Raw genomic sequence first — 55,779 nt, 5'->3', positions numbered from 1 at the left:
CCCCGGCATCCCGTCGCGGGGCATGCCGGGGCGCGGCGCGGGGCGCGGGGTCAGGCCGGGCGGCGGGTGGCCGTTCTGCGGAGCAGGCGCTTGGCCCGGCGGATCTGGAGCTTGGCGCGGAGCTGGGGGCGGCTGCCGGGCAGGGCGAGTTCGGTCAGGCGCAGGTCGGGGACGTAGCGCCCGGCGGGGCCCCGGGCGCGCAGCAGGTCGGCGGTCGGCTCGCGCAGCTCCGGATAGGTCTTGGGCTGCATGCAGAAGCCGATCGCGCGCACCAGGGGGCCGAGCGACTCCGGGGCCGGGCCCACCAGCGCCGGGGCCTCGTCGCGCTCCAGGTCGGGCACCAGGTGGTCGATCAGGGCCAGCGGCACGCGGTTGCTGTTGGCGTACGGCGTGAGGCGGTCCAGCACCGTGCCGGTGCCGACCCGGGCGACGGGCACCCCGTAGTAGGCGGAGGCGGTGACCATGGCCGTCGAGAAGCAGCCGACCACCAGCTCGGGCCGGCAGTGCTGGTACAGCGTCTCCGCCAGCAGCGGCGCGTCCAGCACCGTGAGCCGGACCCCCGCGTCCGCCGCGGCCTTGCTGAGCGCCGCCGAGTAGCTCACCGGTGCCGTCGGGTGCGGCTTGAGGACGACCGAGCGGTGCCCGGCCCGCGCGGCACCGGTGAGCATCCGCACATGGAGGTCCTCCTCCTCCTCGGCGCTCAGGATGCCGAGGGCCGCCAGGTACTGGCCCAGCAGCACCGCCGTCGGGGCCTCCGCCGGCACCGGCGCCAGCCGGGGGTCGTCCGCCGCGTCGGCCGCTACCTCGTCCAGCACCTCCCGGAACGCCGCGTCGGGCACCGTCACCGGCTCGACCCCGAACTCGGAGAGCAGCAGCGGCCGCAGCCCGGGGACCAGGTCGAGGTGGAGCAGCCGCCGGACCCTGCTGCCCATGGCCAGCGGCAGCCGTTCACGGGTGGGGCCGTAGCTCATCAGGCCGTCGGCGTAGACGTCGATGGTGCTCTCGGAGAAGATCGCCGCCAGCGCGCGGGCCGGGTTGACCTGGATCGACTCGACGGCCAGCTCGATCAGGTCGCGCTCGCCGATGCCCCAGGCGCGCCGGAACGCCCGCTGCCAGAGCACCGTGTCGTGGCCGCGCGGGCCCCAACTGCTGGGATGGTGCGGGCTGACGGTCTCGTTCCAGCTCACCACCGCGTCGAAGCGGGCGGCTGTCGGCGCGTATCCGCGCATCTCGTCGAGGCGCAGCGCGGTCTCCGGCACGGCGGCGTTGTTGGAGACCAGCAGCACGCGCCGGGCGCCGCCGCGCGGTCCGAACAGGCCCGCGTCCAGCGCCGCGGCGAGGGTGGCCGCCCCGTACAGGGTGGACACCTGGAAGATCTGGGTCGTGTGGCGCATGGGTCAGGCAGCCTTCCGCCCGTCGCGCAGGCGGCCGAGCAGCCTGCTCCGGGTCCTGTCGATGGTCCGCAGCGTCTCCTCCAGCACCGGCTGGGGCATGCGGTGCAGCGCGGCGCGCGCCTCCCGGCGCAGCCGCGCGGCGGCCGGGGGCTCGTACTCGTCCGCCTTGCCGAGGTGGAAGGCGATCATGGCGCAGTAGGTGCGCACCGCCTTGGGGAGGAAGCGGTCGCCCTCCCGGTCCGCCGCGAGGTCGGCCAGCAGCAGGTCGTAGGCGGGGATGAAGTCGAGCTGGCGGGAGTCCTTGACCTGGGTCAGGGAGGTCGCCACCCCGCGCCGGTAGAAGACGCCGTGCAGGCCGAGGGAGGCGTAGCTGCGGGCCCGCAGGTGCAGGCGCCAGATCCACAGGCGGTCCTCGGCGGTGCGCAGCCCGGTCTCGAAGCGCAGCGCTCCGTCGTCGAAGAGGTGGCGGCGGTAGACGCCCGCCCAGACGAAGGGGTAGTCGACCATGGTCTCCCGGTGGGGCGGCGCTATGCCGTCGCGCGGGTCCATCACCCGCTCGCGCAGCGCGGCCGGGGGCCGCCGCACCACCCGCTGGGTGCCGGTGGCCTGCACATGGTCGGTGCGGGCGAAGTCGCAGCCCAGCTCGTCCATGGCGGTCACCAGTCCGGCCAGGTGGCCGGGGCCGTACCAGTCGTCGCCGTCCAGGAAGGTGAGGAGGTCGCCGGTGGCGGCGTCGATGCCGCTGTTGCGCGCCTGGGCGATGCCCCGGTTCGTCTCGTGCCGGATCACCGTGGCGTTGGGCAGCCTCTCCGCCCAGCGGTCGATCGCCGACGGGGTGGAGTCCGTGGAGCAGTCGTCGACGAGCAGGAACTCGACATCGGGATCCGCGTTGCTGGCGAGACTTCTCAGGGTGCTGTCGGCGAAGGCCTCCACATTGTGGAAGGGGACGACGACGGACAGTTTTGGCACGCGGGCCTCTCATCTTCGCAAGAGTGGGAGTGAAACAGGCTAGTCACGGGCTCGGCGGATTCGGTGGCCGCCGGGACGCGGGGCGGTGAATTCCATTCCTGGCGCAGGTGAATTCTCGGTGCCCGCGGTGGGGCATTCCGCGATTCCGGTTCCGTTCCGGCCGGGCACCGGTTCCGTTCCGGCCGGTGTCCCGCCCCGTCCGGCGGGTGTCCGGTCGGGTTCCGTTCCCGGTGCCGGTGCCGGTGCCGGTGCCGGTGCGGGTGCGGGTGCGGGTGCGGAGGCGGGGTGGGTGCCGTACCCGTCCCGCCGTCCCGCCGCGGTCGGGGGGCGGCCCGGTGACCGGGTCACCGGCGCCGCAGGACCCGGCGCAGGGAGCGGGCCCGGCGGGCCGCCGCGCGCGCGGCGGGGCTGCGCGGCAGGAACGCCAGCCCTTCCGGGATGCCGCCGGGCAGGCCCAGCGCGGCCAGCCGCCGCCTTCCGAAGTACCGCCCCACCAGGGCGTCCCGCTCCCGGCGCGGCGCCCCCCGCAGCCGCGCGCGCAGCCACTCCTCCGTCTCCGCGCGCAGCGCGGGCAGCACCTTCGGGCGCGTCACGAAACCGACCGCGCGCACCAGCCCGGCCGCGTCCCCGGCGTCCGGACCGGGGCGCCGCGCGGCCACGGCCGCCGGGGCGGACGGCCCCGGCAGCAGCGCGTGGGCGAGGACGAGGGGTACGCGGTCCTCCTGCCCGTGGGATGCCGGCCGGTCCAGCAGCGTGCCGGTGCCGACCCGGGCGACCGGCAGCCCGTACAGCGCGGCGGCGGTGAGCAGGGCGGTGGGGGAGCAGCCCAGCACCAGGGCCGGGCGCAGCCGCCGGAACAGCGTCTCGGGCAGGGGCGGCTCCTCCGTCACCGTGAGCCGCGCGCCGAGCCGTACGGCCGCCGCCGCGAGGGCGCGGGCGCCGGGGCGGGGGGCGCCCGGGTGCGGGACGGAGGCGGGGTGCACGGAGAGGACGACATCGGTGTGGCCGAGGGCGACGGCGTCCGACAGCATCCGTACGCACAGCTCCTCCACCACCCCGGCGGGGAGGGCGCCGAGCGCCGCGGGACCGGGACCGAGCAGCAGCGCGGGCCCGGGGGGCGTGGGCTCCCCGGGGGGCGCCGGGGCCGTGTCCCGGGCCGCCGACCGGTCGGCTTTCCCGGCCGCCGTCGGGCCTGTGTCCTGTGCCGTCAACCGGTCGGCCTTCCCGGGGGCTGTCGGGTCCGTGTCCCGGGCCGCTGAGGGGTCGGTCTTCCCGGCCGCCGTCGGGCCTGTGTCCCGGGGCGCCAACCGGTCGGCCTCCCCGGGGATCGCCGGGCCCGTGTCCCGGGGCGCGAACCGGTCGGCCTTCCCGGGGGCCGCCGGGCCCGAGCCCTGGGTCCCCGCCCGGCCCGGCTCCCCGGCCCCCGCCCGGTCCGCCTCCCCCGCCGTGTCCGCGATCTCCGCCACCACCGCCGTGAACGCCGCCCCCGGCACGGTCGCCGCCGGTACGCCGAACTCCGTCAGCAGCAGCGGGGCCAGGCCGGGCGCCAGGTCCAGGTGGAGCAGCCGCTCCACGCGGGTGCCGAGCAGCGGGTCCAGCCGGGCGGGCGTGGGCCCGTAGACCCGGGCGTCGGCCGCGCAGACGGTGACCGGGGCGTCGGTGAAGACCTGCGCCACCGCGAGCGCCGGGCGTGCCGTCACCGACTCCACCACCAGCGCCACGTCCCCGTCGCCCAGCGCCCAGTCCGTGCGCAGGCACCGCTCCCACAGCGGGACGTCCGCCGCGCGGGGGGCCCAGGCGTCCGGGTGGAGGGGCCGGACCGCCTCGTTCCACGACCGCACCTCGTCGAAGCGGTCCCGCACCCCCGCGAACCCGGGCAGCTCGTGCACGCCCGGTGCCGCCTCGGGGACCTCGCCCACGGTGGCGACCAGCAGGATCCGGCGGGCGGCCGGGGCCAGGCACCCCGCGTCCAGGGCCGCCGCGAACACGGCCGCGCCGTACGGCGTCGAGGCCAGGAAGACCTGCGTGCTCACGCGCCCGCCCCCGCGCCCGGAGTCCCGGTCCCCGCATCCGAGGTCCCGGTCCCCGCGCCCGCCCCCGCCCGCGCGGTGCCGGGACCCGTCCCCGGCCCCCGGTCCGACCGCGCCCCGCCCCGTCGCCGCAGCGCCCGCAGCCGGGCCGCGCGGCCCGCGTCCATCGAGGCGAGCGCCCCGTCCAGCACGTCCTGCGGCAGCCGGGCCAGTGCCCGCGCGCTCACCTCCCGGAGCCGCCGGGCCACCGCGGGCTCGAACTCCGCGATCGCGCCCAGATGGTGGGCGAGCACCGCGCAGTAGGAGCGCACCGCCTTCGGCAGCAGCCGGTCCGCGTCCGGGTCGGCCGCCGTCTCCGCGACGATCCGGTCGTAGGCGGGCACGAAGTCCAGCCGCCGCTCGTCCCCGATCCGGGTCAGCGAGGTCGCCACCCCGCGCCGGTAGAACACCCCGAGCAGTCCCGTCACCGCGAAGGACTCGGCCTCCCGGTGCAGCCGCCAGATCCACGGCCGGTCCTCCGCCGTGCGCAGCCCGTCCACGAAGCGCAGCACCCCCCGCTCGGCCAGCCGCCGGTGGTAGACCCCGGCCCAGGCGTAGGCGTAGTCGACCGAGGTGGTGCGGTGCGCGGGGAGGATCGCCTCGCGCGGGCTCATCGCCACGTTGCGGCGGCCGTGCGGCACCCGGACCACCGTGCGGTCCCGGCCCGCGCACCGCACGTGGTCGGTGCGCAGGAAGTCCACGCCCAGCCGCTCGGCCGCGGCCAGCAGCCGGCCGCAGTGGCCGGGGGCCAGCCAGTCGTCCCCGTCCAGGAAGGCCAGGTACTCGCCGCGCGCCCGGTCGATGCCGGAGTTGCGGGCGGTCGCCAGGCCGCGGTTGCGCTCGTGCCGGATCACCACCGCGCCCGGCAGTTCGCGCTCCGCGCGGTCGAGGAGGTCGGCGGTCCCGTCCGACGAGCAGTCGTCGACGAGGAGGAACTCCACGTCGTCCCGCGCGTTGGCGCGCAGACTCCGCAGGGCGTCGGGGGCGTAGGGCCGCACGTTGTGGAACGGCACGATAACGGAGAGCTTGGGCACGCGGACGACGCTAGGCGGCGGCCCGGCACACGGCTTTTCCGGCATCTGGACACCGGGCGAACGAGGAATGTCCGGACGGTGAACCGGCCGTTCCCGGGCGTCCCGGGCGGGCCGATTTCCCCTTGATCAGTGTGCTGTTCACCTTTTGTTGGATTCCGGTTGGGCTATTGCTGGAATTCGCTTCCTACCGTCGACGACGTGCCAGAAAGTGCAACGAAGGCCCGGCGGATCGCCGTACTCGCGGATTCCGACACCCGGTGGAAATGGGGCGCGCTCACCGCGTCCCGGCTCTCCCCCGAGGGTGTCGCGGTCCACCTCGACGGCTATCTCCTGCGCGGCCGCGCCACCCCCACCCCCCGCCAGCTCCGGGAGGTCGGCGCCACCCCGGACACCCTCCGCGAGGTGACCGCCGCCGAGTTCCTCGGGGCCGTCGAGCGCGAGCCGTACGACGTGCTCGTCCTCGCCCTGGTCGGCGGCGCGGTGCAGGCGGTGCTGCACGGACTGCGCCGGGCCTGGGAGGACCGCCCGCGGCGCCCCGTGGTCGTCACCGGCTACGTCGGCGTCGTCTACGAGAAGCTCGCGGACGGTCTGCTGCTGCGGCACGGCGCGGACCTCGTCCTCGCCAACTCCCGCCAGGACGCCGAGCGCTTCCGCGCCGTCTACGAGGGCGTCGGCGCCGACGCCTCGGCCGTCACCGAGGTCGCGCTGCCCTTCCTCGGCGGCGACGCCTACCGGGGCGGCGGCGGGGGGCGGCACACCGTCGTCTTCGCCGCGCAGCCCTCCGTGCCCGGCGACCGCGCGGGCCGGGCCTACCTGCTCGACCGGCTGATCCGGCACGCCCGCCGCCACCCCGGCCGCGACGTGCTGCTGAAGCTGCGCTCCAGGCCCGGCGAACACACCACCCACATCGAGGAACTGCCCTACCAGAAGCTGGCGCGGCGGGCCGACCCGCCGCCCAACTTCCGCCTCGTGTACGGGCACATGGGCGAGGTCCTGGACACCACCGACCTGCTGGTCACCGTCAGCTCCACCGCCGCGCTGGAGTCCCTGCACCGGCGCATCCCCACCGCCGTCCTCACCGACCTGGGGGTGCGCGAGGCGCTCGGCAACCACCACTTCGTGGGCTCCGGCTGCCTCGCCTCCTGGGACCAGCTCGACGAGGGCCACCTCCCGAACCCCGACCCCGGCTGGGTCGCCCGCCAGGGCGTAGCCGCCGACGGCGCCTACGCCACCGCCTTCGACGCCGCCCGCGCCCGGATCACCCGGCTGCTCGGCCGTCCCGGCGGACTGCCGCCCCTCGCCCCCTACTACAGCACCCTGACCGCCCCCGGCTATCTGCCCGGCATCCTCGCCCGCCACCACCTCGCCCCCGACGGCACCCCGCTGCCCGGCGCGCCCGGCGCCGACCGCGCCCCCGGCCCGGTCCGGCAGATCGTCCGCCGTGCCGCCCGCGGCGCCTACCGCCACGGAGTGCAGCGCGTCGCCCCGGTGATCCGCCGGATGGGCGAGCTGTGACCGCCCGGCCGAACCCCCGCCAAGGAGTACCTCCCATGTCCCCGACCGAAGCCGCGCCCGGCGCCGGAGCGCGCCGCGTGCTGGCCGTGATCCCCGCGCGCGGCGGCTCCAAGGGGGTGCCCGCGAAGAACCTGGCCCCCGTCGGCGGCGTCCCGCTGGTCGCCCGCGCGGTGCGGGCCTGCCGGGCCGCGCGGCTGGTGACCGACGTCGTCGTCTCCACCGACGACCCCGCCATCGCCGCCGCCGCCCGCGCGGCCGGCGCCGGGACGGTGCTCCGCCCCGCCGCCATCGCCGGGGACACCGCCACCTCGGAGGCCGCCGTGCGGCACGCCCTGGACGCCCATGAGGAGCGGCACGGCACCGCCGTCGACGTGGTGCTGCTCGTCCAGTGCACCAGCCCCTTCCTGCTCCCCGGGGACATCGACGGGGTCGCCGCCGCGGTCGCCCACGGGGGCGCCGACACCGCGGTCACCGTGGCGCCGTTCCACGGCTTCGTCTGGCGCGACGGCGACGGCGACGGCGACGATGGTGCCGCGGCCCGGCCCACCCCCGCCCCGGCGGGCGGCGCGGCCCCCGCCCCGGACCCGGCGGACGGCACCGCCCCGGACGTCACCGGCGGCCACGGCGTCAACCACGACAAGGCGCACCGCCCCCGCCGCCAGGACCGCCCCCAGGACCTCCTGGAGACCGGCGCCGCCTACGCCATGGACGCCGCCGGCTTCCGGGAGCACGGCCACCGCTTCTTCGGCCGCACCGACCTGGTCCGCACCGACCCGGCCCGCACCCTGGAGATCGACGACCCGCACGACCTGGCCCGCGCCCGCGCCCTGGCCCCCCTCCTCGACACCGGCCTCCCCGGCGCGCTGCCCACCGCCGCCGACATCGACGCCGTCGTCCTCGACTTCGACGGCACCCAGACCGACGACCGGGTGCTGATCGACTCCGACGGACGGGAGTTCGTCACCGTCCACCGCGGCGACGGACTCGGCATCGCCGCCCTGCGCCGCAGCGGCCTGGCCATGCTGATCCTGTCCACCGAGGTCAACCCGGTGGTGGCGGCCCGCGCCCGGAAGCTCTCGCTGCCCGTGCTGCACGGCGTCGACCGCAAGGACCTCGCCCTGAAGCAGTGGTGCGAGGACCGGGGCATCGCCCCCGAGCGCGTGCTCTACGTCGGCAACGACGTCAACGACCTGCCCTGCTTCTCCCTCGTCGGCTGGCCGGTGGCCGTCGCGAGCGCCCACGGCATCGTCCGCGGCGCCGCCCGCGCGGTCACCACCGCGCCCGGCGGCGAGGGCGCCGTACGGGAGATCGCGGGCTGGCTCCTCGGCCCCTCCCTCGACACCACCCGCCCCGTCGCCCCCTCGGACGACCGGGCCGACTCCCCGCTCACCCCGCACAGCTAAGGAACCCCGCCATGAGCACCACCTCCCGCATCCGCGCCTTCGGCTCCCGCGAGGCCGGTCCCGGCCGCCCCGTCTACATCACCGGCGAGATCGGCATCAACCACAACGGCGACATCGAGAACGCCCTCAAGCTGATCGACGCCGCCGCCGAGGCCGGCTGCGACGCCGTCAAGTTCCAGAAGCGCACCCCCGAGATCTGCACCCCGCGCGACCAGTGGGACATCGAGCGCGACACCCCCTGGGGCCGGATGACCTACATCGACTACCGCCACCGCGTCGAGTTCGGCGAGGAGGAGTACGGCCAGATCGACGCCTACTGCCGCAAGAAGGGCATCGACTGGTTCGCCTCCCCGTGGGACACCGAGGCCGTCGCCTTCCTGGAGAGGTTCGACGTCCCCGCCCACAAGGTGGCCTCCGCCTCCCTCACCGACGACGAGCTGCTGCGCGCGCTGCGCGCCACCGGCCGCACGGTGATCCTCTCCACCGGCATGTCCACCCCGAAGCAGATCCGGCACGCCGTCGAGGTCCTCGGCAGCGACAGCATCCTGCTCTGCCACGCCACGTCCACCTACCCGGCCCGGGCCGAGGAGCTGAACCTGCGCGTCATCAACACCCTCCAGCAGGAGTACCCGAACGTCCCGATCGGCTACTCCGGCCACGAGACCGGCCTGCAGACCACCCTGGCCGCCGTCGCCCTCGGCGCCGCCTTCGTCGAGCGCCACATCACCCTCGACCGCGCCATGTGGGGCTCCGACCAGGCCGCCTCCGTCGAGCCCCAGGGCCTGAGCCGCCTGGTCCGCGACATCCGCACCATCGAGTCCTCCCTCGGCGACGGCGTCAAGAAGGTCTACGACTCCGAGCTGGGCCCCATGAAGAAGCTGCGCCGCGTGACCGGCGTCGTCGCGGAGGCGGAGATCGCCGCGGCGGCCGGGGAGCCCGTCACCGTCTGACCCGCGCACCGCACCCCCGCCCCTCCGCCCTTGCACCTCCCCGCACCCCCACGCCCTACGACGGGACGGTCGTACGCCGATGAGCCCCCGCGCCGGTCACCCCGGCACCCGCACCCTGGCCTTCGTCGAGAGCCCGGTGCAACTGCTGAACGTGCTGGAGTGGGCGCACACCCACGCACCCGGCGCGGGGCTCACCCTCGTCGTCCTCTCGCCCGTCGACCCGATGACCCGGGGCCAGCTCCGCCGCATGACGGAACTGGCCCGGGACGAGGGCCACGGCGTCCGCTGGGAGGAGGCGCGGGGCGGGGCGGGCGCGCCGCTGCGCACCATAGGCGGCCTCGCCGCCGAGCTGCGCCGGGCCGACCGGGTCGTCATGGGCGACCCCTTCTCCCGCTACGTCCAGCTCCTCCTGACCATCACCCGCGCGCGCGACCTCGTCGTCGTCGACGACGGCACCGCCACGATGGAGTTCGTCGCCCAGCTCGCCCGCGGCGAACGGCTGGTCCGCTGGCACCGCAAGGGCAGCCGGCCCGGCCCCCGCGACCTGCTCCTCGCCCCCGTCTCGGGCGCCGCCCGGCGCCGCCTCACCCCGGCGGCCGGCCGCGCCGTCACCGTCTTCTCCGCCATGCCCGTCACCGACGTCCCCGAGGGCGTCACGGTCGCCGCCAACACCTTCGCCTGGACCCGGGCCCGGTTCGGGCCGCCCCGCCTCACCAGGGGCGCCGACCTCGTCGGCACCTCTCTGGTGGAGACCGGGGTCGTCGACGCCGACCGCTACGCCGCCGCCGTACGGGACCTCGTCGCGGCGCACGGCGCCACCCGCTACTTCGCCCACCGGCGCGAGCGGGTCGAGAAGCTCCACCGGCTGGCCGTGGAGACGGGACTCCAGATCGTCCGTCCCGACCTCCCGCTGGAGCTGACCGCCCGCCGGGGCCCCATCGGCCGCACCGTGCTGAGCTTCCCCTCCACCGTCGTCCACACCCTGCCCCTGGCGCTGGCCGGGACCGGGGTCCGGGTCGCCGTCTGCGACATCGACCCCGCCTGGCTCACTCCCTCGGCCTCGCCCCGCGCCACCGGTTTCCTCTCCGGCGTCACGCGCACCGCCCACGGCGCCCACCGGCTCCCCCCGGCCCCCGGCGGACTGGCCCTCCGGCGGCCCGGCCCGGTCTGAGGCGGCCCGCGCCCGGGGACCCGGCAGGGCCCGTGAATCCCGGTCCCGGCCCGGGTTGCGGCCCCGTTTCCGGGCCGCCGGGGGGCCGTCGGCCACCGTCCGGGACGCGTGGCCCGGCCGAGGCGTGGTAACCGTGGAGACAGCGGAACACCGTCCGGGAGGAACGGGTGCCGGTCCTGAAAAACGGGTGAGTGTACCCACCTCCCCGGACAGCCATGCGCCGCGCGGCCAACTTTCTTCGCCTGAGGGGCTGATCTTTTGTTGATCGTGGGGCGCTCCACCGCCCCGGCGTTCTACCCTTCAGAGGGTGAAGCAACTGATGTCCCCAGAGTCCGAGGCCGACACTTCCGGTGAAACCGCGCTGCCCGGCGCCCTCCCCGAGGCGCTGTGTGCCGAGCTCGTGGCGTTCCGCCGCGACCTTCACATGCACCCCGAGCTGGGCAACCAGGAGTTCCGCACCACCGCCGCGATCAAGGAGCGGCTGGAGCGGGCCGGCCTCGCGCCGCGTGTCCTTCCCCTGGGCACCGGCCTCGTCTGTGACATCGGCACCGGCACCGCCTCGGGCCACTGGTCCGGCGGGCCGCGGATGCTCGCCCTGCGGGCCGACATCGACGCCCTGCCCATCCCGGACGCCAAGAGCGGGTGCGCGTACCGCTCGGTGGTGCCCGACCGCGCCCACGCCTGCGGGCACGACGTGCACACCACCGTCGTCCTCGGTGCCGGGCTGGTCCTCGCCGCGCTGCACGAGCGGGGCCTGCTGCCCCGGCCCGTGCGGCTGCTCTTCCAGCCCGCCGAGGAGGTGCTGCCCGGCGGGGCCGACGACGCCATCAAGGGCGGCGCGCTCGACGGGGTGCGCCGCATCCTCGCCGTGCACTGCGACCCCCGGGTCGACGCCGGGCGGATCGGGCTGCGGGTCGGCCCCGTCACCTCCGCCTGCGACCGGCTGGAGATCGCCCTCGACGGGCCCGGCGGCCACACCGCCCGCCCGCACCTGACCACCGATCTGGTCACCGCCGCCGCCCGTGTCGTCACCGACGTGCCCGCGCTGGTGTCCCGGCGGGTCGACAGCCGCAGCGGGCTCTCCCTGACCTGGGGCAGGATCGACTGCGGCCACGCGCCCAACGTCATCCCCCAGCACGCCGAGCTGGCCGGCACCGTGCGCTGCCTCGACCTGGACTCCTGGCGGCAGGCGCCGGACCTGGTGGTCGGCGCCATCGACGAGGTCGCCAACCTCTACCGGGCCAAGTCCGAGATCACCTACGTGCGCGGGGTGCCCCCCGTCGTCAACGAGGTCACCAGCACCGAACTCCTCCAGGCCGCCATGGTCGCCCGGCGCGGCACCGAGTCCGTCGAGGGCACCGAGCAGAGCCTCGGCGGCGAGGACTTCTCCTGGTACCTGGAGCACGTCCCCGGCGCCATGGCCCGCCTCGGCGTCCGCCCGCCCGGCGAGCGCACCGTGCGCGACCTCCACCAGGGCGACTTCGACGTGGACGAGCACGCCATCACCGTCGGCGTGGAACTGTTCACGGCGGCGGCCCTGATCGACGCCGTCCAGTAGCCCCGCCCCCGGCTCCCGCCCCGCCCCCGCGGTCCGCCCGCGGGGGCCGGGGCGCCCCGCAGCACCCGTCCCGGCACAAGGCGGCGCGCCCGGCCAGCGGCACGAATGGATAACGGCCCCGCGGATCCCCGTTCCCAGGAGTGTCTACGCGCGTTAATGTCGCGCCGAACCGGGCTCCCGCTGCGGGGATTTGGAGAATGGGGTACTTCGGATGCGTCGGATATCGAACCTGACCCGAGCCGCCGTGGGGATCGCGTCGCTCGCGCTCGCGGCCACGGCCTGCGGCGGGACCAGCAGTGAGAGCAAGAGCGGCGACGAGGGCGCCAAGGACGACAAGGGCCTCGCCATCGCGTACGACATCGGCGGCAAGGGCGACCAGTCCTTCAACGACGCCGCGTACGCCGGTCTGGAGCGGGCCCGGAAGGAGTACGGCTACAAGACCGCCGACATCGAGCCCACCGAGGGCGAGACCGACGCGGACAAGGAGCAGCGCCTCGCCTCGCTGGCCAAGCAGGGCTACAACCCCGTCATCGGCGTCGGCTTCGCCTACGGCCCCGCGATGAAGGCGGTGGCCGAGAAGTACCCGAAGACCACCTTCGGCATCGTGGACTCCGTCGTCGAGGGCAAGAACGTCGCCTCCCTCGTCTTCGCCGAGCACGAGGCCTCCTACCTCGCCGGGGTCGCCGCCGCCAAGGCCACCGAGTCCAAGGTCGTGGGCTTCGTCGGCGGCGTGGACGTGCCGCTGATCCACAAGTTCGAGGCCGGCTTCGAGCAGGGCGTCAAGGACACCGACCCCAAGGTCGAGGTCCTCTCGCAGTACCTCACGCAGACCGCGGAGGAGGGCGGCTTCTCCAGCCCCGACAAGGGCCGCGCCGCCGCCGAGGGCCAGATCGAGAAGAAGGCCGACGTCGTCTACCAGGCCGCCGGCCTCTCCGGGCAGGGCGTGATCGAGGCCGCCGCCAAGGCGAAGGTCTGGGCGATCGGCGTCGACTCCGACCAGTACGGCCAGGAGGCCCTCGCGGCCTACAAGGACCACATCCTGACCTCCGCCCTGAAGGACATCAACGGCGCGGTGTTCGCCCTGGCCACCTCGGTCCGCGACGGCAAGCCGCTGACCGGCGTCAAGACCTTCGACCTCAAGTCGGACGGCGTGGGCCTGGCCGAGACCAACCCGAAGTACGGCGAGATCGCCGGCCTCAAGGACGCGGTGGACAAGGCCAAGGAGGGCATCGTCTCCGGTTCCATCTCGGTCAGGTCGGAGTAACCCGGCCCGCCGCTCCCGCCCGGGACGCCCGGTCACCCGCTCCGCGCGGGTCGCCCGCTCCGTCCGGGACCGGCGGCCCGCCCGGCACCGGGCACGGTCCGGGGGCGGCGGCCGCACTCCGCGGGGACGGGCTCCGGCCCCGCGCCCGCCGCCTCCGTCCCGGAGCCCGGGACGCCCCCGGCCGCCGCCCCCGCGGCGCGCGGCCGGGGCCCCGCCCCCGTGCCGGGGCGTCACCCGGACGGCCCACGGCCGCCCGCGGCCCCTTCCGCCCGACTCCGCCGTGTCACCCCGCGCCACCCTCCGTCCGCCCTCCGGCCGCCCCGGGCGGCGTCCGGTGAGTCCTTGCTCACGGCGGGACAACAAGGTGGACAGAAGGGGTTTTCAGGCAGGTCTACGCGCGTTAATCTGCGCAAAGCCAGCGCCGAAGCCGAACCGTCCGGCGCTTGTACGACAGGAGCACCACTCATGCGCCGGATTTCCCGGATCACGGTCGCAGGCGCAGCGACCGCCTCCCTGGCCCTCGCTCTCGCCGCCTGCGGCGGGACCTCGACCTCCTCGGACTCGGGCGGGTCCAAGGACGACAAGGGCCTCGCCATCGCGTACGACGTCGGCGGCAGGGGCGACCAGTCCTTCAACGACGCCGCCTTCGCGGGCCTGGAGCAGGCGAAGAAGGAGTTCGGCTACAAGACCGCCGACATCGAGCCCACCGACGGCGAGACCGACGCGGACAAGCAGCAGCGTCTGGAGTCCCTCGCCAAGCAGGGCCACAACCCGATCGTGGGCGTCGGCTACGCGTACGCCGCCGCGGTGAAGGGTGCCGCGGACAAGTACCCGGACACCACCTTCGGCATCGTCGACGACGCCACGATCACCGCGAAGAACGTGGCCGACCTCGTCTTCAACGAGGAGCAGGCCTCCTACCTCGCCGGTGTCGCCGCGGCCAGGAGCACCAAGTCCGACGTGGTCGGCTTCGTGGGCGGCGTGGACATCCCGCTGATCCACAAGTTCCAGGCCGGCTTCGAGCAGGGCGTCAAGGACACCGACCCCAAGGTCGAGGTCCTCTCGCAGTACCTGACGCAGACCGCGGAGGAGGGCGGCTTCTCCAGCCCCGACAAGGGCAGGACCGCCGCCGAGGGCCAGATCGAGAAGAAGGCCGACGTCGTCTACGCCGCCGCCGGCCTCTCGGGCCAGGGCGTCATCGAGGCCGCCGCCACCCACAAGGTCTGGGCGATCGGCGTCGACTCCGACCAGTACCGCCAGGAAGCCCTCGCGAAGTACAAGGACAGCATCCTCACCTCGGCGACCAAGGACGTCGCCAAGGCGGTGTACAACCTCGCGAAGTCCGTCGAGGACGGCTCGCCGGAGACCGGTATCGTCAAGGGCGATCTGAAGTCCGGCGAGGTCGGCCTCTCGGAGTCCAACCCCGTGTTCGCGGACGACGCCGAGCTGCAGGCGGCGGTCAAGGCGGCCAAGGACAAGATCGTCAGTGGCGAGATCAAGGTCAGGAGCAGCTAGCCGGAGCTGAACCGAGCACCACCTCGAACAGCGTGTAACCCGCGGGGTTGCGTCCGCTCGGCGGGGCACGGGGGTCCCGCGCCCCCGTGCCCCGTCGAGCGGTGCGCCACCGCTTCAGATGCCGTAGGGGCGCTACGCGCGTAGACGGCCCCCGTCCCCAGGAGTGCGCCATCGACGCGTCCAGCAGCCCTCCGGCCGGAGCGGCGGTCAGCGAATCGGCGACCGCCGTCGAACTCACCGGAATCACCAAGCGCTTCCCCGGTGTCGTGGCCAACCACGACATCCACCTCGCCGTCCGCCGGGGCACCGTCCACGCGCTCGTGGGGGAGAACGGTGCGGGCAAGTCCACCCTGATGAAGATCCTCTACGGCATGCAGAAGCCGGACGAGGGCACCATCGCGATCGACGGCGCACCCGTGGCCCTCTCCTCGCCCGCGGACGCCATCGCCCGCGGCATCGGCATGGTCCACCAGCACTTCATGCTCGCGGACAACCTGACGGTGCTGGAGAACGTGGTCCTGGGCAGCGAGCGCCTCCACGGCATCGGCGCCCGCGCCCGCCGCGCGATCGGGGACCTGTCCGAGCGCTACGGCCTCGGCGTCCGCCCCGACGTCCTGGTCGAGGAGCTGGGCGTGGCCGCCCGCCAGCGGGTGGAGATCCTCAAGGTCCTCTACCGCGGCGCCCGCACGCTGATCCTCGACGAGCCGACCGCGGTGCTGGTGCCCCAGGAGGTGGACGCGCTCTTCGCCAACCTGCGCGAGCTGAAGTCCGAGGGCCTCTCGGTCATCTTCATCTCCCACAAGCTGGGTGAGGTGCTCTCCGTCGCCGACGAGATCACCGTCATCCGCCGGGGCACCACCGTCGGCACCGCCGTGCCCGCCGAGACCACCCCGCGCCAGCTCGCGGAGCTGATGGTCGGCAGCCAGCTCCCCACCCCCGAGACCGCCGAGTCCACCGTCACCGACCGCCCGGTGATCACCGTGGACTCGCTGCGCCTGGCGGCCCCCGGCGGCAAGGCCCTGCTCGACGACGTCTCCTTCACCATCCACGCGGGCGAGGTCCTCGGCATCGCCGGGGTCGAGGGCAACGGGCAGACCGAGCTGGTCGACGCGCTGATCGGACTGCGGCAGGCCGACTCCGGCAGCATCGGCTTCCTCGGCGAGGACATCACCGCGCTGCCCACCCGCAAGCGCCGCGAGCAGGGCGTCGGCTACATCCCCGAGGACCGCCACCGCCACGGCCTGCTCCTGGAGGCCCCCCTCTGGGAGAACCGCATCCTCGGCCACGTCACCGAGCGGCCCAACGCCCGGGGCGTCTGGCTGGACCCGAAGGCCGCGCAGGCCGACACCCGGCGCATCGTCGAGGAGTACGACGTGCGCACCCCCGGCATCGACGTCACCGCCGCCTCGCTCTCCGGCGGCAACCAGCAGAAGCTCATCGTCGGCCGGGAGATGAGCCACCGGCCGCGCTTCCTGATCGCCGCCCACCCCACCCGCGGGGTGGACGTCGGCGCGCAGGCCGCGATCTGGGACCACATCCGCGAGGCCCGCCGCGAGGGCCTGGCCGTGCTGCTGATCTCCGCCGACCTGGACGAGCTGATCGGCCTGTCCGACACCCTCCGGGTGATCTACGACGGCCGGCTGGTCGCCGACGCCGACCCGGCCGCCGTCACCCCCGAGGAGCTGGGCTCCGCCATGACCGGCGCCGTCTCCGGCCACCTGGAGGGCGAGACCGCCGACGGGACCGCCGCCGCGCCCCAGGCCCCCGAGTCCCCGGAAGACGAGGCCCGCTGATGAAGAAGTTCGACAGGGAGCGCGTGCTCCTCGCGGTGGCCGGGCCGGTCATCGCGCTCGCCGTGGCCTTCGTGCTCAGTGCCATCGTGCTGATCGCCTCGGGCAAGAACCCGATCGAACCCTTCGCCCTGATGTTCGAGCAGGCCGGGTTCTCCGACATCCAGGTCCTGATCATCAACCAGGCGTCGATGTACTACATCGCCGCCCTGGCGGTCGCCGTGGGCTTCCGGATGAACCTGTTCAACATCGGTGTCGACGGCCAGTACCAGCTCGCCGCCATGATCGCGGCCGTCGTCGGCGCCCACGCGGACCTCCCGGCCGTCCTCCAGATCCCGCTGCTCCTGCTGACCGCCATGTTCACCGGCGCCTTCTGGGCCGGGATCGCGGGCGTCCTCAAGGTCACCCGCGGCGTCAGCGAGGTCGTCGCGACGATCATGCTCAACGCCATCGCGACCTCGCTCATCGTCTACATGTGGAAGCCGGACGTCTTCGGCGTCAAGATCGGCAACAACAACACCACCGGCGAGATGCACGAGTCCGGCTGGGTCCCCGGCTTCGACATGGGCGACGCCGGGGAGGTCTACGGCCTGGTCCTGCTCGCCGTCCTGCTGGGCATCGGCTACTGGATCGCCCTCAACCGCACCCGCTTCGGCTTCGACCTGCGCGCCTCCGGCGCCTCCGAGTCCGCCGCCGCGGCCAGCGGCGTGGACCCCAAGCGGATGGTGCTCACCGCGATGCTCCTCTCCGGCGCCCTCGCCGGACTCGCGGGCCTGCCCATCCTGCTCGGCGGCACCCACACCTACAGCCTGAACTTCCCCACCGGCATCGGCTTCCTCGGCATCGGCATCGCCCTGCTCGGCCGCAACAGCCCCGTCGGCATCGCCTTCGCCGCCCTGCTGTGGGCCTGGCTCGACAAGGCCTCGCCCGAGCTGGACTTCCACGGCTACGACAAGGAGATCGCGGTCATCATGCAGGGCCTGATCGTGCTCTCGGTCGTCGTCTCCTACGAGGCCGTCCGCGAGTGGGGCCTGCGCCGCCAGCAGCGCCGGGTCGGCGCGGAACTGGCCGCCGGCCACGTCCTCGGCGCCACCGACAACACCAAGGAGGTGGCGGGACGATGACCACGCCGACCACAGCGACCGACGTCAACCAGCCCTCGTTGCAGCCCGCGGCGCCGACCGGCCGCCGGCTGTCGCTGCCCGTGCTGATGCTGGTCATCGCCGGGGCCCTGGCCCTGACCTCCCTGGTCCGCCTCGTCACCGGCGCCAACGGCATCACCAACGTCAGCCAGATGTCCACCGCCCTGCAGCTCGCCGTGCCCATCGGCCTGGCCGCGCTCGGCGGACTCTGGGCCGAGCGCGCGGGCGTCGTCAACATCGGCCTCGAGGGCATGATGATCCTCGGCACCTGGTTCGGCGCCTGGGCCGGCTTCCAGTGGGGCCCGTGGACCGGCGTCCTCGTCGGCATCGTCGGCGGCGCCCTCGGCGGACTGGTCCACGCCGTCGTCACCGTCACCTTCAACGTCAACCACATCGTCTCCGGTGTGGCCATCAACATCCTCGCCCTCGGCGCCACCCGCTACCTCGCCCCGCTCGCCTTCGAGGGCCACCAGGGCGGCTCCGCCAAGCAGTCCCCGCCGGTCGACTCCCTCGGGCACTTCACCGTCCCAGGGCTCGCCGACGGGCTGCGGACCCTCAACGAACAGCACTGGTTCTTCGTCTCCGACATCGCCGGGCTCCTCGGCGGACTGGTCACCAACGTCTCCTGGCTGACCCTGATCGCCGTCGCCCTGATCCCCGCCACCTGGTGGATCCTCTGGCGCACCCCCTTCGGGCTGCGGCTGCGCTCCTGCGGCGAGAACCCGGTCGCCGCCGAGTCCCTCGGCGTCAACGTCTACAAGTACAAGTACCTGGCCGTGATCATCTCCGGCGGGCTGGCCGGACTCGGCGGCGTCTTCCTCTCCATCGTCGCCAACCCCTTCTACCTGGAGGGCCAGACCAGCGGCCGCGGCTACATCGGCCTCGCGGCGATGATCTTCGGCAACTGGATGCCGGGCGGCCTCGCCATCGGCGCCGGCCTCTTCGGTTACACCGACAGCCTCAACCTGCGCGGCGGCTCCACCAACGTGCACGCCCTGCTGCTGCTCGGCGCCCTGCTGCTGCTCGTCGGCGCCGTCTGGATGGCCGTCCGCAGGAAGTACGTCAACGCGGTGATCACCCTGGTCATCGGCGCCCTGGTGTTCGCCTGGTACGCCGGCACCGACGAGGTCCCCAACCAGGTCGTCTCCGCCACCCCGTACGTCGTCACCCTGGTCGTCCTCGCCCTCTCCGCGCAACGGCTGCGGATGCCCAAGGCCGACGGCATGCCCTACCGCAAGGGCCAGGGCAAGTGACCGGCGCCGACTGGGCCGGACTGCGCGCGGCGGCCCGGGACGCCATGACCCGGGCCTACGCCCCCTACTCCGGGTACGCGGTCGGCGCCGCCGCCCTGGCCGACGACGGCCGCACCGTCACCGGCTGCAACGTGGAGAACGCCAGCTACGGACTCGGCCTGTGCGCCGAGTGCGGGCTGGTCTCCCAGCTCCAGCTCACCGGCGGCGGACGGCTCACCCACTTCGTCTGCGTCGACGGCCGGGGTGCGGTCCTGGTGCCCTGCGGCCGCTGCCGCCAGCTCCTCCACGAGTTCGGCGGGCCGGACCTGCTGCTGGAGACCCCGGCGGGCGTCCTCCCGCTGTCCGAGATGCTCCCGCAGGCATTCGGCCCCGACCACCTCACCCCCTAAGGAAGGCCCGACCATGGCCATGGACGTCATCTCCGTCATCCGCACCAAACGCGACGGCGGGGAGCTGAGCGGCGAGCAGATCGACTGGGTCGTCGACGCCTACACCCGCGGCGCGGTCGCGGACGAGCAGATGGCCTCGCTCGCGATGGCCATCCTCCTCAACGGCATGGACCGGGGCGAGATCGCCCGCTGGACGGCCGCGATGATCGCCTCCGGCGAGCGCATGGACTTCTCGTCGCTGTCCCGCCCGACCGCCGACAAGCACTCCACCGGCGGTGTCGGCGACAAGATCACCCTGCCGCTCGCCCCGCTGGTCGCCGCCTGCGGGGCGGCCGTCCCGCAGCTCTCGGGCCGCGGCCTCGGCCACACCGGCGGCACCCTGGACAAGCTGGAGTCGGTCCCGGGCTGGCGGGCCCTGCTCTCCAACGAGGAGATGCTCGACGTCCTCGGCTCCACCGGCGCGGTGATCTGCGCGGCCGGCGACGGCCTCGCCCCCGCCGACCGCAAGCTCTACGCCCTGCGCGACGTGACCGGCACCGTCGAGGCCCTTCCGCTGATCGCCTCCTCGATCATGTCCAAGAAGATCGCCGAGGGCACCGGCTCGCTGGTCCTCGACGTGAAGGTCGGCTCCGGCGCCTTCATGAAGACCCTGGAGGACGCCCGCGAGCTGGCCGCCACCATGGTCGGCCTCGGCACCGACCACGGGGTGCGCACCACCGCCCTGCTCACCGACATGGCGACCCCGCTGGGGCTGACGGCGGGCAACGCCCTGGAGGTCCGCGAGTCCGTCGAGGTGCTGGCGGGCGGCGGCCCCTCCGACGTGGTCGAGCTGACCCTCGCCCTGGCCCGGGAGATGCTCGACGCGGCGGGGCTCGGCGACGCCGACCCGGCCCGGGCGCTGGCCGACGGCTCCGCGATGGACGTCTGGCGGCGCATGATCGCGGCCCAGGGCGGCGACCCGGACGCGCCGCTGCCCACCGCCCGCGAGCGGCACGTGGTCACCGCGGACGCCTCCGGTGTCCTGACCCGGCTGGACGCCTACGACGTCGGTGTCGCCGCCTGGCGCCTCGGGGCCGGCCGGGCCCGCAAGGAGGACCCGGTGCAGGCCGCCGCCGGCGTCGAACTGCACGCCAAGCCCGGCGACACGGTGACCCGGGGCATGCCCCTGCTGACCCTGCACACCGACACCCCGGACCGCTTCGGCTACGCCCTGGAGGCCCTGAAGGGCGCCTGCGACATCGCCCCGGCGGGCACCGCCTTCACCCCCTCGCCGGTGGTGCTGGAGCGCATCGCGTAACGCGGGCCCGGCCCCGCGCCGGCCGCCCCGGGGCCGGGCCGCGCCCGCGCCGATGAGTTCCGCCGGGCCGCGCGGTCCATCCTCCGTGGACACCGTGACACCCCCCGTGCTCGTCCTGTCCGGGCCCGTCTCCCCGGCCGGGACGCCCCGGCACTGCGCCGAGCTGCGCGCCCTGCTCGAAGCGGCCCGGAGCGGCGTGGTGGTGTGCGAGGTCGCCGGGCTGGGACCGCCGGGCCTCGCCGCCGTCGACCTGCTGGCCCGGCTGGAGCTGACCGCCCGGCGGGCCGGGGGCCGCATCCGGCTCCGGGGCGCCGATCCCGCCCTGCGCGCCCTGCTGGACCTCGTCGGCCTACGCTTCGAGACGGAGCGGCAGGCCGAACAGCGGGAACCACCGGGCGGTGTCCAGGAAGCAGTGGAAACCGGTGATCCGCCCGGCTGAGATCTCCAGCACCTGCACCGCCCACGGCGCGAAGCCGCCCCGCTCCGGGTCCGGCTTGTACTGCGCGAACCCCGGCAGCCCGTTGGCCCGCACCGGTATCAGCCGGGAACCGGCGCACGGGGCGCCCAGCGTCGCCATGAAGCCGGTGATGTCCGCCGGGCCCGCCAGCCACAGGTCGAAGGGCGGCATCGTCATGACCGCGTCCTCGTGCAGCAGCGCCGTCAGCGCCTCCATGTCGTAGCCCTCGAAGGCCGTGACATAGCGCTCCAGGAGCCTGCTCTGCTCCTCGTCCAGCGGATCGGAGACCGACGCCTCGTCGGCCCGCCCGGCCCGCTCCGCGAGGGTGGCCCGGGCCCGCTGGAGCGCGCTGTTGACCGAGGCGACCGTGGTGCCCAGCAGCTCCGCCGTCTCGCTCGCCCGCCACGCCAGCACCTCGCGGAGGATCAGCACCGCCCGCTGCTTGGGCGGCAGTCGCTGCAGGGCGGCCATGAAGGCCAGCCGCACCGACTCCTTGGCCACCGCGGCCTCCGCCGGGTCGGCGGTGGCGGGCAGCACCCGCGCGTCGGGCACCGGCTCCAGCCAGGTGTGGTCCGGACGGGGCGACAGGGCGGCCCGCGCGAGCGGGGTCGCCTCCGTCAGATCCATCGGGCGGGCCCGCCGGCCGCTCGCGGCCAGCATGTCCAGACAGACGTTGGTGGCGATGCGGTACAGCCACGACCGCAGGCTGGAGCGGCCCTCGAAGGTGGAGTGGCTCCGCCAGGCGCGCACCAGGGTGTCCTGCACCGCGTCCTCGGCCTCGAAGGACGAGCCCAGCATCCGGTAGCAGTACCCCGTCAGCTCGACCCGGTGCCGCTCCAGCGCCGACTCCAGCTCCATGGTCGCGGTGCCCTCGGTCATCGCCCATCCACCCCCGTGGCCGTCGCGTCACGCGCCCTTCGCGCCCGCATCCGGAAAGCTACCCGAGGGCACTGACAACGGCCTCCGGGGAGGGGAAGGCCCGGCTCAGCGGGGTACGCCCGCGATCCGCACCGGTCCCGCCACGGCCGGTCCGCGGGCCGCCAGCGAGCCGAGCACGGTGATCGCCACGACCCCCAGCACCGCCAGCAGTCCCACCCAGACGGTCCCCGCCCAGCCGCCGGCGTGGAAGGCCACCGCGCCCGCCGTGCTGCCCGCGCTGGAGCCGATGTAGTAGGCGGACTGGTACAGCGCCGACGCCTGCGCCCGGCCGTGCGCGGCCGTCCTGCCGACCGCCGCGGAGGCCACCGCGTGCCCGGCGAAGAAGCCCGCGGTGATCAGCACCAGCCCCAGCAGCACCAGCGGGAGGGACGGCGCCAGCGACAGCAGCAGCCCCGCCGCCGTCGTGCCGCCCGCCAGGTACAGGGCGCCGCGCCGCCCGAGGCGGCCCGCCAGCCGCCCCGAGGCCGACGCCGACACCGTGCCCACCAGGTAGACCAGGAAGACCGAGCCCGCCAGCCCCTGGGGCAGCGAGAACGGAGCCTCCGTCAGCCGGTAGCCGATCATCGTGTACACGCCGCCGAAGACCGTCATGAACAGCGCGCCGATCGCGTACAGGCGCCGCAGCAGCGGGTTCGCCAGATGGTCGCGGACGGTGCGGACCAGTACCGCGGGGCGCAGCGAGCCCGGGGTGAAGTGCCGGGGCGCGGGCAGCAGCAGCCGGAAGGCCACCGCGCACCCGACCGCGACCGCGCCGATCACCCCGACGGCCACCCGCCAGCCCCACTCCTGGGCGACCCAGCCGGTGATGACCCGGCCGCTCATCCCGCCGACGCTGTTGCCCGCCACGAACAGCCCGATCGCGGTGAGCAGCGCCCGCGGCCGCACCTCCTCCGCCAGGTACGCCGTCGCCGACGCCGGGAGCCCGGCCAGCGCCGCCCCCTGCACCGCGCGCAGCGCGATCAGCGCCGTCAGCGACGGGGCGAAGGGCACCAGCAGTCCGACCGCCACCGCGACCGCCAGCGACCCGGTCATGACCGCGCGCCGCCCGAACCGCTCCGACAGGGCGCTCATCGGCAGCACGAACACCGCGAGACCGCCGGTGGCGGCGGCCACCGTCCAGCTCGCGTCGCCCGCCGTGACGCCGAGGTCGCCGGAGATCAGCGGCAGCAGGGCCTGGGTGGAGTAGAGGAGCGCGAAGGTCGCGACGCCCGCGAGGAACAGGGCGAGACTCATCCGGCGGTATCCGGGGCCGCCCGGCGCCATGCGCGAGTCGGCGGGTCCGGCCGCGGGCGGGGCCGCGGCGGTTCCGGGAGCCGGTTCGGCGGGGTCGGCCGGCTCGGCCGGTTCCGCGGTGGCGGTGGCGGCGGTCCGGGCGGAGGAGGGGGCGGTGGCGGCGGCGGGGGCGTCCACGGCGGCGGACGCCCCGGTATCGGCGGGAGTCATGTGGGCGACGGTACGGAGCCCCGACTCATCCGTCCAATGCATGGAATCGCCATAATCGTTCCCATGACGCATCAGCCGAGATCAGCGGCCCGGATGTCACCGTCCGGTGACACGGAAGACATCGTGACGCTGCTCGCGCCGCGCCTCGCCCACTTCGCCGGGGTCGCCCGCACCGAGCATGTGACCCGCGCCGCACGGGAGATGGACGTCCCCCAGTCGACCCTGTCCCGAGCCCTCGTCCGCCTGGAGGCCGACCTCGGCGCCGACCTGTTCGTCCGCCGCGGGCGCACCCTCGCCCTGACCGTCGCCGGACGCACCTTCCTCGGCTCCGTGGAACGCGCCCTCGCGGAGGTCGAGCGCGCCGTCGAGGAGGTCCGGGCCGACGCCGACCCGGCCACCGGCAAGGTCGCCTTCGGCTTCCTGCACACCATGGGCGCCGAGACCGTCCCCGGACTGCTGCACGCCTTCCGCGCCGACCACCCCCGGGTCCGCTTCAGCCTCGTCCAGAACTACGGCGAGGCCATGCTGGAGCGGCTGCGCGCGGGGGAGCTGGACCTCTGCCTGACCTCCCCGGTGCCGGACGCGCCCGATCTGGTCGCCCGCCGCCTCGACGAGCAGAAGCTGCGCCTGGTGGTGCCCGGTGACCACCGGCTGGCCGGGCGGCGGCGGATCCGCCTCGCGGAGGCCGCCGAGGAGACCTTCGTGACCCTGGAGCCCGGCTACGGGCTGCGGCGCATCACCGACGCCCTGTGCAAGGAGGCCGGCTTCCGGCCCCGGGTGGCCTTCGAGGGGGAGGAGGCGGAGACGCTGCGCGGACTGGTGGCGGCCGGTCTCGGGGTGGCGCTGCTGCCGCCGCCCGCCGTGCCCCGCCCCGGTGTGGTGGAGCTGACGGTCACCGCGCCGCGCGCGGCCCGGGAGATCGGCGTGGCCTGGCTGGCGGGGCGTTCGGACACGCCCCCGGTGGCCGCGTTCAAACGGTTCCTGCTGTCCCGGCGCGGGCACCTGCTGCCGGGGTGACGCGGGGGCGCGGCGGGCCGGGGCGCGGGGGCGGTGCGCGGCCGGGGGCGGGGTCCGTCCCGCCGTCGGCCCCGGGCCTACCGGCGCCGCAGCGACTTCCCGAACCCCGCGGCCAGCGGCATCCGCAGACCGAGCGGCGGCGGCGCGGCCAGCGCGTCCTCCACCGGCCGCGAGAAGGACTGCCCGAACAGCACGCCCAGGACGAAGTCCTCGGCCAGCGAGACCACTTCCTCCCGGTAGTCGCGCAACGCGTGCCCGTCGGAGTGCACTTCGAACCGGCACACGTTCCGGTTCGCCTTCTTCGCGCGCGCCGCCAGCCGGAACGACAGCTCCGGGTCGCTGCGCCGGTCGTTGGTGCCGTGCACGATCAGCACATGCCGCCCCACGAGCTGCTTCACCGGCTCGGGCGGCGCGGCCACGTCCTCGTCGGGCAGCCAGGGGGCGAGGGCCAGCACCGCGGTGACCGCCTCGTGCCCCGCCGCGCGCAGGGCGGCCCGTCCGCCCATGCCGACCCCGGCCAGGCAGACCGGGACGTCGCCGTAGCGGCGCACCGCCTCCTCGGCGGCCCACTCGGCGTCCCGCGCGAGATGCGCCCCGGCGCCGTTCCAGCCGCGGCTGCGGTAGCGCACGACATGCGCGGCCAGCCCCTCGCCGCGCCCGGCGCGCGCCAGCCCGCGTCCCAGCGCGCGCACCGAGGCGGCCCCCAGCAGGGGGGAGGGCCTGCGGTCGGACACCTCGTCCCCGGCGGGGAGCAGCAGGACCACACCGCTGACCGCGCGGCCCTCCGGACCGAGCGTTCGCCCCAGCCGGGCCTGCCGGACCGGCATCGCTTGCTGTGCCATGACAGAACAGTGGCAGAAACGCGGGATACGGGACCCTCGCTCGCAGCGACCGTTACATATCCCCGCCCGTGTCCACCGCGCCGCCGCCGGGGCGGGCCCGCCACCGCCCGGCGCGGCCCGGGCCGCCGCCCCGGACCGGGAACGCGGGCACCCCGTCCGCGCCCTTTGCCGGGCCGTCGACGGGGCCACGGGGTTCTCCGTCAATGCGATGAAATCAGCATTCATTCCTTTCGATGAACGGTTCGTCGTGATCAATGGCGTGATCACTTCGGGCTCCGCAGAACTGAAGTCCGAATGCCGCTCTCGAAAGGCCGCTGCCACCAGCGGTGATGGGAACCGCCTGGGCCGGGCGGGGGAGGGGGAGGCCGAAAAGCGGTGCTGGACATTCGCCTTCCGGCGGAATTCGATGTTTGCGGTGGGCGGTGCCGCCTGTTTACGGTCGGGCCCCGCTGACCTTCCCGTCATCCCATTTCGAGGACGCATTCCATGAAGCAGTCTGCTGCCAAGACCCTCGGCGTCGCCGCCCTCGGTGTCGCCTTCGCCGCCGCCGGCGCGGGCGCGGCCAACGCGGCCCCGGAGCTGCCCGACACCGCCCGCACGGTGGACTCCGTCGCCCGGACCCTCCCCGCCGAGACCGTCTCCCAGGCGGTCCCCGGCGCGGGCAGGGTGCTGGAGCAGGGCCGCCGCATCTCCGGCACGGGGCTGACCGCCGCGCAGCCGGTCGTCCAGCAGCTCGTCGACGAGCAGCTCTCCAGCGGTCCGACCAAGCCCGTCGCGGGTCTGCTCGGCGGCCTGCCGGCCCAGGGGCTGCCGACCCACGGGCTCCCGGTGAACGGCCTGCCGATCGGCTGAGCCGCACCCCCGCGGACACCAGGGGCGCATCCGGACCACCGGATGCGCCCCTGGTGTGCGCGCCGGGGCCGCGGCGCGCGCGGCCCCGCCGCACCGGGCGCCGTCCGCCGTCCGCCACGGCCCGGCGGCGGTCACCAGGCCGTGCGGGACGCCTCCTCCTGCGAGGGCATCAGGAACCACAGGGCCAGGTAGAGCACGAACTGGGGGCCGGGCAGCAGGCAGGAGGCCACGAACAGCACCCGCATCGTGGTCGACGAGGTGCCGAAGCGCCTGGCCAGCCCGGCGCACACGCCGCCGATGACACGGCCTCGGGTGGGACGCGCGGGGAGGGACATCGCGACTCCTTCGGGAGAGCGGGCGGTGGGGGCGGCCGGACGGCCGCTCCTCGACTGCTTTCCACGCTAAGGGGACGAGTCGCCGTGAACCTCGCTCTACGGGGCGATCCCGACCCTGGGAATCCTCGGGGTACGACCCTGAGGCCGCTCCTCCCGGCGCACCGCGCGGGCACGCTCCCGCTCCTGCTCGGACCAGCGGCGCAGCCGGGCCCGTCCCGCGGGGACCAGGGCGAGGTGCGCGAGCGCCACGCCGAGGGTGGCCAGCAGCGCCGAGTCCACGTCCACCACCTGGCCCGGCACCCCCGTCCGCAGCAGTTCGACCCCCAGCGCCAGCAGGGCGCCCGCGGCCGTGGTGCGCAGCAGCGACATCAGGGGCGAGACGGCCAGCCGTCCGCTCACCACCGGCAGCAGCACGCCCAGCGGCGCCAGCGGGACCAGCCCCCCGCCGATCGAGCGGGCCGCCGACGGCCAGCCCGCGGCCAGGTCGGCGCGGATGGTGGCGAAGGGGTGCAGGTTGGGCGGCGGGACCCAGGGCACGTCCCGGGGCCGCAGCGTGAACCAGGCGACGAGCGCGAGGTGCGCGACCAGCAGGGCGCTGCCCGTCGCACGGATGCGGAACGCGGCGCCGCCGCCGGTGAACCATTCACGCTGCACGCCCCCCTAGACGCCGCCCCCGGCGGGCGTGGTTCCGGTCGCGCGCGCCCCGGGACTGAGTCCTGCGCCACACGGCGGGACACGGCCTCCGGGGTCCGGGAGCCCCGGGGAGGCGCTCGACGGGACGGAGGCGCACGCCGGGGCTCCGGCCCGCTCCCGCCGCGCGCCCGGCGTCCGCGAACCCCGCGCGCCCCCGGCCGCCCGGCCCGGTACCGGCCCGGTCCCCGGTACGGACGCGTACGCGACTCCACCCGGTCCCGGTCGAGGTCCCTACCCGGTGCTGGTCCTGGTCCTGGTCCTGGCCCTGTCCCGGCCCGTATCCGGTCCCGGACAGGGACCGCATCCGTGCCCGCCCCGGACCGGCGTCGCGCTCCCGCCGGTCGCTCCCGGTCTCCGGCCTCCGGCCTCCGCCGGATCGCCCCGCCGGCCGGACCGCGATGCCGAACGGACCGCCCCGCCGCCCGGACCACCCGCGGGGCGGGGGTCCCGGCGGGCTCCGTTCATCCGCCCCGGGCGGGGTGCGACGGCGGTTCGTTGGAGCCCGGCCGGGCCCGTACCTCGTCCGTGCAGGTGTAGCGGCGGGGCGGTTCCCCGCCCGGCCCGCCGAGGATGACCGCGCCGTCGCCCTGGGCCGCGGCCGACTCGGAGAAGGTGCAGACGATCTGGGCGAGGGCGTAGGAGGTGAGGTCCCCGGGCGCGGTGCCCAGGCGCAGGGTGTCCTCGGGATCGTCCCGGCGGGGCCCGGCGACCGTCGTCCCCGCGCGCACGTCCGTGGTGAACCCCGCCTCCTTCTCGGCGGCCGACGGCGGCTCCATCAGCTGCCCCAGCAGCCCCCGGGCCACCAGGGTCCGCCGCGCCGAGTCCGCCGCGCCGTCCGGCACGCGCACCGTCCGGTCCACCGTCACCAGCGAGGAGCCGCACAGCAGCAGCACCCTTACCGGAATCCCCGGCCCGGACCCGGCCGACACGTCGGGCTCGGTGAGCGAGCAGCGCACCCGGGAGGGCGCGGCGCCGTAGTCCGTGGGCACCTCCGTGGCGCGGATGCCGCACCCGGAGAGCAGCACGGCCAGCGCGAGCCCCGCGAGCACCGGCAGACGGCGTACGGTCATCGGGCCCGTCCCTCCGCGTCCTTGCCCTCGTCCCCGCCCGCGCCGTCCGCGCCGTCCCCGGCGGTGTCCTCCTCGTCCGGCTCCGAGGCGTCCTGCGGCAGCCGCAGCGTGAACACCGCACCGCCCCCGGGGGAGTTCTCGGCGGTGATCTCGCCGCCGTGGATGTGCGCGTTCTCCAGGGCGATGGACAGGCCGAGCCCGCTGCCCTCGGAGCGCGGCCGGGAGGCGCTCGCCTTGTAGAAGCGGTCGAAGACGTGCGGCAGGACGTCCTCGGGGATGCCCGGGCCCTGGTCCCGGACCCGGATGACGACCTCGTGGTCCGCCCGGGTCACCGACACCCGCACCGGCGAGCCGCCGTGCTTGAGGGCGTTGCCGATCAGGTTGGCCAGGACGACGTCCAGGCGGCGCGGGTCGAGCCGGGCGTGGATGCCCCGCTCCGCGTCCAGTTCGACCGCGTCCAGCCAGGCGCGGGCGTCGATGCAGGCGGTGATCTGGTCGGCGACGTCCACGTCGTCCAGGACCAGCCGGGCGGTGCCCGCGTCGAAGCGGGTGACCTCCATCAGGTTCTCCACCAGGTCGTTCAGCCGCCGGGTCTCGCTCACCACCAGCCGCACGGCGGGCTCGATCATCGGGTCGAAACCGCCGCCCTCGAACTCCAGCTCCTCCTCCAGGACCTCGGTGACGGCGGTGATAGCCGTCAGCGGGGTCCTCAGCTCGTGGCTCATGTCGGCCACGAAGCGCCGCGAGGCCGCCTCCCGCCCCGCCATGTCCGCCACCCGCTTCTCCAGGGCCTCCGCGGCGCTGTTGAAGGTCCGGGACAGGTCGGCCAGTTCGTCTGTGCCGGAGACGCGCAGCCGGGTGTCGAGCCTGCCCTCGCCCAGCCGCCGGGCCGCGACCCCGAGCCGGTGCACCGGCTTGAGCACGGTCGTCGCCAGCGCCTGCGCCAGCAGCGCCGAGCCGACCAGCGCCAGACCGGTGGCGATCCCCAGCGACCAGGCCAGCGAGTTGAGGTCCTTCGCCTCCGGCTCCAGCGACTTGAGCATGTAGCCGGTCGGTCCGCCGCCGATCACCCGGGCGCCCGCCACCAGATAGGGCGTGCCGTCGTCGGTGATCCGCTGCCAGTACAGCCGGTAGGGCGACCTGTCGGACGAGGTGACCTTCTGCTCCTTGTTCACCGCGTCCCGCAGCGACCTGGGCACGTCGGCCAGCGCGAAGCCGCCGAGCCCGCCCGAACTGCCGTAGACGGTGCGGCCGGTGGCGTCCTCGGCGACGAGCAGCACCCCGAACCGCTGTCCGCCGCTGGTCATCTGCCCGGCCGTGTGCTGAAGCTCGTCCTGGGTCGGGTGCTCGGGCAGCGAGCCCGCCCGGTTCTGCATCTCCTGCTCGAAGTCGCGCAGCACCGCGTCCTGGGTGCGGGTCAGCACCGCCTCGCGGTTCAGCCAGTAGGCGATGCCGGACGCGGAGACGGCCGCGGTCAGGGCGACCAGCCCGAAGACGACGACCAGCCGGAGCCGCAGGCTGGTCAGGCGCAGCCGCGAACGGAACCCCTTGCGCGCGTCCGCCCAGCCGTGCGCCCCCTCCCGGTTCCTCCGTATCACTGAGGCGGGTCCAGCCGGTAGCCGACACCGCGCACGGTACGGATCAGGGTCGGGGACGACGGCACGTCCTCGACCTTGGCGCGCAGCCGCTGCACGCACGCGTCCACCAGCCGGGAGTCCCCGAGGTAGTCGTGCTCCCACACCAGCCGCAGCAACTGCTGCCGGGACAGCGCCTGTCCGGGACGGCGGCTCAGCTCCAGCAGCAGCCGCAGCTCGGTCGGGGTGAGCTGGAGGTCCTCGCCGTTCTTGGTGACGGTCATCGCGGACCGGTCGATGACCAGGCTGCCGAAGGTCGCCGCGTCGTTGGACTCGCGCTCGCCGCGGCGCAGCACCGCCCGGATGCGCGCGTCCAGGACGCGCCCCTGTACGGGCTTGACGACGTAGTCGTCGGCGCCCGACTCCAGCCCGACGACCACGTCGATGTCGTCGTTGCGCGCGGTGAGCAGGATGATCGGAAGCTGGTCCGTGCGCCGGATGCGCCGGCACACCTCGAACCCGTCGATGCCGGGCAGCATCACGTCCAGCACGATCAGATCCGGGCGCTGCTCACGCAGCAGCTTCAGACCGTCCTCGCCGCTGGCAGCGGTGGCCACACGGTGTCCCTGGCGGGTCAGGGAGAGCTCCAGGGCCGTACGGATGGCGTCGTCGTCCTCGATCAGCAACAGGGAAGGCACGGGCTCATTCTGGCCCATGAACCGGCCGGTGTTCGACCCGCGGGCCGGGAACGGGCCCGAGGGAGGGCCGGGCCCTGTGAAGAAAAGGTGAGGCTGTCGTGCGGAGGCCCTGTGACAGGCCTGTGACAGTCGGCGGACACGGCCATGAAGTGGCCCCGGCAAGCTTCTCGGCACAGGCAACAGAGCGGCACACGCACCACAGCGGTGCGGACGGCACGGGCACCGGAGACGGTGCGGCACAGGCAGTACGGGCACCGGACGGCGCGGGAACGCCGGACGGCGCGGCACAGCGGCGGAAGCCGGCACCGGACAGTCCACGACGGGGGGCGCGAGATGAACACGCTGAAGGGCACCAGCACCAGCGCAGTGGTCACGCGTCTGCACGACGTGCACGGGCACCGGGGGCCGGAGAAGCCCGGGGCCGACGGGGGGTCCTCCCGGGTGAGCGCCTACGAGCGCGGGGGAGCCCGGGGCTGCGCCCGCGCCGCCGGACGCCAGCACACCACCCGCATGACGGTGGTGGACACCCGCCCGGGGGAGCGGGTGGAGACGCCCGGGGGCACGGCGTACGGGGAGGTCACGGGGGACCGGCGCTCGCCGGCGGAGGCGGAGTTCACCGCCTACGTCCAGGAGCGCCGCGCCTCCCTGTACGCCACCGCCTACCACCTCACGGGGGACCGGTTCGAGGCCGAGGACCTGCTGCAGAGTGCGCTGTTCTCGACCTACCGGGCGTGGGAGCGGATCAGCGACAAGGCCGCCGTCGGCGGATACCTCCGCCGCACGATGACCAACCTGCACATCAGCGCCTGGCGGCGGCGCAAGCTCAACGAGTACCCGACCGAGGAACTGCCGGAGACGCCCGGCGACACGGACGCCATGCGCGGCACCGAACTGCGCGCCGTCCTGTGGCAGGCGCTCGCCCGGCTGCCCGAACTCCAGCGCACCATGCTGGTCCTGCGCTACTACGAGGGCCGCACGGACCCGGAGATCGCGGACATCCTCGGCATCAGCGTCGGCACGGTGAAGTCCAGCATCTGGCGGTCGCTCCGCCGGCTGCGCGGCGACGAGGTGCTCAGCCTCGGCCGTGACCGGGAGGACGCCTTCGGCGAACTGGTCGCCTGAAGGCCGGTGGGACCCCAGGGGGGTCCGCGGGGACCGGGGGAGGGACCCGCGGAAAAAAAGTGGGATCCGGGTGTATCACGGGGGGTGGCCCGGACTCCTACTCATGGGGAAGCACCACGGGGGAGAACCCGGGGGACACGGGGGAAGAGGATCCCGGGGGAAGCACGGGGGAAATCACGGGGGAGAAACAGGGGGGAAGCAAGGGGGGGGACACGGGGGAGCACAGAAGAAGCGGGACTGGAGGGCCGGGGGGTCCATCCAGTCCCGCTTCCGCGTGCGCGGTGCCCAGCGGGGCGTCGTACCGCCCGGCCGGGGCGCGTCGTGGTGCACGGGGGCGTGCGGAACCCAAGGGGGCGTGCGGCTCCGCCGCGCGCGCCGATGCCCTGTTCGACCCGGCCGCCGTCCGGCGCCGTCCCGTCACCGCCCGGTCCGCGGCGCCGCCCGCCGCGCCCGCCCGGCCGCGCCCTGCCCGCCCCGTCGCTACGCGGCCGTGTCCGCCGTCGCCGTCCGGTCCGCCTCGGCCAGCCGGGTCAGGGCCTCGGCGCGGTCGCAGGCGTGGGCGCCCAGCGCCGTCTGACGGGCGATGATCGACCGCTCCCGGCGCATCAGCCGCCAGCCGCGCCGCAGCAGGAACGGCACCGACTTGCGGCCCTCCCGCAGATCCCGCGCGAACCGGCGGCGGAAGGTCGTCAGCGGCCCCCGGCTCAGGCACAGCGCGTCCGCCAGGATCCCCGCCTCCCGGCAGCGGGCCACGATCTCCGCCGCGAAGATGCCCTCCGCCAGGAACAACGGGCTCCGGCCGATGTCGAGCCCCGCCCCACCGGTGCGGGCGCTGAGCGAGATGTCGTACACCGGCACCTCCGTCCGCCCCGTGCGGCACAGCCCGGTGATCGCGTCGAGGGCGGCGTCCGCGTCCCAGGAGTCCGGGTGGTCCCAGTCGATGTCGGAACATCCGGCCACCAGCGGCAGGGTGGGGTCGGTGCCCTCCTTGTAGAAGTCGTCGAGCCGCAGCACCGGCAGGCCGGAGTCCGCGGCCAGCAGGGACTTGCCGGAGCCCGAGGGGCCGCAGAGCAGCACGACGCGGGCCGGTATGGGTGGTCGGGGGTTCACGGGTCACCAGTCTGGGGCATCGGACGGCCGCCGTACGAGCCCCGGGAGCGGCAGTGAAGCGCGCGTCACACCCCCGGCGACCTGCCGCGGTGACCTGATCACCGTCCGCGGCGTTGACACGGCAGTCCGTAGCAACCCCGCAGCAAGAGGTGGCAAGTGATGGCCCGACACGCGTCCCCCCGCTCCCCGCACGCCCAGCGCGTCCTGATCGCCCTCGCGACCGCCGGCGCGGCCCTCGCCGCCGGTGCGGCGACGGCCTCCGCGGACAGCGGAGAGACCCTCGCCGGGCTCGCCCACACCCGCCCCACCTCGGTGGGCGACATCGACCCGCAGGCCGGTGTCGAGGCACTGGCCGGCACCGTCGGCTACGTCACCGGGCCCGTCGCCGACCTGAAGCCCAACCCACTGGCCGGCACCGGCGTCGACCCGCTGGACAACGGCGTCGGCACCCAGATCGCCGACTTCCAGCCGCTGACCTCCACCGCCCTGACCGGCCCGGTGGCCCAGGCCCAGTCGCTCGGCGGCATCCCGGTGGTGGGCCAGGTGGCGGGGCTGCTGCGCTGAGGCGTCACCACGCGCCCCCGGGCCGCGCCCTCCCGGCGAGGAGGGCGCGGCCCGGGGTGGCCGGGGCGGCCGGAGCGCCGGGCCGCCCCGCCGCGCGCGTCAGTAGGACGAGCCCGAGGCGCCGAGGGCGCCCGTCGGGTGCCAGACCGTCTTGGTCTCCAGGAACGCGGTCATGCGCTCCGTGCCCGGCATGGCGGCCCAGTCGTCCACAGGCTGTGGACGCAGCACCCGCTTGAGGTTGTCCGCCGCCGCCGTCTCCAGCTCCTCGGCCAGCTCCGCACCGGCGCCCGCGAGGTCGATCGCGTTGACGTCCTGGTGCGCGGCGAGCGGCGCCGCGATCTCCGCCGTGCGGCCGGACAGGATGTTGACCACGCCGCCGGGGACGTCGGAGGTGGCCAGTACCTCGCCCAGCGACAGGGCGGGCAGCGGCGCCCGCTCCGACGCCACCAGGACCGCCGTGTTGCCCGTGGCGATCACCGGCGCCAGCACCGAGACCAGGCCCAGCAGCGAGGACTCCTGCGGCGCGAGGACCGCGACCACGCCCGTCGGCTCGGGCGAGGACAGGTTGAAGTACGGGCCCGCGACCGGGTTGGCGCCGCCCACCACCTGGGCGATCTTGTCCGTCCAGCCCGCGTACCAGACCCAGCGGTCCACCGCCGCGTCCACCTGCTCGCCCGCCCGGGACTTCGACAGCCCCTCCGCCCGTGCCACCTCGCGGACGTACTGGTCGCGGCGGTCCTCCAGCATCTCCGCCACCCGGTAGAGGACCTGGCCCCGGTTGTACGCCGTCGCGCCGGACCAGCCGCCGAACGCCCTGCGCGCGGCCACGACCGCGTCGCGGGCGTCCTTGCGGGAGGACCGCGGGGCGTTGGCCGACCAGTTGCCTCTGGCGTCAGACACCTCGTACACCCGGCCGCTCTCGGAACGCGGGAACTTCCCGCCGACGTACAGCTTGTAGGTCTTGAGGACACTCAGTCGCGGGTCAGACATCGAGGTACGCCTCCAGGCCGTGGCGACCGCCCTCGCGGCCGAAACCCGACTCCTTGTAGCCGCCGAACGGCGAGGCCGGGTCGAACTTGTTGAACGTGTTGGACCAGATCACGCCCGCGCGCAGCTTCCCGGCGACCGCCAGCATGCGCGAGCCCTTCTCCGTCCAGATGCCCGCCGACAGCCCGTACGGGGTGTTGTTGGCCTTGGCGACCGCCTCGTCCGGCGTGCGGAACGTCAGCACGGACAGGACCGGGCCGAAGATCTCGTCCCGGGCGACCGTGTGCGCCTGGGTGACGCCGGTGAACAGCGTCGGGGCGAACCAGTAGCCGCTGTCCGGCAGTTCGCACGGGGGCGACCAGCGCTCGGCGCCCTCCTCCTCGCCCCGCTCCGCCAGCTCGGTGATCCGGGCGAGCTGCGCGGCGGAGTTGATCGCGCCCAGGTCGGTGTTCTTGTCCAGCGGATCGCCGACCCGCAGCGTCGACAGACGGCGCTTGAGGGCGTCCAGGAACTCGTCGTGGACCGACTCCTGGACCAGCAGGCGGCTGCCCGCGCAGCAGACGTGGCCCTGGTTGAAGAAGACGCCGTTGACGACGCCCTCGACGGCCTGGTCGAGCGGGGCGTCGTCGAAGACGATGTTGGCGCCCTTGCCGCCCAGCTCCAGCGTCAGCCGCTTGCGGGTGCCCGCGACCGTGCGCGCGATCCGCTTGCCGACGGCCGTGGAGCCTGTGAACGCGACCTTGTCCACGTCCGGGTGGGCGGCCAGCGCGGCACCGGTGGCCCCGGCGCCCGTCACGATGTTGACGACCCCCTTCGGCAGCCCCGCCGTGCGGCAGATGTCCGCGAAGAACAGGGCGGTCAGCGAGGTCGTCTCGGCGGGCTTCAGCACCACCGTGTTGCCCGTCGCCAGCGCGGGCGCGATCTTCCACGCCAGCATCATCAGCGGGAAGTTCCACGGGATGACCTGGCCGGCCACGCCCAGCGGACGCGGATCGGGGCCGAAACCGGCGTGGCCGAGCTTGTCGGCCCAGCCCGCGTAGTAGAAGAAGTGCGCCGCGACCAGCGGGAGGTCCACGTCCCGGGTCTCCCGGATCGGCTTGCCGTTGTCCAGGGTCTCCAGCACGGCCAGCTCGCGGCTGCGCTCCTGGATGATCCGGGCGATGCGGAACAGGTACTTCGCCCGCTCCCGGCCCGGCAGCGCCGACCACGTCCCGAACGCCGCGCGGGCGGCCCGCACCGCCCGGTCGACGTCCGCCTCGGACGCCTCGGCGATCTCGGAGAGCACCTCCTCCGTCGCCGGGGAGACGGTCTTGAAGACCCTGCCGTCGGACGCCTCGGTGAACTCGCCGTCGATGAACAGGCCGTAGGAGGGGGCGATGTCGACGATCGCGCGCGACTCCGGGGCCGGCGCGTACGCGAATGCGGAGGACCGCTTGTCCATGGTCATGGTGATCAGTCCACCGTCACGTAGTCGGGGCCGGAGTAGCGGCCGGTGGCCAGCTTCTGCCGCTGCATCAGCAGGTCGTTCAGGAGCGAGGAGGCGCCGAAGCGGAACCAGTGGGCGTCCAGCCAGTCCTCGCCCGCCGTCTCGTTGACCAGCACCAGGAACTTGACGGCGTCCTTCGCGGTCCGGATGCCGCCGGCCGGCTTCACCCCGACCCGTACCCCCGTACGGGTGCGGAAGTCGCGGACCGCCTCCAGCATCAGCAGGGTGTTGGCCGGGGTCGCGTTGACCGCGACCTTGCCGGTCGAGGTCTTGATGAAGTCCGCGCCCGCCAGCATGCCGAGCCAGCTCGCGCGGCGGATGTTGTCGTACGTCGACAGCTCGCCCGTCTCGAAGATGACCTTCAGCCGGGCGGCCGTCCCGCATGCCTCCCGCACGGCGGTGATCTCCTCGTACACCTTCAGATAGCGGCCCGAGAGGAACGCCCCCCGGTCGATGACCATGTCGACCTCGTCGGCGCCCGCGGCGACCGCCTCGCGCACGTCGGCCAGCTTCACGGCCGGCGAGGCGCGGCCGGCGGGGAACGCGGTGGCGACCGAGGCGACCCGCACGCCGGAGCCGGCGACGGCCTCCTTCGCCGTGGGCACCATGTCGGGGTAGACGCAGACGGCCGCCGCGGAGGGGGCCGAGCGGTCCGTCGGGTCGGGGCGCACGGCCTTGGCCCCGAGCGACCGGACCTTGCCGGGGGTGTCGGCGCCCTCCAGCGTCGTCAGGTCGACCATCGAGATCGCCAGGTCGAGGGCGTACGCCTTCGCGGTGGTCTTGATGGACCGGGTGCCGAGCGAGGCGGCGCGCGCCTCCAGGCCGACCGGGTCGACGCCGGGCAGCCCGTGCAGGAAGCGGCGCAGCGTGCCGTCGGACGCGGTGACGTCCGTGAGTCCGTGGCCGGAGGCGGCGTTGGCGGGGGGAGCGGCCGGGGCGGCGGGTGCGGCGGGATCAGTGGTGGGCATGGTCACCAGGCGAGCATATCTACGCGCGTAGCGGCTGTACAGCCCCGAGACGGGGTCGCCGGGGGCGTTCGGGGGGTGGTGCGGGGTGGTGGGGGGAGCGGAGCGGGGATGAGCCGGGGCCGGGACGGCTGCGGGGGCCGGGGGTGGGGTTCCTGGTGTCCGGGTGGGGCTCGGGGCATGGGGCGCGGGGGCGGACCGGTGCGGGTGGATCGGCGCGGTTCGGGCTTCGCCCCCGGGGGTCGTTCGGGGTGGTCCGGGATTCCCCGGAGGCGTCGGCTCGGGGGTGCTTCCGGGGTTCCCCGTGGTGTCGGTCCGGGGTGCCTCCGGGGCTCCCCGGAGGTGTCGGCTCGGGGTGTTCCGGGTCCCCCGGGAGGCCGGTCCGGGGTGTTCCGGGGTGTCGGGGGCCGGATCCGGGGGCGTCCCGGGGGCGGTGCGGCTCGGGGGCGCGGCGGGCGCTCCCCGGTGGTGCGGGTGCGGGGGCCGCGCGCGGGGTCGTGCACAATCGGCAGCATGACCACCCCGGACCCCCAGTCGCAGTCGCCGCTCCCCGTGTCCAAGGACCGGGTCTACCGCTCGCCCATGGGCATCGTCGGCGGCGTCCTGCTGCTCGTCCTCATCATCTGGCTCGGCATCGACGCCATCGTCGCGGGCGACGGGCACACCCCCTGGGTGGCAGTGGCGGCCATGCTCCTGCTCGTCCCGCTGGTCGTCGCCTTCACCCTGCGGCCCGCGGTCCACGCCGACGACGACCGGCTGCGCGTCCGCAACCCCCTCCGGGTCATCACCGTGCCCTGGGGCGAGGTCGCCTCGCTGCGCTCCGGTTACTCCAACGAGGTCGTGACCGGGTCCGGCGCCAAGTACCAGCTCTGGGCCGTCCCCGTCTCGCTGCGGGGCCGCAAGAAGGCCGCCCGGCACGAGGAGCGGCGGCTCTCCGGCGCCGCCCCCCGCGGTCGGCGCGGCGGCGGCTTCGGCGGCCTGGCCGGGGGCGGCGTCCCCGACGGGCCCGTGCGGGCCGACACCGACCAGGTCATGGACGACCTGCGCGCGCTGTGGGAGGCCCGGGGCGAGGCCGACACCTCTCAGGGCGAGGTGTCCGCCCACTGGGCCTACGAGATCATCGCTCCGGCCGTCGTGGGGGCGGTGGCCCTGGCGGTGCTGCTGGGGCTGGGCTGACGGTCCCGGGCGGCGGGGATCCCGGGGAGGAGCCGGGGCGCGGGGGACTGTCCGGGGACCTGCGCCCCGGGCCTCGTCCCCGGGGGCCCGGGAGGCCCGGGGGCGTCCGTCCGGGCCGGGGCGTCGCCCCCAGGGGTGACCCCGGCCGGGAGGCTTCGCTCCGCTCCTGAGCTCCTGGCTTACTGGCGGTCCCCGGGGGTTCCTGGCGGTGCCTGGCCCGGGCCCCGGCCTCACCCCCGAGGGGGTGCCCCCGGCCGGGAGGCGGTGCTCTGGTCCCGGCGGTGCGCCGACCGGGGGCCCTGGCTCACCCCCGAGGGGTCCCCCCCCAGGGGTGACACCGTCCCCGTCAGATGCCCGCCGCCTCCGACAGGTCGCGCTTCAGGGCCTCCAGCAGGGACTCCGCCCGCGCCCGGGCCGCCGGGAGTCCCGCGCGGTCCCCGACCGGCACGACCACCTCCAGGTAGCACTTCAGCTTGGGCTCCGTGCCGCTCGGGCGGACGATCACCCGCGCGCCGTCCAGCGTGTACCGCAGCCCGTCGGTCGGCGGCAGCGTGTCCGTGCCCCGCGTCAGGTCCTCCGCCGCCGTCACCACCAGGCCCGCCAGCCGCTCCGGCGGCGCCCCGCGCAGCCTGCGCATCGCGGCGGCGATGACCGACAGGTCCTCCACGCGCACCGACAACTGGTCCGTGGCGTGCAGGCCGTGCTCCACGGCCAGGTCGTCCAGGAGGTCGAGGAGTGTGCGGCCCTCCTCCTTCAGCACCGACGCCAGCTCGGTGACCAGCAGCGCCGCCGTGATCCCGTCCTTGTCCCGCACCCCGTCGGGGTCGACGCAGTAGCCGAGCGCCTCCTCGTAGCCGTAGCGGATGCCGTCCACGCGGGCGATCCACTTGAAGCCGGTCAGCGTCTCCACGTGGGGGACGCCCGCCTTCTCCGCGATGCGGCCCAGGAGCGACGACGACACGATCGACTCCGCGAACACGCCCCGCGCGCCGCGTGCCGCCAGATGGGCGGCGAGCAGCGCGCCCACCTCGTCGCCGCGGAGCATCCGCCAGGGGGCGGGGGGCGCCGTGTCCGCGTCCGTGCCGGTGTCCGTGGCCGTGCGGTTCCGGACCGCCACGGCGCAGCGGTCGGCGTCCGGGTCGTTGGCGATGATCAGGTCCGGGTCCGCGCCGTCCGCCGTCGCGAACGCCAGGTCCATCGCGCCGGGCTCCTCCGGGTTGGGGAAGGCCACCGTGGGGAAGTCCGGGTCCGGCTCCGCCTGCTCGGCGACCAGCACCGGCTCCGGGAAGCCGGCCCGTGCGAACGCGGCGAGCAGGGTGTCCCGGCCGACGCCGTGCATCGCCGTGTAGACCGTCCTCGCGGTGCGGGGCGAGTCCGGGGCGAGGACGGCGTCCGTGCGGGCCAGATAGGCGTCCAGGACGGAGTCGTCCAGCGTGTCCCAGCCGGAGTCCGGGCGGGGGACGTCCCGCAGGGCGCCCACGGCCTCGATCGCGGCGGCGATGCCGGTGTCGGCCGGGGGGACGATCTGGGAGCCGTCGCCCAGGTAGACCTTGTAGCCGTTGTCCCGGGGCGGGTTGTGGCTGGCGGTGACCTCCACGCCGGCGCAGGCTCCGAGGTGGCGGATGGCGAAGGCGAGGACGGGGGTGGGGAGGGGGCGGGGGAGCACGGCCGCGCGGAGGCCGGCGCCGGTCATCACGGACGCGGTGTCGAGGGCGAAGTCGTGGGAGCGGTGGCGGGCGTCGTAGCCGATGACGACGAGGCCGTCGGTGTGGCCCTCGACCCTCAGGTACGCGGCGAGGCCGGCGGCGGCGCGGATGACGACCGCGCGGTTCATGCGCAGGGGGCCCGCGCCGAGTTCGCCCCGGAGGCCGGCGGTGCCGAACTGGAGGGTGCCGGCGAAGCGGGCGGCCAGGGCGGCGCGGTCCTCGGCGACGATGAGGCGGGTGAGTTCCTCGCGGGTGTCCGGGTCGGGGTCCTCGGCCAGCCAGGTCCGGGCCCGTGCGAGGAGGTCGGAGTCGTCGTGCACGGTGGGTCAGCCTCTCGTCTCGTCCGTGTGTCGGTGCGGTTCGCCTGCCGGCGGCCGTGGGTGGGGGCGTGTCCGTGGCGGTCGTCGCTGTGTGCGGGTGGGGTCTGTGCGGGGGGTGCCTGCGGCGGCCTGTTTCCGTGGGTGGGGGCTGTGCCTGGGGTGGTCTGTTTCCGTGGGTGGGTCGGGGTGCCTGCGGCGCAGCTTTCGGTTGGTGGGGGTTTGTGCTGCGCCCTGTCCTGGTGGGGGGTTGGGGCCGGGGCGGGGGTGGTCGTCCTCGGAACGGCGCGGAATCGGGTGGCGATGAGGCGCACTCTGTTGACGCGCCAACCTCTGCGGGCGGCCACCCCCGCCCCGTCCCCTTCCCGCCGTGCGCGGCTGCGGGTACCCGCCCACTCTCCTCCGCCGGGTTCCGCCGTGCGCGGCTGCGGGCTCCTTTTTCCGGCTCTCGGCATGTGCGGGTGCCCGTGCGCCTTTTCTCCGTCGGGTTCCCGCCGTGCGCCGGTGCGGGCTCCCGCCCACTCTCCTCTGCCGGTTCCGGCTCATCTCCCCGGGTGCGGGGGCCATGTCCGTGTTGCCCTCGGGGCCGGTTCCTTGGCCTTGGTCGTTCTGGCCGGGTGCCGGTCCCGTGCCGTGGTTCTCGGGGGCGGTGGTTCGGCGGGGGAGTGGGCCCCGGGGGGGCGTTACAGGCGGGAGAGGACTCTGGTCAGGAGGGTGCCCATGCGGGTCGCCGAGTCGCGGCCCGCCTGGAGGACCTCCTCGTGGTTCAGCGGCTCGCCCGTCATGCCCGCCGCCAGGTTGGTCACCAGCGAGATGCCCAGCACCTCCGCCCCGGCCTCCCGCGCGGCGATCGCCTCCAGCACCGTCGACATGCCGACCAGGTCCGCGCCGATGACCCGGGCCATCCGGATCTCCGCCGGGGTCTCGTAGTGCGGCCCCGGGAACTGGGCGTAGACGCCCTCCTCCAGCGAGGCGTCGACCTCCTTGCACAGCGCCCGCAGCCGCGGCGAGTACAGGTCCGTGAGGTCGACGAAGTTGGCGCCCACGATGGGCGACGTCGCGGTCAGGTTGATGTGGTCGCTGATCAGGACCGGCTGGCCGGGGCGCATGCCCTCGCGCAGCCCGCCGCAGCCGTTGGTCAGGACGATCGTCTTGGCGCCCGCCGCGACCGCGGTGCGCACCCCGTGGGCGACGGGGGCCACCCCGTGGCCCTCGTAGTAGTGGGTGCGGCCGAGGAAGACCAGCGCCCGCCGGTCGCCGATGGCGTACGAGCGGACCCGGCCGCCGTGTCCCTCCACCGCCGGCTTCGGGAAGCCGGGCAGGTCGGTGACCTGGAGATCGGCCTCGGGGGCGCCCAGCGCGTCCGCCGCCGGTGCCCAGCCGGAGCCCATCACGAGGGCGACGTCGTGGGTCTCGGCGCCGGTGAGTTCGCGCAGGCGGGCCGCGGCGGCGTCGGCGGCGGCGTAGGGGTCACCCTGGATGTCGTCCGGGAGAAGAGATGCGTTCACGCGGACGAGAGTAGCCGCTTTGTGCCTACGCGCGTAGATGACGGGGGGAAACGGTGCCGGGATCGTTGCCTTGTCGTTTCCCCGGGGGCGGGTCCTCAGCAGGGGCGCTTGCGCAGTTCCATCACGTAGTCGTGCGGCGCCCCGGCCGACTCCGCGGCGTCCGCGACCTCGCCCAGGTAGCGCGCCGAGGGCAGTCCGCCCTCGTACCCGTTCAGGACGTACGTCCACGCGCCCTCCTCGCCGTCGAGGGTGTGGACGCGCACCCGGGTGCGCCGGTAGACGTCCATGCCCACGCCCTCCCAGCGGTCGAGCGACTCCTCGTCCATCGGCGCGAGGTCGTACAGCGCCACGAAGACCTGCGACAGCGGGTCCTCCACCAGCGTCGCCAGGGCGCCCTCCCAGCCCATGTGCTCGCCCCCGAACGTCAGCCGCCACCCGTTCAGCCAGCCGGTGGCACGCAGCGGCGAGTGCGGTGCGCGGCGGGTCATCAGCCGCGCGTCGAGGTTGCCGGCGTAGGCGGCGTAGAGGGACATGGGGGCAGGGTACGGCAGCGTCCCGGGCGTCGCTCCGGTCACGGACGTGCCCCGGGGGCGCCGCCCGCCAAAGGGTGCGGGACAATGGAGTACGTGACTCGGATCGTGATCATCGGTGGCGGACCCGGCGGATACGAAGCGGCGCTGGTGGCCGCGCAACTCGGCGCGGAGGTGACCGTCGTCGACTGCGACGGTCTGGGCGGGGCGTCGGTGCTGACCGACTGCGTCCCGTCCAAGACCCTCATCGCCACGGCCGAGGTGATGACCACCTTCGACTCCTCGTACGAGGAGCTGGGCATCATCGTCGCCGACGACACCCCGCCCCTGGAGCGGTCCGCCCGGGTGGTCGGGGTGGACCTGGGCAAGGTCAACCGGAGGGTGAAGCGGCTCGCGCTGGCGCAGTCGCACGACATCACCGCCTCCGTGACGCGCGCCGGCGCGCGGGTCGTGCGCGGGCGCGGGCGGCTGGAGGGCATGCAGGCCCTCGACGGCTCCCGCAAGGTCGTGGTGCGCGCCGCCGACGGCAGCGAGGAGACCCTGACCGCCGACGCCGTCCTCATCGCCACCGGCGGCCACCCGCGCGAGGTGCCCGACGCCCGCCCCGACGGCGAGCGCATCCTCAACTGGACCCAGGTCTACGACCTCACCGAGCTGCCCGAGGAACTGATCGTCGTCGGTTCCGGTGTGACCGGCGCCGAGTTCGCCGGCGCCTACCAGGCGCTGGGCTCGCGGGTCACCCTGGTCTCCTCGCGCGACCGGGTGCTGCCCGGCGAGGACCCCGACGCCGCCGCCGTCCTGGAGGACGTGTTCCGGCGGCGGGGCATGAACGTCATGTCGCGCTCCCGCGCCCAGTCGGCCAAGCGGGTGGGCGACCGGGTCGAGGTCACCCTCTCCGACGGCCGGGTCATCACCGGCTCGCACTGCCTGATGGCCGTCGGCGCCATCCCCAACACCGAGGGCATGGGGCTGGAGGAGGCCGGGGTCCGGCTCAAGGACTCCGGGCACATCCGGACCGACCGCGTCTCGCGCACCTCCGCCCCGGGCGTCTACGCCGCCGGTGACGTGACCGGTGTCTTCGCGCTCGCCTCGGTGGCCGCCATGCAGGGCCGGATCGCCATGTACCACTTCCTCGGCGACGCGGTCACCCCGCTGAACCTCAAGACCGTCTCCGCCAACGTCTTCACCGACCCCGAGATCGCCACCGTCGGCTACACCCAGGCCGACATCGACGCCGGGCGGATCGACGCCCGCGTCGTCAAGCTGCCGCTGCTGCGCAACCCCCGCGCCAAGATGCAGGGCATCCGGGACGGCTTCGTCAAGATCTTCTGCCGTCCGGGCACCGAGATCGTGGTCGGCGGCGTGGTCGTGGCGCCGCGCGCCTCGGAGCTCATCCACTCCATCGCGATCGCGGTCGACAACAACCTGACGGTCGAGCAGATCGCGAACACCTTCACCGTCTACCCGTCCCTCTCGGGCTCGATCGCCGAAGTGGCGCGGCAGTTGCACACCCGGAAGCCCGGCGGCGAGGGCTGACCTCCGGGGGCGGCGACCGCCCGGGCGGCGCGCTCCGTCCGGCGGTCACGCGCGGTCGCGGCGCGTGCGGTTGGCATAGGCGGCACGGGTAGGCGCTATACCACTTCTCGTGCTGCCGTGCGAACAACTTCTGTTATTCGGTGCATACTGCTGAAACCAGACGGTCGTTGGGGTTACTGTCAGTTTCGTGTTCGCTGCAGAACGTCGCCAATTGATCCTCGAAATGGTGCGGGCGAACGGAGCGGTGTCGCTCCGTGAACTCGCCCGCGTCGTCCAGACCTCCGAAGTGACCGTACGGCGGGACGTGCGCGCACTGGAGGCAGAAGGACTCCTCGACCGCCGGCACGGCGGTGCCGTGCTCCCCGGCGGGTTCACCCGTGAATCCGGCTTCCCGCAGAAGTCGCATCTCGCGACCGCCGAGAAGACGGCCATCGCCGACCTCGCCGCGAGCCTCGTGGAAGAGGGCGAGGCCATCGTCGTGGGCGCCGGGACCACCACGCAGGAGCTGGCCCGCCGGCTCGCCCGGGTGCCCGGTCTGACGGTCGTCACCAACTCCCTGCTGGTCGCGCAGGCACTGGCCCACGCCAACCGGGTCGAGGTCGTGATGACCGGCGGCACCCTGCGGGGCTCCAACTACGCCCTGGTCGGCTCGGGCGCCGAGCAGTCCCTGCAGGGGCTGCGGGTGTCCAGGGCCTTCCTGTCGGGCAGCGGCCTGACGGCCGAGCGCGGGCTGTCCACGTCCAACATGCTGTCGGCCTCCGTCGACCGGGCGCTGGTGCAGGCCGCCGCCGAGGTGGTGGTGCTCGCGGACCACTCCAAGCTGGGCACCGACACCATGTTCCAGACCGTGCCCACGGATCTCATCACCCGTCTGGTCACCGACGAGCCGCCCGGCCACGACGACCGTGCCGCCAGCGAGTTGCAGGCCCTGGCCGACCAGGGCGTGCAGATCGCCGTGGCCGGGGCGCCGGGCGGTTCCGGGGGGTCCGGCGGTCCCGGGGGCGACTCCGTCCCCGCCCGCCAGCAGCGCCGCGACGTGCCGCTGCCGGGGCCCCGCCGCCAGGTCACCGGCACGGCCGCCGGCCTGCGGGCCGCGCCGTCCCTGGGCGAGCAGAGCGCCGAGCGGGCGCGCGTCGCCGACCTGCGCCGCCGCTGACGCCCTGCGGCGGAGCCGCCATCGCCGGGGTGGTGCCCCGGTGCGGCGGCACTCCGGCGGGACGGCACTCCGGTGCGGGGCTGCCCCGGGGGCGGTCGCCCGGTACGGCCGCTCCATGAAGGGCGGTGGCCCCGCGGGGTGTTGTGGTGGCCCGTCCGTCGGCCGGGGGCTCCCGGCGGCGTACGGTCGTCCCTTCCGGCCGCCGTCGTGGCCCGTGGCCGCCCTGGGCCGACGGTGGCCGCCACCGCCCGTGGGGACGGGCGGGAGCCACGACGGACGTCCCGCCCCGAAGGCCGGGGTGCTGAGACGGGCGTCCCGTCACGAAGGCCGGGGTGCTGCGACGGACGTGCCGCCACGACGGCCGGGGCGCCCGGCGGACCCCGTCGAGGTCCGCCGGGCGCCCCGGTCCCGTGCTCCGTGCCCGGATCAGTCCTTGATCTCGCAGATGGCCGCGCCCGAGGTGACGGACGCGCCGACCTCGGCGCCCAGGCCCTTGACGGTGCCGGCCTTGTGGGCGTTGAGGGGCTGCTCCATCTTCATCGCCTCCAGGACGACGATCAGGTCGCCCTCCTCCACCTGCTGGCCCTCCTCCACCGCGATCTTCACGATGGTGCCCTGCATCGGCGAGGCGAGGGTGTCGCCCGAGACGGCGGGGCCGGACTTGCGGGCCGCGCGCCGCTTGGGGCGGGCCCCGGCGGCCAGCCCGGTGCGGGCCAGGGACATGCCGAGCGAGGAGGGCAGCGAGACCTCCAGCCGCTTGCCGCCGACCTCGACGACCACCGTCTCCCGGCCCGACTCCTCGTCCGCCTCCGCGTCGGCGGGGGTGGTGAAGGGTGCGATGGTGTTCTCGAAACCGGTCTCGATCCAGCGGGTGTGGACCGTGAACGGCTTGTCGGAGCCGGTCAGTTCGGGGGCGAAGGCCGGGTCCCGGACCACGGCGCGGTGGAACGGGATGGCGGTGGCCATGCCCTCCACGCGGAACTCCGCCAGCGCCCGCGACGCCCGCTCCAGCGCCTCCTTGCGGGTGCGGCCGGTGACGATCAGCTTGGCCAGCAGCGAGTCCCAGGCGGGGCCGATGACACTGCCGGACTCCACCCCCGCGTCCAGGCGCACACCGGGACCGGTGGGGGCCTCGAAGCGGGTGACGGTGCCGGGGGCGGGCAGGAAGTTCCGGCCCGGGTCCTCGCCGTTGATGCGGAACTCGAAGGAGTGGCCGCGCAGCTCCGGGTCGCCGTAGCCCAGTTCCTCGCCGTCCGCGATCCGGAACATCTCCCGGACCAGGTCGATCCCGGCGACCTCCTCGGTGACCGGGTGCTCGACCTGGAGGCGGGTGTTGACCTCCAGGAAGGAGATGGTGCCGTCCAGGCCGACGAGGAACTCGACGGTCCCGGCGCCGACGTAGCCGGCCTCCTTCAGGATCGCCTTCGACGCCCGGTACAGCTCGGCGGTCTGCTCCTCGGACAGGAAGGGCGCGGGGGCCTCCTCCACCAGCTTCTGATGGCGGCGCTGGAGGGAGCAGTCACGGGTGGAGACGACCACGACGTTGCCGTGCCGGTCGGCGAGGCACTGGGTCTCCACGTGGCGGGGCCGGTCGAGGTAGCGCTCCACGAAGCACTCGCCGCGCCCGAAGGCCGCGACGGCCTCGCGCACCGCCGACTCGTACAGCTCCGGGACCTCCTCCAGCGTCCTGGCCACCTTCAGGCCGCGACCGCCGCCGCCGAAGGCCGCCTTGATCGCGATGGGCAGCCCGTGCTCCTCGGCGAAGGCCACGACCTCGTCCGCGCCGGACACCGGGTCCGGGGTGCCGGCGACGAGGGGCGCCCCGGCCCGCTGCGCGATGTGCCGGGCGGCGACCTTGTCCCCGAGGTCGCGGATGGCCTGCGGCGGCGGGCCGATCCAGATGAGACCGGCGTCCAGCACGGCCTGGGCGAACTCGGCGTTCTCCGAGAGGAAGCCGTAGCCGGGGTGGACGGCGTCCGCGCCGGACTCGCTCGCCGCGTTCAGCACCTTGGCGAAGTCGAGGTAGCTGGTGGCGGGAGTGTCACCGCCCAGGGCGAACGCCTCGTCGGCGGCACGCACATGCAGAGCGTCCCGGTCCGGGTCCGCGTAGACCGCCACGCTCGCGATCCCCGCGTCCCGGCAGGCCCGCGCCACGCGGACCGCGATTTCGCCACGGTTGGCGATGAGCACCTTGCGCACGATTGAGGCTCCCTCCTTGAAACAAGCCGAGTTTAGGGACTGCCGACACGGCACATCGACCCGTCCCCAATGGTGAGCTTGCCCACACGGAGCGTGATTCGAGGCCCGCTCGACCCGCGAAACCCCTTGTCGTACCGCGATACCCAGGGCTCCCCCGGGAAACCCTAGCCGTCCGGGGCGGGCCAGGTCTCTGTGAGGGCGCGCTGCGGCCCATCGCGATTCTTTGTGGAGTCCCTACGAATGGCCCAACGATTCTTTGCCCTCCGCGAACCCCTTGTCCCCAGGTTTACCCGTTAGTAACGTTCGCGATGTCGCGGACGTACTTCGGGTAACAGCCGTCCTGTGCGGGCGGCGGTCGAAAGGGGGCGGGGGCCGGTGTCGGTGCGCAGACCGGTGGCGTGGATGGTGGCGGTCGTGCTCTTCGCCGAGGCGCTCGGCGTCGTGGCGCTGAACTGGTTCCTGGGGGTGGTGGTCGACCGGCAGCGGATGTCCCTGGCCGGTCTCGACCCCGATCTGATGTCCCGGTCCTCGAAGATCGGCGGCGTCGTCCTCGGCCTCTACTTCGCCCTGTGCGCGCTGGTCGCGCTGCTGGTGGCGGTGCGCGGGCACCGGCCCGCCGGCGTGGGCCGGGCGCTGCTGGTCAGCGCCGCCGTGGTGCACGGGCTGCTCGCCGCCCTCGCCTGGGGGCCGGTGGGGCCGGGCGCCTTCGTCCTGATGACCGTCGTCCTCGGGCTCGTCGTGCTGCTCCTGATGACCCACGACGGCCACCTCCCGGACGGCGTCCCCGGCGGCCCGAAGGAGTACGCCGCCGGGCCGCCCGGCGACGGCGCGGCGCCGGTCAGTCCGCCGCCGGAGCCCACAACTCCGTGATGCCGACGCCCAGTTCGGCCAGCAGGCGGCGGACGAGGGGGAGGCTGATGCCGATGACGTTGCCGTGGTCGCCCTCGATGCCGTCGATGAACGGCGCCGACCGGCCGTCCAGGGTGAAGGCCCCGGCGACGTGCAGCGGCTCCCCGGAGGCGACGTAGGCGGCGATCTCCTCGTCGGTGGGCTCGCCGAACCGGACCACGGTGGACGCGGTCGCCGCGGCGTGGCGCCCGGTGGCGGTGTCCCAGACGCAGTGACCGGTCTGGAGCGTGCCCGCCCGGCCGCGCATCGCCTTCCAGCGGGCGGTGGCCTCCTCGGCGTCGGCGGGCTTGCCGAGCGGCCGTCCGTCCAGGTCCAGCACCGAGTCGCAGCCGATCACCAGTGCCCCGGAGACCTCCGGCCGGGCGGCCACCACGGACGCCTTGGCCCTGGCCAGGGCGAGGGCCAGCTCGGCCGGTGTGGGGGCGCTCACGGCCTCCTCGTCGACGCCGCTGACGAGCACCTCGGGGGCGAGCCCGGCCTGGCGCAGCAGCCCGAGCCGGGCGGGGGACTGGGAGGCGAGGACGAGGCGGCGGCGCGGCTGCTGATCGGTCATGGGGGTCAGCGTAGCGGCGGCGCCCGGTCCCTTCCGCGTCCTACCGCACCCCGATCACGATCATCGCGAGCACCATCGCCAGCGCCAGGAAGAGCCCCAGCCGCCGCAGCATGACCTGTGTCTCGCGGAGTTCCTCGGGCGGCTCGTTCTCGGGATCGGACCACAGCATTCCACCAGGGTGGGGCCGGGGCGGGAACGGCGCCTGAGTACGGGTACCTAGCGCGGCGCGCGGCCCCGGGTGGGCTTCGCCACACGGGAGGCGCGAGCGGGACGACGACGGGACCCGCAGGTGATGGCCGGCTTCCCGGAGGGGAGGTGCCGGATGGCTCGTCGGGGGGCCGTCGGGGGTGCCCCCGGGGGGGAGGGGGCGGGACGCCCTGGGGGCGGCCGGACGGGTTCCTCAGGGGCGCTGTGGGAGTGCCCCTCCGCGCGGGGGACGGGGTCTCCCCGGGGTGGAGTCCCCCTGGGGAGGCGGCGGGGAGCGTCTCCGGGATGTCCGGGAGGGGTGTCGGGGAGGGTGACCTCGGGGTGTCCGGGAGGGACGCGGAGGGACGCGCGGGGCCAGGGGCGCGGAGAGGGAGGGCCGCGGAGGAGCGCCTGCGGCCGGGTCGCCGGGGCCCGGGCACCCGAGCCGGGCGGGCGAGGGAGTGCCGTGGCCCCGTCCGGCGTCCGGTGTCCGTCAGCCGGGCCGGGCGGGCCGGGGCACCGGGAACGGGCGCCGGGGCACGCGGTCAGGGAGGCGCGCCGCGCCCGGTGTCCGTCAGCCCGGCCAGTACGTGCGGGCCCACGACGCCGGGCCCGGGGCGGGCAGCCGGGCCGCGGCGATCCGCCCCGGGTCCGCCCACGCGTCGCCCGGCCCCGGCACCGTCGGCGGCTCGGCCGTCATCGCCGCGGCGCGCGCCCGGACCACCGCCAGGGCGGCGGCCAGTTCCTCCGGGGTCGGGTTGCCCCGTACGACCTTGATCACAGCGGCTCCTTAGAGGGGGATGTTGCCGTGCTTCTTCGGGGGCAGGGACTCGCGCTTGGTGCGGAGCTGGCGCAGCCCCCGCACGATGTGGCGGCGGGTGTCGGACGGCATGATCACCGCGTCCACGTAGCCGCGCTCGGCCGCCGTGTACGGGTTGAGGAGGGTGTCCTCGTACTCCCGGATCAGCCGGGCCCGGGTGGCCTCCGGGTCCTCCGCCCCGGTGATGGTCCGGCGGTGCAGGATGTTGACCGCGCCCTGCGCCCCCATCACCGCGATCTGGGCGGTCGGCCAGGCCAGGTTGAGGTCGGCGCCCAGGTGCTTGGAGCCCATCACGTCGTAGGCGCCGCCGAACGCCTTGCGGGTGATGACGGTGATCAGCGGCACGGTGGCCTCGGCGTAGGCGAAGATCAGCTTGGCGCCGCGCCGGATGATCCCGTCGTGCTCCTGGTCCACGCCGGGCAGGAAGCCGGGGACGTCCACGAAGGTCAGCACCGGCACGTTGAAGGCGTCGCAGGTGCGCACGAAGCGGGCCGCCTTCTCGGAGGCGGTGATGTCCAGGCAGCCGGCGAACTGCATCGGCTGGTTGGCGACGATGCCCACCGGACGCCCCTCGACGCGGCCGAAGCCGGTCAGGATGTTCGGCGCGAACAGCGGCTGCGTCTCGAAGAACTCCCCGTCGTCCAGCACGTGCTCGACCACGGTGTGCATGTCGTACGGCTGGTTCGCGGAGTCCGGGACGACCGTGTCCAGTTCCCGGTCCTCGTCGGTGACCGCGAGATCGGCCTCCTCGGGGAAGACGGGCGGCTCGGAGAGGTTGTTGGACGGCAGGTACGACAGCAGCTGCTTGACGTACTCGACGGCGTCCTTCTCGTCCCCGGCCATGTGGTGGGCCACGCCCGAGGTGGAGTTGTGGGTGCGGGCGCCGCCCAGCTCCTCGAAGCCGACGTCCTCGCCGGTGACGGTCTTGATCACGTCGGGGCCGGTGATGAACATGTGCGACGTCCGGTCCACCATCACCGTGAAGTCGGTGATGGCCGGCGAGTACACCGCGCCGCCCGCGCAGGGCCCCACGACCAGGCTGATCTGCGGGACCACCCCGGAGGCGTGGGTGTTGCGGCGGAAGATCTCCCCGTAGGCGCCGAGCGAGGCCACGCCCTCCTGGATGCGGGCGCCGCCCGAGTCGTTGATGCCGATGACCGGGCAGCCGGTCTTCAGCGCGAAGTCCATCACCTTGACGATCTTCTGGCCGTAGACCTCGCCCAGCGCGCCGCCGAAGACGGTGAAGTCCTGCGAGAAGACGGCCACCGGGCGGCCGTCGACGGTGCCGTAGCCGGTGACGACACCGTCGCCGTAGGGCCGGTTGGCGTCCAGCCCGAAGTTGGTGGAACGGTGCCGGGCGAACTCGTCCAGCTCGACGAACGAGCCCTCGTCCAGCAGGAGGGCGATCCGCTCGCGGGCCGTCAGCTTGCCCTTGGCGTGCTGCTTCTCCACGGCACGCGCCGAACCGGCGTGGGTGGCCTCGTCGATGCGACGCCGGAGGTCCGCGAGCTTGCCCGCGGTCGTGTGGATGTCGGGCTGCTGCTGCACTTCCGGCTCGGACATCGGGATTGCGGCTCCCTGCCTGCTCAAGAGTGAGAACGGTTACTCACCCGTAGAGTAGTGCGACGCTCCGGGGTCGGCAGTGCGGTCTTTCCCACACCTAGGGTGGTTGCATGACGCCGCGAGACTCCTCCCCCTCACCCGACAGCCGCTGGTCCGACCTGGGCAGGCCGCCCCTGAACGCCACGGCGCTGCGCCGGGGCCTGGTGCGGGCGGGCGGGCTGTGGACCCGGGTGGACGTGGTGCAGCGCACCGGGTCCACCAACTCCGATCTGGTCGCCAGGGCCGCCGAGGGCACGGTGACCGAGGGGGCGGTGCTGGTCGCGGAGGAGCAGACCGCCGCCCGCGGGCGCCTGGACCGGCAGTGGTCGGCGCCGCCCCGCTCGGGTCTCTTCTTCTCCGTGCTGCTCCGGCCCGCCGAGGTGCCGGTGGCCCGCTGGGGCTGGCTGCCGCTGCTCACCGGCGTCGCGGTGGCGACCGGGCTGTCCCGCGCCGCCGGTGTCGACACCGCCCTGAAGTGGCCCAACGACCTGCTCGTCACCGTCGGGGGCGAGGAGCGCAAGGCCGGCGGCATCCTGGCCGAGAGCGCGGGCCCCGACGGGGTCGTCGTCGGCGTGGGCCTCAACGTGACCCTCACCGCCGCGGAGCTGCCGGTGGCCCGCGCGGGCTCGCTGGCCCTGGCGGGCGCCGTCACCACCGACCGGGACCCGCTGCTGCGGGGCGTGCTGCGCTCCCTGGAGGACTGGTACGGGCGCTGGCGCTCGGCGGGGGGCGACCCCGTCGCGTGCGGGCTCCAGGAGACGTACGCCGCGGGCTGCGCCACCCTCGGCCGGACGGTCCGCGCGGAACTGCCGGGCGACCGCAGCCTGGTCGGCGAGGCGGTCGCCATCGACGGTGACGGCCGCCTGGTGCTGGCCACGGAGGGCGGGACGAGGGAGCCGGTGGGGGCGGGGGACATCGTCCACCTGCGGCCCGCGTGACGGGGCGGCCGGACGGAGGGGCGGCCGGACGGTGCCGGGTGCCGGGTGCCGGGTGCCGGGTGCCGGTTTCCGGGGGTCGGTGGGTCGGGGGTCGGGCATCGGGCCGGGCCGCCTCACGGGACGGCCGGGGCCCGGGCCGGGCGCGCGGGGTACCGGGGCCGGGGCGCGGCGCCATCGGCCCGGAGGTCCGCCGCCGTCCCCCCGGAGGTCCGCCGCCGTCCCCCCGGGGGTCCGCGGCTCCGGCCCGTAGGGGAGTTCCCGGGGCGTACGGGGCGCGGTGCGGGGCGTACGGGGGCGTGGCGCGAGGGCGTGAACGGGGGTGGTGCGCGGGGGTGCGCCGCGCCGCCCGCCGCCCGGCGCGGACTCCGGTCGCGGGACGGACGCGCTGGTGGTCGGGTGGGAGGGGCGGCCGGGCGGCGTCCGGAGGCGCTCGCGGGACGCCCGGTGAGCGGGCGTCCGGGGCGGTCGCCGGTGGGGAGTGAGCTGGGGCACACCTGACGTAAAGTTGGGGCCGGTCGAACCTGACCGCGGCAGATCGGAAGGGCAGCAGGCGTGACCGTCGACGACACGGGCTCCGGCGCGGACGGGGACGGCCGGGTGGACCCCGAGCCCGACCCGGGCTCCGCCGACTCCGGAGAGGACCCGCTGGCGCTGCGCCTGGAAGGTCTCATCCTGGGCGCCGAGCGCCGCTACACCCCCTTCCAGGCGGCCCGCAGCGCCGGTGTCTCCATGGAGCTGGCGTCCCGGTTCTGGCGGGCCATGGGCTTCGCCGACATAGGGCAGGCGAAGGCGCTCACCGAGGCCGACGTGCTCGCGCTGCGGCGCCTGGCCGGTCTGGTCGAGGCGGGCCTGCTCAGCGAGGCGATGGCGGTGCAGGTGGCCCGGTCCACCGGGCAGACCACCGCCCGGTTGGCCGAGTGGCAGATCGATTCCTTCCTGGAGGGGCTGACCGAGCCGCCCGAACCCGGCATGACCCGCACCGAGGTGACGTATCCGCTGATGGAGCTGCTCCTGCCGGAACTGCAGGAGTTCCTCGTCTACGTCTGGCGGCGCCAGCTCGCCGCGGCCACCGGCCGTGTCGTCCAGGCTGCCGACGACGAGGAGATGGTCGACCGGCGCCTCGCGGTGGGCTTCGCGGACCTCGTCGGCTTCACCCGGCTCACCCGCCGCATGGAGGAGGAGGAACTCGGCGAACTCGTCGAGGCCTTCGAGACCACCGCCGCCGATCTGGTGGCCGCGCGCGGCGGACGGCTGATCAAGACCCTCGGCGACGAGGTGCTCTACGCCGCCGACGACGCCGGGACGGCCGCCGAGATCGCCCTGCGCCTGATCGAGACGATGACCAACGACGAGACCATGCCCGAACTGCGCGTCGGGATGGCGTTCGGCACGGTGACCACCCGCATGGGCGATGTCTTCGGGACGACCGTCAACCTGGCCTCCCGGCTGACCTCCATAGCGCCCCGGGACGCCGTCCTCGTCGACAGCGCCTTCGCGGAGGAACTGGTCCGCACCCACGAGGCCCCGGCCTCCGAGGCGGCGGCGGCCGAGGAGGCCGCGGCGGCGGAGAAGGAGGGCGACGAGGCACCGGCGTACCGCTTCGCGCTCCAGCCGATGTGGCAGCGGCCGGTGCGCGGACTCGGCGTGGTCGAGCCGTGGCTGCTCACCCGGCGGGGCGGCGCGGAGGCGTGACCGGCGCCGGGGCGTGACCCGGGCGGCGCAGTGCGCCCGGAGCGCTGCGGCGGCGGGCGTGCAGCCCCGGACACGACGGTGCCGCCGGATCGTTCCCCCAGGGGCGCACCCCTTCCCCGGGCGGCAGCGACGGGCCCCGGCCTCCGGCCGCCCGGCCGGCCCCGGCCGGTGCCGGGGCGCGGAACGGAGCGCCGGGGCGGCGCCTTCCGGCCCTCCTGAACGTTCCCCGGGGCGGCCGGTGGCGCACGGCGGCCGACGGCGCGCCCCCGCCTCACGCCGCGCGCGCGGGGTGACGGCGCGCGCCCCGTCCACGCCGGAGGCCGACGGCCCGGTGCCCGGCGGGGCGGGGCGCACCGCCCGGCGGGTGCGGCCGAGCGGCCTCGGGGCGGCCGCCGTGCGGCGGCGGTGCGGTGCGGGGGTCATCCGGCGCGCAGGTCCAGGCACAGGCGGATGATCGGCAGGCACAGCCCGGGGCGCGTCGGGGCCGGGCTGGGCGAGGGGGCCGGTTCCGGAGCGGGCGGCGGCGAGGGCTCGGGTGAGGGCGCGGGCGGGGTGCCCCGGCCCGGCTCCGGGGTCTTGGTGGGCGGCGGCGCGGGGGTGTGCGGGGGCGCCTCCGGGGGCGTGGGCTCCGGGGCGCGGGGCGGGCGCGGACCGGGGGACTCCGTAGGGGCGTCGGGCGCCTCCGGGATCGTCGTCACGGGCGGGTCCGGCACCGGACCGCCGCCGGAGCCGCCGGTGCGCGTGGAGCCGTCCTGGCCGCCGGGGCCGTCGCCGACCGCGCCGCCGGGTATGAGGGGGACGCCGGAGGACGCGTTCAGCCCGCCCATCGCCGAGTCGGCCGGGCCGCCCCGCGCCGGGGTCCAGCCGGTGCCGCCGGTGCCGTCCGCGCCGCCGGCGACCGGCCGGCGGGCCGCGACGCCCGCCCGGTCGTCCGCGCCCCCGTCCGCCCGCGGGGCGCCCCCGTCCGGGTCCGTGTGCGGCCCCGCGCCCAGCACCGGGACGTTCCCGGGCAGGGCCGATCCGGACATCAACTGGGCGAGCCCCAGCACCCCGGCGGCCAGGGCGAACCCCCCGGCCGCGAGCAGCGTCTTGCGCGGCCGGGAACGGCGGTGCCGGCCGCGCCGCAGCCCCGGATGCCGCCCCGTACGCGGCCGTGGTTCCGTCGGTGACTCCGTGGTGGTCATGATCCCTCCCCGCCGCGCGGCCCCCCGCCGCGTCCTGGCTGGGCGACCGTATGCGCTCCCCGGGACACGGGGCCGGGACGTCGGGCATATGTCACTCGAACGGGTAAGCGGGGCGGGGGGACGGGCGGGGCGCGGGGCGCGGTCCGGGGTTCCGCCGGACGGGCGCGCCTGCGATGATCGGGCGGCCGGGTTGTTAACCCGCGTTAACCGTTGGGCACGTCACGTCGACCGGAGGGTGTCATGGGCGAGGAGCGGTTCGGGGAGTTCGTCGTGGTGCGGCGGCACGGGGACGGGCACGTGGCGGAACTCGCGCTGGACCGGCCCCGGGCCATGAACGCCGTCTCGACCGCCATGGCCCGGTCCCTCACCGCCGCCTGCGCCGCGCTGGGCGGGGACCGCGAGGTGCGGACGGTGGTGCTGACCTCCACCCACGAGCGGGCCTTCTGCGTCGGGGCCGACCTGAAGGAGCGCAACTCCTTCACCGACGCCGACCTGCTGCGCCAGCGCCCGGTGACGCGGGCGGCCTACACGGCGGTACTGGACCTGCCCGTGCCGACGGTCGCGGCGGTGCACGGCTTCGCCCTGGGCGGCGGCTTCGAACTCGCCCTGTCCTGCGACGTGATCGTGGCCGACGCCACGGCGGTGGTGGGGCTGCCCGAGGTGTCGGTGGGCGTGATCCCCGGCGGCGGCGGTACGCAGTTGCTGCCGCGTCGGGTGGGGGCGGCGCGCGCGGCCGAGCTGGTGTTCACGGCGCGCCGGGTGGAGGCCGCCGAGGCGCGGGAGCTGGGGCTCGTCGACGAGCTGGTGGAGCGGGGGCGGGACCGGGAGGCGGCCCTGGAACTGGCCGCCCGGATGGCGGCGAACTCCCCCGTGGGGCTGCGCGCGGCCAAGCGGGCGCTG

Annotated in this window: 48 protein-coding genes and 1 pseudogene (1 of these 49 running past the window's edge); 24 read left to right on the top strand and 25 right to left on the bottom strand. The window is 75.0% G+C overall.

The window, feature by feature from the left end; all coding sequences use genetic code 11:
- Window positions 1–50: 50 nt before the first annotated feature.
- From ACZ7LB_RS11960 to ACZ7LB_RS11945, 4 genes and pseudogenes are all read right to left on the bottom strand, one after another.
- Window positions 51–1,394 carry a polysialyltransferase family glycosyltransferase gene (locus tag ACZ7LB_RS11960; RefSeq protein WP_471467376.1) on the bottom strand — a complete coding sequence of 448 codons (1,344 nt, stop codon included), beginning with the start codon at window positions 1,392–1,394 and terminating at the stop codon, window positions 51–53.
- A gap of 3 nt (window positions 1,395–1,397) precedes the next feature.
- Window positions 1,398–2,363, bottom strand: a complete 966-nt coding sequence (locus ACZ7LB_RS11955; RefSeq protein ID WP_471467374.1) for a glycosyltransferase family 2 protein — start codon at window positions 2,361–2,363, stop codon at window positions 1,398–1,400.
- 1,445 nt (window positions 2,364–3,808) lie between these two features.
- Window positions 3,809–4,396 (bottom strand): annotated as a pseudogene (locus tag ACZ7LB_RS11950) (hypothetical protein); the annotation flags it as partial.
- On the bottom strand, window positions 4,393–5,466 hold the full coding sequence (locus tag ACZ7LB_RS11945; protein WP_471467372.1) for a glycosyltransferase family 2 protein: 1,074 nt from the start codon (window positions 5,464–5,466) through the stop codon (window positions 4,393–4,395). The pseudogene ACZ7LB_RS11950 and the gene ACZ7LB_RS11945, both read right to left, overlap by 4 nt.
- A gap of 198 nt (window positions 5,467–5,664) precedes the next feature.
- Here ACZ7LB_RS11945 and ACZ7LB_RS11940 point away from each other — a divergent pair, with 198 nt between their 5' ends.
- The 13 genes from ACZ7LB_RS11940 to ACZ7LB_RS11880 all read left to right on the top strand — a co-directional run bounded on the left by ACZ7LB_RS11940 (window position 5,665) and on the right by ACZ7LB_RS11880 (window position 21,152).
- Window positions 5,665–6,981, top strand: a complete 1,317-nt coding sequence (locus ACZ7LB_RS11940; protein WP_471467370.1) for a DUF6716 putative glycosyltransferase — start codon at window positions 5,665–5,667, stop codon at window positions 6,979–6,981.
- Window positions 6,982–7,016: 35 nt separating this feature from the next.
- Window positions 7,017–8,384 (top strand): cytidylyltransferase domain-containing protein, encoded by a 1,368-nt coding sequence (locus ACZ7LB_RS11935; protein WP_471467369.1) that lies wholly within the window; start codon window positions 7,017–7,019, stop codon window positions 8,382–8,384.
- 11 nt (window positions 8,385–8,395) lie between these two features.
- Window positions 8,396–9,334: an N-acetylneuraminate synthase family protein gene (locus ACZ7LB_RS11930; RefSeq protein ID WP_471467367.1), complete on the top strand. Its 939-nt coding sequence runs from the start codon at window positions 8,396–8,398 to the stop codon at window positions 9,332–9,334.
- Between the two features lie 79 nt (window positions 9,335–9,413).
- On the top strand, window positions 9,414–10,505 hold the full coding sequence (locus tag ACZ7LB_RS11925; protein ID WP_471467365.1) for a hypothetical protein: 1,092 nt from the start codon (window positions 9,414–9,416) through the stop codon (window positions 10,503–10,505).
- Between the two features lie 319 nt (window positions 10,506–10,824).
- Complete coding sequence (locus ACZ7LB_RS11920; protein ID WP_471467622.1) at window positions 10,825–12,063, top strand: M20 family metallopeptidase; 1,239 nt, start codon at window positions 10,825–10,827, stop codon at window positions 12,061–12,063.
- 211 nt (window positions 12,064–12,274) lie between these two features.
- On the top strand, window positions 12,275–13,327 hold the full coding sequence (locus ACZ7LB_RS11915) for a BMP family lipoprotein (protein ID WP_471467363.1): 1,053 nt from the start codon (window positions 12,275–12,277) through the stop codon (window positions 13,325–13,327).
- A 465-nt stretch (window positions 13,328–13,792) separates the two neighbouring features.
- Complete coding sequence (locus ACZ7LB_RS11910; RefSeq protein ID WP_471467361.1) at window positions 13,793–14,842, top strand: BMP family lipoprotein; 1,050 nt, start codon at window positions 13,793–13,795, stop codon at window positions 14,840–14,842.
- Window positions 14,843–15,012: 170 nt separating this feature from the next.
- On the top strand, window positions 15,013–16,635 hold the full coding sequence (locus ACZ7LB_RS11905; RefSeq protein WP_471467621.1) for an ABC transporter ATP-binding protein: 1,623 nt from the start codon (window positions 15,013–15,015) through the stop codon (window positions 16,633–16,635).
- Window positions 16,635–17,756, top strand: a complete 1,122-nt coding sequence (locus ACZ7LB_RS11900) for an ABC transporter permease (protein ID WP_161229361.1) — start codon at window positions 16,635–16,637, stop codon at window positions 17,754–17,756. The genes ACZ7LB_RS11905 and ACZ7LB_RS11900 overlap by 1 nt, the downstream gene beginning before the upstream one ends.
- Entirely contained in the window at window positions 17,753–19,027 is a 1,275-nt protein-coding gene (locus ACZ7LB_RS11895; RefSeq protein WP_471467359.1) for an ABC transporter permease, read from the top strand. Before ACZ7LB_RS11900 ends, ACZ7LB_RS11895 begins: the two co-directional genes overlap by 4 nt.
- Window positions 19,024–19,416, top strand: a complete 393-nt coding sequence (locus ACZ7LB_RS11890; RefSeq protein ID WP_161229359.1) for a cytidine deaminase — start codon at window positions 19,024–19,026, stop codon at window positions 19,414–19,416. Before ACZ7LB_RS11895 ends, ACZ7LB_RS11890 begins: the two co-directional genes overlap by 4 nt.
- Before the next feature lie 13 nt (window positions 19,417–19,429).
- On the top strand, window positions 19,430–20,713 hold the full coding sequence (locus ACZ7LB_RS11885) for a thymidine phosphorylase (protein WP_471467357.1): 1,284 nt from the start codon (window positions 19,430–19,432) through the stop codon (window positions 20,711–20,713).
- Window positions 20,714–20,765: 52 nt separating this feature from the next.
- A complete protein-coding gene (locus tag ACZ7LB_RS11880) occupies window positions 20,766–21,152 on the top strand; it encodes an STAS domain-containing protein (RefSeq protein ID WP_471467355.1) in 387 nt (128 codons plus the stop codon).
- Here ACZ7LB_RS11880 and ACZ7LB_RS11875 read toward each other — a convergent pair.
- Together ACZ7LB_RS11875 and ACZ7LB_RS11870 are read right to left on the bottom strand one after the other, a co-directional pair.
- Window positions 21,063–22,049 carry a sigma-70 family RNA polymerase sigma factor gene (locus ACZ7LB_RS11875; RefSeq protein WP_471467353.1) on the bottom strand — a complete coding sequence of 329 codons (987 nt, stop codon included), beginning with the start codon at window positions 22,047–22,049 and terminating at the stop codon, window positions 21,063–21,065. The two genes, ACZ7LB_RS11880 and ACZ7LB_RS11875, sit on opposite strands and share 90 nt — an antisense overlap.
- Window positions 22,050–22,154: 105 nt before the next feature.
- Window positions 22,155–23,552: an MFS transporter gene (locus ACZ7LB_RS11870; RefSeq protein ID WP_471467352.1), complete on the bottom strand. Its 1,398-nt coding sequence runs from the start codon at window positions 23,550–23,552 to the stop codon at window positions 22,155–22,157.
- Window positions 23,553–23,615: 63 nt separating this feature from the next.
- Here ACZ7LB_RS11870 and ACZ7LB_RS11865 point away from each other — a divergent pair, with 63 nt between their 5' ends.
- Window positions 23,616–24,569 carry a LysR family transcriptional regulator gene (locus ACZ7LB_RS11865; protein WP_471467350.1) on the top strand — a complete coding sequence of 318 codons (954 nt, stop codon included), beginning with the start codon at window positions 23,616–23,618 and terminating at the stop codon, window positions 24,567–24,569.
- Window positions 24,570–24,646: 77 nt separating this feature from the next.
- On the opposite strand, the gene ACZ7LB_RS11860 is transcribed toward ACZ7LB_RS11865, so the two are convergent.
- Window positions 24,647–25,411 (bottom strand): alpha/beta hydrolase, encoded by a 765-nt coding sequence (locus ACZ7LB_RS11860; RefSeq protein WP_471467348.1) that lies wholly within the window; start codon window positions 25,409–25,411, stop codon window positions 24,647–24,649.
- Between the two features lie 486 nt (window positions 25,412–25,897).
- On the opposite strand from ACZ7LB_RS11860, the gene ACZ7LB_RS11855 reads away from it, so the two are divergent.
- Window positions 25,898–26,263, top strand: coding sequence for an ATP-binding protein (locus ACZ7LB_RS11855; RefSeq protein WP_161229353.1), 366 nt, complete (start codon window positions 25,898–25,900; stop codon window positions 26,261–26,263).
- A 131-nt stretch (window positions 26,264–26,394) separates the two neighbouring features.
- Here the strand turns inward: ACZ7LB_RS11855 and ACZ7LB_RS11850 are convergent, their stop codons facing one another.
- From ACZ7LB_RS11850 to afsQ1, 5 genes are all read right to left on the bottom strand, one after another.
- Entirely contained in the window at window positions 26,395–26,598 is a 204-nt protein-coding gene (locus ACZ7LB_RS11850; RefSeq protein WP_161229352.1) for a PspC domain-containing protein, read from the bottom strand.
- 96 nt (window positions 26,599–26,694) lie between these two features.
- On the bottom strand, window positions 26,695–27,252 hold the full coding sequence (locus ACZ7LB_RS11845) for a VanZ family protein (protein ID WP_471467346.1): 558 nt from the start codon (window positions 27,250–27,252) through the stop codon (window positions 26,695–26,697).
- 500 nt (window positions 27,253–27,752) lie between these two features.
- Window positions 27,753–28,361 (bottom strand): hypothetical protein, encoded by a 609-nt coding sequence (locus tag ACZ7LB_RS11840; RefSeq protein WP_471467344.1) that lies wholly within the window; start codon window positions 28,359–28,361, stop codon window positions 27,753–27,755.
- Entirely contained in the window at window positions 28,358–30,058 is a 1,701-nt protein-coding gene (locus ACZ7LB_RS11835; RefSeq protein WP_471467343.1) for an ATP-binding protein, read from the bottom strand. The genes ACZ7LB_RS11840 and ACZ7LB_RS11835 overlap by 4 nt, the downstream gene beginning before the upstream one ends.
- Window positions 29,956–30,633 (bottom strand): two-component system response regulator AfsQ1, encoded by a 678-nt coding sequence (gene afsQ1 / locus ACZ7LB_RS11830; RefSeq protein ID WP_158101933.1) that lies wholly within the window; start codon window positions 30,631–30,633, stop codon window positions 29,956–29,958. The genes ACZ7LB_RS11835 and afsQ1 overlap by 103 nt, the downstream gene beginning before the upstream one ends.
- Window positions 30,634–30,966: 333 nt before the next feature.
- Between afsQ1 and ACZ7LB_RS11825 the strand changes: the two genes are divergently transcribed.
- A complete protein-coding gene (locus ACZ7LB_RS11825) occupies window positions 30,967–31,755 on the top strand; it encodes a SigE family RNA polymerase sigma factor (protein WP_471467342.1) in 789 nt (262 codons plus the stop codon).
- Between the two features lie 480 nt (window positions 31,756–32,235).
- Here ACZ7LB_RS11825 and ACZ7LB_RS11820 read toward each other — a convergent pair whose 3' ends face one another.
- Entirely contained in the window at window positions 32,236–32,865 is a 630-nt protein-coding gene (locus ACZ7LB_RS11820) for a uridine kinase (protein WP_471467341.1), read from the bottom strand.
- 159 nt (window positions 32,866–33,024) lie between these two features.
- On the opposite strand from ACZ7LB_RS11820, the gene ACZ7LB_RS11815 reads away from it, so the two are divergent.
- A complete protein-coding gene (locus ACZ7LB_RS11815) occupies window positions 33,025–33,429 on the top strand; it encodes a hypothetical protein (RefSeq protein ID WP_471467340.1) in 405 nt (134 codons plus the stop codon).
- A 99-nt stretch (window positions 33,430–33,528) separates the two neighbouring features.
- Here ACZ7LB_RS11815 and ACZ7LB_RS11810 read toward each other — a convergent pair whose 3' ends face one another.
- Genes ACZ7LB_RS11810 through deoC form a run of 3 tightly spaced genes read right to left on the bottom strand, consistent with a single transcriptional unit; the run spans window position 33,529 to window position 36,870 of the window.
- Window positions 33,529–34,419 carry an aldehyde dehydrogenase family protein gene (locus tag ACZ7LB_RS11810; RefSeq protein WP_471467339.1) on the bottom strand — a complete coding sequence of 297 codons (891 nt, stop codon included), beginning with the start codon at window positions 34,417–34,419 and terminating at the stop codon, window positions 33,529–33,531.
- Window positions 34,412–35,857, bottom strand: a complete 1,446-nt coding sequence (locus ACZ7LB_RS11805) for an aldehyde dehydrogenase family protein (RefSeq protein WP_471467619.1) — start codon at window positions 35,855–35,857, stop codon at window positions 34,412–34,414. The genes ACZ7LB_RS11810 and ACZ7LB_RS11805 overlap by 8 nt, the downstream gene beginning before the upstream one ends.
- A gap of 11 nt (window positions 35,858–35,868) precedes the next feature.
- Window positions 35,869–36,870 carry a deoxyribose-phosphate aldolase gene (gene deoC, locus ACZ7LB_RS11800; protein WP_471467618.1) on the bottom strand — a complete coding sequence of 334 codons (1,002 nt, stop codon included), beginning with the start codon at window positions 36,868–36,870 and terminating at the stop codon, window positions 35,869–35,871.
- 510 nt (window positions 36,871–37,380) lie between these two features.
- Between deoC and ACZ7LB_RS11795 the strand changes: the two genes are divergently transcribed.
- Window positions 37,381–38,043, top strand: coding sequence for a PH domain-containing protein (locus tag ACZ7LB_RS11795; RefSeq protein ID WP_471467338.1), 663 nt, complete (start codon window positions 37,381–37,383; stop codon window positions 38,041–38,043).
- Between the two features lie 346 nt (window positions 38,044–38,389).
- Here the strand turns inward: ACZ7LB_RS11795 and ACZ7LB_RS11790 are convergent, their stop codons facing one another.
- The 3 genes from ACZ7LB_RS11790 to ACZ7LB_RS11780 form a co-directional block, all read right to left on the bottom strand.
- Complete coding sequence (locus ACZ7LB_RS11790; protein WP_471467337.1) at window positions 38,390–40,069, bottom strand: phospho-sugar mutase; 1,680 nt, start codon at window positions 40,067–40,069, stop codon at window positions 38,390–38,392.
- 680 nt (window positions 40,070–40,749) lie between these two features.
- Complete coding sequence (locus ACZ7LB_RS11785) at window positions 40,750–41,574, bottom strand: purine-nucleoside phosphorylase (protein ID WP_471467335.1); 825 nt, start codon at window positions 41,572–41,574, stop codon at window positions 40,750–40,752.
- A 95-nt stretch (window positions 41,575–41,669) separates the two neighbouring features.
- On the bottom strand, window positions 41,670–42,107 hold the full coding sequence (locus tag ACZ7LB_RS11780; RefSeq protein WP_161229342.1) for a gamma-glutamylcyclotransferase family protein: 438 nt from the start codon (window positions 42,105–42,107) through the stop codon (window positions 41,670–41,672).
- An 84-nt stretch (window positions 42,108–42,191) separates the two neighbouring features.
- Between ACZ7LB_RS11780 and ACZ7LB_RS11775 the strand changes: the two genes are divergently transcribed.
- A complete protein-coding gene (locus ACZ7LB_RS11775; protein WP_471467333.1) occupies window positions 42,192–43,640 on the top strand; it encodes an NAD(P)H-quinone dehydrogenase in 1,449 nt (482 codons plus the stop codon).
- A gap of 187 nt (window positions 43,641–43,827) precedes the next feature.
- The gene (locus ACZ7LB_RS11770; RefSeq protein WP_471467331.1) at window positions 43,828–44,796 is read left to right on the top strand and encodes a DeoR/GlpR family DNA-binding transcription regulator; all 969 of its coding nucleotides are present in this window, start codon (window positions 43,828–43,830) and stop codon (window positions 44,794–44,796) included.
- Between the two features lie 426 nt (window positions 44,797–45,222).
- Here ACZ7LB_RS11770 and ACZ7LB_RS11765 read toward each other — a convergent pair whose 3' ends face one another.
- Entirely contained in the window at window positions 45,223–46,995 is a 1,773-nt protein-coding gene (locus tag ACZ7LB_RS11765; protein ID WP_471467329.1) for an acetyl/propionyl/methylcrotonyl-CoA carboxylase subunit alpha, read from the bottom strand.
- A 402-nt stretch (window positions 46,996–47,397) separates the two neighbouring features.
- Between ACZ7LB_RS11765 and ACZ7LB_RS11760 the strand changes: the two genes are divergently transcribed.
- Entirely contained in the window at window positions 47,398–47,865 is a 468-nt protein-coding gene (locus tag ACZ7LB_RS11760) for a hypothetical protein (RefSeq protein WP_471467617.1), read from the top strand.
- Here ACZ7LB_RS11760 and ACZ7LB_RS11755 read toward each other — a convergent pair.
- The 4 genes from ACZ7LB_RS11755 to ACZ7LB_RS11740 form a co-directional block, all read right to left on the bottom strand.
- Complete coding sequence (locus tag ACZ7LB_RS11755) at window positions 47,834–48,457, bottom strand: Maf family protein (protein ID WP_471467328.1); 624 nt, start codon at window positions 48,455–48,457, stop codon at window positions 47,834–47,836. The two genes, ACZ7LB_RS11760 and ACZ7LB_RS11755, sit on opposite strands and share 32 nt — an antisense overlap.
- 40 nt (window positions 48,458–48,497) lie before the next feature.
- Complete coding sequence (gene mmpB / locus ACZ7LB_RS11750; protein WP_265293717.1) at window positions 48,498–48,626, bottom strand: morphogenic membrane protein MmpB; 129 nt, start codon at window positions 48,624–48,626, stop codon at window positions 48,498–48,500.
- A 591-nt stretch (window positions 48,627–49,217) separates the two neighbouring features.
- Window positions 49,218–49,424: an acyl-CoA carboxylase epsilon subunit gene (locus ACZ7LB_RS11745; RefSeq protein ID WP_471467326.1), complete on the bottom strand. Its 207-nt coding sequence runs from the start codon at window positions 49,422–49,424 to the stop codon at window positions 49,218–49,220.
- Between the two features lie 9 nt (window positions 49,425–49,433).
- Entirely contained in the window at window positions 49,434–51,026 is a 1,593-nt protein-coding gene (locus ACZ7LB_RS11740) for an acyl-CoA carboxylase subunit beta (RefSeq protein WP_471467324.1), read from the bottom strand.
- A 110-nt stretch (window positions 51,027–51,136) separates the two neighbouring features.
- Between ACZ7LB_RS11740 and ACZ7LB_RS11735 the strand changes: the two genes are divergently transcribed.
- Window positions 51,137–52,003 (top strand): biotin--[acetyl-CoA-carboxylase] ligase, encoded by an 867-nt coding sequence (locus ACZ7LB_RS11735; protein ID WP_471467322.1) that lies wholly within the window; start codon window positions 51,137–51,139, stop codon window positions 52,001–52,003.
- A gap of 552 nt (window positions 52,004–52,555) precedes the next feature.
- Complete coding sequence (locus tag ACZ7LB_RS11730) at window positions 52,556–53,695, top strand: adenylate/guanylate cyclase domain-containing protein (RefSeq protein WP_161229333.1); 1,140 nt, start codon at window positions 52,556–52,558, stop codon at window positions 53,693–53,695.
- A gap of 419 nt (window positions 53,696–54,114) precedes the next feature.
- Here ACZ7LB_RS11730 and ACZ7LB_RS11725 read toward each other — a convergent pair whose 3' ends face one another.
- On the bottom strand, window positions 54,115–54,879 hold the full coding sequence (locus tag ACZ7LB_RS11725) for a hypothetical protein (RefSeq protein WP_471467320.1): 765 nt from the start codon (window positions 54,877–54,879) through the stop codon (window positions 54,115–54,117).
- Between the two features lie 240 nt (window positions 54,880–55,119).
- Here ACZ7LB_RS11725 and ACZ7LB_RS11720 point away from each other — a divergent pair, with 240 nt between their 5' ends.
- Window positions 55,120–55,779 carry the 5' portion of an enoyl-CoA hydratase/isomerase family protein gene (locus ACZ7LB_RS11720; RefSeq protein WP_265295849.1) on the top strand. Its footprint extends 141 nt past the window's final position, so the window shows 660 of its 801 coding nt (coding positions 1–660); its start codon is at window positions 55,120–55,122; the stop codon falls past the right edge of the window.

Source organism: Streptomyces sp. NPDC107521 (assembly GCF_055598485.1).
Note: the sequence above shows the minus strand (reverse complement) of the source record. Positions and strands in the feature narration are given on the sequence as shown.

What these genes read in the sequence shown, in the direction of transcription:
- ACZ7LB_RS11900 (WP_161229361.1), top strand. Translation starts at nt 16,635, where the DNA reads ATGAAGAAGTTCGACAGGGAGCGCGTGCTCCTCGCGGTGGCCGGGCCG.
- ACZ7LB_RS11925 (WP_471467365.1), top strand. Translation starts at nt 9,414, where the DNA reads ATGAGCCCCCGCGCCGGTCACCCCGGCACCCGCACCCTGGCCTTCGTC.
- ACZ7LB_RS11725 (WP_471467320.1), bottom strand. Translation starts at nt 54,879, where the DNA reads ATGACCACCACGGAGTCACCGACGGAACCACGGCCGCGTACGGGGCGG.
- ACZ7LB_RS11760 (WP_471467617.1), top strand. Translation starts at nt 47,398, where the DNA reads ATGGTGGCGGTCGTGCTCTTCGCCGAGGCGCTCGGCGTCGTGGCGCTG.
- ACZ7LB_RS11755 (WP_471467328.1), bottom strand. Translation starts at nt 48,457, where the DNA reads ATGACCGATCAGCAGCCGCGCCGCCGCCTCGTCCTCGCCTCCCAGTCC.
- ACZ7LB_RS11915 (WP_471467363.1), top strand. Translation starts at nt 12,275, where the DNA reads ATGCGTCGGATATCGAACCTGACCCGAGCCGCCGTGGGGATCGCGTCG.
- ACZ7LB_RS11895 (WP_471467359.1), top strand. Translation starts at nt 17,753, where the DNA reads ATGACCACGCCGACCACAGCGACCGACGTCAACCAGCCCTCGTTGCAG.
- ACZ7LB_RS11825 (WP_471467342.1), top strand. Translation starts at nt 30,967, where the DNA reads ATGAACACGCTGAAGGGCACCAGCACCAGCGCAGTGGTCACGCGTCTG.
- ACZ7LB_RS11870 (WP_471467352.1), bottom strand. Translation starts at nt 23,552, where the DNA reads ATGACTCCCGCCGATACCGGGGCGTCCGCCGCCGTGGACGCCCCCGCC.
- ACZ7LB_RS11805 (WP_471467619.1), bottom strand. Translation starts at nt 35,857, where the DNA reads ATGGACAAGCGGTCCTCCGCATTCGCGTACGCGCCGGCCCCGGAGTCG.
- ACZ7LB_RS11960 (WP_471467376.1), bottom strand. Translation starts at nt 1,394, where the DNA reads ATGCGCCACACGACCCAGATCTTCCAGGTGTCCACCCTGTACGGGGCG.
- ACZ7LB_RS11855 (WP_161229353.1), top strand. Translation starts at nt 25,898, where the DNA reads ATGAAGCAGTCTGCTGCCAAGACCCTCGGCGTCGCCGCCCTCGGTGTC.
- ACZ7LB_RS11860 (WP_471467348.1), bottom strand. Translation starts at nt 25,411, where the DNA reads ATGGCACAGCAAGCGATGCCGGTCCGGCAGGCCCGGCTGGGGCGAACG.
- ACZ7LB_RS11920 (WP_471467622.1), top strand. Translation starts at nt 10,825, where the DNA reads ATGTCCCCAGAGTCCGAGGCCGACACTTCCGGTGAAACCGCGCTGCCC.
- ACZ7LB_RS11850 (WP_161229352.1), bottom strand. Translation starts at nt 26,598, where the DNA reads ATGTCCCTCCCCGCGCGTCCCACCCGAGGCCGTGTCATCGGCGGCGTG.
- ACZ7LB_RS11740 (WP_471467324.1), bottom strand. Translation starts at nt 51,026, where the DNA reads ATGTCCGAGCCGGAAGTGCAGCAGCAGCCCGACATCCACACGACCGCG.
- ACZ7LB_RS11840 (WP_471467344.1), bottom strand. Translation starts at nt 28,361, where the DNA reads ATGACCGTACGCCGTCTGCCGGTGCTCGCGGGGCTCGCGCTGGCCGTG.
- ACZ7LB_RS11865 (WP_471467350.1), top strand. Translation starts at nt 23,616, where the DNA reads ATGACGCATCAGCCGAGATCAGCGGCCCGGATGTCACCGTCCGGTGAC.
- ACZ7LB_RS11930 (WP_471467367.1), top strand. Translation starts at nt 8,396, where the DNA reads ATGAGCACCACCTCCCGCATCCGCGCCTTCGGCTCCCGCGAGGCCGGT.
- ACZ7LB_RS11775 (WP_471467333.1), top strand. Translation starts at nt 42,192, where the DNA reads ATGGAGTACGTGACTCGGATCGTGATCATCGGTGGCGGACCCGGCGGA.
- ACZ7LB_RS11910 (WP_471467361.1), top strand. Translation starts at nt 13,793, where the DNA reads ATGCGCCGGATTTCCCGGATCACGGTCGCAGGCGCAGCGACCGCCTCC.
- ACZ7LB_RS11810 (WP_471467339.1), bottom strand. Translation starts at nt 34,419, where the DNA reads ATGTCTGACCCGCGACTGAGTGTCCTCAAGACCTACAAGCTGTACGTC.
- deoC (WP_471467618.1), bottom strand. Translation starts at nt 36,870, where the DNA reads ATGCCCACCACTGATCCCGCCGCACCCGCCGCCCCGGCCGCTCCCCCC.
- ACZ7LB_RS11735 (WP_471467322.1), top strand. Translation starts at nt 51,137, where the DNA reads ATGACGCCGCGAGACTCCTCCCCCTCACCCGACAGCCGCTGGTCCGAC.
- ACZ7LB_RS11780 (WP_161229342.1), bottom strand. Translation starts at nt 42,107, where the DNA reads ATGTCCCTCTACGCCGCCTACGCCGGCAACCTCGACGCGCGGCTGATG.
- ACZ7LB_RS11875 (WP_471467353.1), bottom strand. Translation starts at nt 22,049, where the DNA reads ATGACCGAGGGCACCGCGACCATGGAGCTGGAGTCGGCGCTGGAGCGG.
- ACZ7LB_RS11815 (WP_471467340.1), top strand. Translation starts at nt 33,025, where the DNA reads ATGGCCCGACACGCGTCCCCCCGCTCCCCGCACGCCCAGCGCGTCCTG.
- mmpB (WP_265293717.1), bottom strand. Translation starts at nt 48,626, where the DNA reads ATGCTGTGGTCCGATCCCGAGAACGAGCCGCCCGAGGAACTCCGCGAG.
- ACZ7LB_RS11880 (WP_471467355.1), top strand. Translation starts at nt 20,766, where the DNA reads ATGAGTTCCGCCGGGCCGCGCGGTCCATCCTCCGTGGACACCGTGACA.
- ACZ7LB_RS11935 (WP_471467369.1), top strand. Translation starts at nt 7,017, where the DNA reads ATGTCCCCGACCGAAGCCGCGCCCGGCGCCGGAGCGCGCCGCGTGCTG.
- ACZ7LB_RS11885 (WP_471467357.1), top strand. Translation starts at nt 19,430, where the DNA reads ATGGCCATGGACGTCATCTCCGTCATCCGCACCAAACGCGACGGCGGG.
- ACZ7LB_RS11795 (WP_471467338.1), top strand. Translation starts at nt 37,381, where the DNA reads ATGACCACCCCGGACCCCCAGTCGCAGTCGCCGCTCCCCGTGTCCAAG.